General features: G+C 73.0%; 52 protein-coding genes and 1 pseudogene (1 of these 53 only partly in view). 32 read left to right on the forward strand and 21 right to left on the reverse strand.

Annotated features, from left to right (window positions below; genetic code table 11):
* Positions 1-191 (reverse strand): hypothetical protein (locus tag ABZ840_RS34325; RefSeq protein ID WP_361567059.1); only part of this gene is annotated, 191 nt, incomplete at its 3' end.
* A gap of 206 nt (positions 192-397) precedes the next feature.
* Between ABZ840_RS34325 and ABZ840_RS34330 the strand changes: the two genes are divergently transcribed.
* Positions 398-1069 carry a bifunctional 4-hydroxy-2-oxoglutarate aldolase/2-dehydro-3-deoxy-phosphogluconate aldolase gene (locus ABZ840_RS34330; protein ID WP_361566849.1) on the forward strand — a complete coding sequence of 224 codons (672 nt, stop codon included), beginning with the start codon at positions 398-400 and terminating at the stop codon, positions 1067-1069.
* 128 nt (positions 1070-1197) lie between these two features.
* On the opposite strand, the gene ABZ840_RS34335 is transcribed toward ABZ840_RS34330, so the two are convergent.
* Positions 1198-1923: an IclR family transcriptional regulator gene (locus ABZ840_RS34335; protein ID WP_361567039.1), complete on the reverse strand. Its 726-nt coding sequence runs from the start codon at positions 1921-1923 to the stop codon at positions 1198-1200.
* 140 nt (positions 1924-2063) lie between these two features.
* Between ABZ840_RS34335 and ABZ840_RS34340 the strand changes: the two genes are divergently transcribed.
* From ABZ840_RS34340 to dmpG, 3 genes are read left to right on the forward strand one after another with little or no spacing between them, the layout of a single operon-like run.
* The gene (locus ABZ840_RS34340; RefSeq protein ID WP_361566852.1) at positions 2064-2912 is read left to right on the forward strand and encodes a fumarylacetoacetate hydrolase family protein; all 849 of its coding nucleotides are present in this window, start codon (positions 2064-2066) and stop codon (positions 2910-2912) included.
* On the forward strand, positions 2909-3886 hold the full coding sequence (locus ABZ840_RS34345) for an acetaldehyde dehydrogenase (acetylating) (RefSeq protein WP_361566855.1): 978 nt from the start codon (positions 2909-2911) through the stop codon (positions 3884-3886). Before ABZ840_RS34340 ends, ABZ840_RS34345 begins: the two co-directional genes overlap by 4 nt.
* On the forward strand, positions 3883-4914 hold the full coding sequence (gene dmpG, locus ABZ840_RS34350) for a 4-hydroxy-2-oxovalerate aldolase (protein WP_361566858.1): 1032 nt from the start codon (positions 3883-3885) through the stop codon (positions 4912-4914). Before ABZ840_RS34345 ends, dmpG begins: the two co-directional genes overlap by 4 nt.
* Positions 4915-4992: 78 nt before the next feature.
* Here dmpG and ABZ840_RS34355 read toward each other — a convergent pair whose 3' ends face one another.
* From ABZ840_RS34355 to ABZ840_RS34365, 3 genes and pseudogenes are all read right to left on the reverse strand, one after another.
* Positions 4993-5238 carry a type II toxin-antitoxin system RelE/ParE family toxin gene (locus ABZ840_RS34355; RefSeq protein WP_361566860.1) on the reverse strand — a complete coding sequence of 82 codons (246 nt, stop codon included), beginning with the start codon at positions 5236-5238 and terminating at the stop codon, positions 4993-4995.
* Positions 5235-5495, reverse strand: a complete 261-nt coding sequence (locus ABZ840_RS34360) for a type II toxin-antitoxin system Phd/YefM family antitoxin (RefSeq protein WP_361566863.1) — start codon at positions 5493-5495, stop codon at positions 5235-5237. Before ABZ840_RS34360 ends, ABZ840_RS34355 begins: the two co-directional genes overlap by 4 nt.
* Positions 5496-5607: 112 nt before the next feature.
* A pseudogene (locus ABZ840_RS34365) lies at positions 5608-6171 on the reverse strand (glycosyl transferase); the annotation flags it as partial.
* Positions 6172-6381: 210 nt separating this feature from the next.
* Between ABZ840_RS34365 and ABZ840_RS34370 the strand changes: the two are divergent.
* Both ABZ840_RS34370 and ABZ840_RS34375 read left to right on the forward strand, forming a co-directional pair.
* Positions 6382-7590: a cytochrome P450 gene (locus ABZ840_RS34370; protein WP_361566866.1), complete on the forward strand. Its 1209-nt coding sequence runs from the start codon at positions 6382-6384 to the stop codon at positions 7588-7590.
* 196 nt (positions 7591-7786) lie between these two features.
* Positions 7787-8668, forward strand: coding sequence for a transporter substrate-binding domain-containing protein (locus ABZ840_RS34375; protein ID WP_361566869.1), 882 nt, complete (start codon positions 7787-7789; stop codon positions 8666-8668).
* On the opposite strand, the gene ABZ840_RS34380 is transcribed toward ABZ840_RS34375, so the two are convergent.
* The 5 genes from ABZ840_RS34380 to ABZ840_RS34400 form a co-directional block, all read right to left on the reverse strand.
* Positions 8663-9877: an RNA-guided endonuclease TnpB family protein gene (locus tag ABZ840_RS34380; protein ID WP_361566871.1), complete on the reverse strand. Its 1215-nt coding sequence runs from the start codon at positions 9875-9877 to the stop codon at positions 8663-8665. The two genes, ABZ840_RS34375 and ABZ840_RS34380, sit on opposite strands and share 6 nt — an antisense overlap.
* Positions 9878-9970: 93 nt before the next feature.
* Complete coding sequence (locus ABZ840_RS34385; RefSeq protein WP_361566874.1) at positions 9971-13819, reverse strand: SAV_2336 N-terminal domain-related protein; 3849 nt, start codon at positions 13817-13819, stop codon at positions 9971-9973.
* A gap of 4 nt (positions 13820-13823) precedes the next feature.
* Positions 13824-14726, reverse strand: a complete 903-nt coding sequence (locus ABZ840_RS34390) for an AAA family ATPase (protein WP_361567042.1) — start codon at positions 14724-14726, stop codon at positions 13824-13826.
* A gap of 146 nt (positions 14727-14872) precedes the next feature.
* Positions 14873-17239 (reverse strand): trypsin-like peptidase domain-containing protein, encoded by a 2367-nt coding sequence (locus ABZ840_RS34395; RefSeq protein ID WP_361566877.1) that lies wholly within the window; start codon positions 17237-17239, stop codon positions 14873-14875.
* Between the two features lie 2 nt (positions 17240-17241).
* Positions 17242-17634: a CU044_2847 family protein gene (locus ABZ840_RS34400; RefSeq protein ID WP_361566880.1), complete on the reverse strand. Its 393-nt coding sequence runs from the start codon at positions 17632-17634 to the stop codon at positions 17242-17244.
* Positions 17635-17907: 273 nt separating this feature from the next.
* Here ABZ840_RS34400 and ABZ840_RS34405 point away from each other — a divergent pair, with 273 nt between their 5' ends.
* From ABZ840_RS34405 to ABZ840_RS34430, 6 genes are all read left to right on the forward strand, one after another.
* Positions 17908-18681: a GntR family transcriptional regulator gene (locus ABZ840_RS34405; RefSeq protein ID WP_361566883.1), complete on the forward strand. Its 774-nt coding sequence runs from the start codon at positions 17908-17910 to the stop codon at positions 18679-18681.
* Between the two features lie 113 nt (positions 18682-18794).
* The gene (locus ABZ840_RS34410) at positions 18795-19811 is read left to right on the forward strand and encodes a sugar ABC transporter substrate-binding protein (protein WP_361566886.1); all 1017 of its coding nucleotides are present in this window, start codon (positions 18795-18797) and stop codon (positions 19809-19811) included.
* 130 nt (positions 19812-19941) lie between these two features.
* Positions 19942-20955, forward strand: a complete 1014-nt coding sequence (locus tag ABZ840_RS34415) for a sugar ABC transporter substrate-binding protein (protein WP_361566889.1) — start codon at positions 19942-19944, stop codon at positions 20953-20955.
* Complete coding sequence (locus ABZ840_RS34420) at positions 20952-22022, forward strand: ABC transporter permease (protein ID WP_361566892.1); 1071 nt, start codon at positions 20952-20954, stop codon at positions 22020-22022. Before ABZ840_RS34415 ends, ABZ840_RS34420 begins: the two co-directional genes overlap by 4 nt.
* Positions 22019-22867, forward strand: coding sequence for an ATP-binding cassette domain-containing protein (locus ABZ840_RS34425; RefSeq protein WP_361566894.1), 849 nt, complete (start codon positions 22019-22021; stop codon positions 22865-22867). Before ABZ840_RS34420 ends, ABZ840_RS34425 begins: the two co-directional genes overlap by 4 nt.
* Positions 22868-23025: 158 nt before the next feature.
* Positions 23026-24009, forward strand: coding sequence for an NADP-dependent oxidoreductase (locus tag ABZ840_RS34430; protein WP_361566897.1), 984 nt, complete (start codon positions 23026-23028; stop codon positions 24007-24009).
* 52 nt (positions 24010-24061) lie between these two features.
* Here the strand turns inward: ABZ840_RS34430 and ABZ840_RS34435 are convergent, their stop codons facing one another.
* A complete protein-coding gene (locus ABZ840_RS34435; protein ID WP_361566900.1) occupies positions 24062-24820 on the reverse strand; it encodes an MBL fold metallo-hydrolase in 759 nt (252 codons plus the stop codon).
* Between the two features lie 163 nt (positions 24821-24983).
* Here ABZ840_RS34435 and ABZ840_RS34440 point away from each other — a divergent pair, with 163 nt between their 5' ends.
* Entirely contained in the window at positions 24984-25634 is a 651-nt protein-coding gene (locus ABZ840_RS34440; protein ID WP_361566903.1) for a hypothetical protein, read from the forward strand.
* Between the two features lie 51 nt (positions 25635-25685).
* On the opposite strand, the gene ABZ840_RS34445 is transcribed toward ABZ840_RS34440, so the two are convergent.
* On the reverse strand, positions 25686-25919 hold the full coding sequence (locus tag ABZ840_RS34445; RefSeq protein ID WP_361566906.1) for a chaplin: 234 nt from the start codon (positions 25917-25919) through the stop codon (positions 25686-25688).
* A 335-nt stretch (positions 25920-26254) separates the two neighbouring features.
* Here ABZ840_RS34445 and ABZ840_RS34450 point away from each other — a divergent pair, with 335 nt between their 5' ends.
* The 7 genes from ABZ840_RS34450 to ABZ840_RS34480 all read left to right on the forward strand — a co-directional run bounded on the left by ABZ840_RS34450 (position 26255) and on the right by ABZ840_RS34480 (position 32987).
* Positions 26255-26698 (forward strand): Rrf2 family transcriptional regulator, encoded by a 444-nt coding sequence (locus tag ABZ840_RS34450; protein WP_361566909.1) that lies wholly within the window; start codon positions 26255-26257, stop codon positions 26696-26698.
* 92 nt (positions 26699-26790) lie between these two features.
* Positions 26791-27981: a globin domain-containing protein gene (locus ABZ840_RS34455; protein WP_361566912.1), complete on the forward strand. Its 1191-nt coding sequence runs from the start codon at positions 26791-26793 to the stop codon at positions 27979-27981.
* Between the two features lie 205 nt (positions 27982-28186).
* Positions 28187-29308 carry an ROK family glucokinase gene (locus ABZ840_RS34460; RefSeq protein WP_361566915.1) on the forward strand — a complete coding sequence of 374 codons (1122 nt, stop codon included), beginning with the start codon at positions 28187-28189 and terminating at the stop codon, positions 29306-29308.
* 20 nt (positions 29309-29328) lie between these two features.
* Positions 29329-29967: a hypothetical protein gene (locus tag ABZ840_RS34465; RefSeq protein WP_361566918.1), complete on the forward strand. Its 639-nt coding sequence runs from the start codon at positions 29329-29331 to the stop codon at positions 29965-29967.
* 210 nt (positions 29968-30177) lie between these two features.
* Positions 30178-31464 (forward strand): alpha/beta fold hydrolase, encoded by a 1287-nt coding sequence (locus ABZ840_RS34470; protein ID WP_361566921.1) that lies wholly within the window; start codon positions 30178-30180, stop codon positions 31462-31464.
* A 62-nt stretch (positions 31465-31526) separates the two neighbouring features.
* Positions 31527-32168, forward strand: coding sequence for an MBL fold metallo-hydrolase (locus ABZ840_RS34475; RefSeq protein ID WP_361566924.1), 642 nt, complete (start codon positions 31527-31529; stop codon positions 32166-32168).
* A gap of 39 nt (positions 32169-32207) precedes the next feature.
* Positions 32208-32987: an exodeoxyribonuclease III gene (locus ABZ840_RS34480; RefSeq protein ID WP_361566927.1), complete on the forward strand. Its 780-nt coding sequence runs from the start codon at positions 32208-32210 to the stop codon at positions 32985-32987.
* A gap of 40 nt (positions 32988-33027) precedes the next feature.
* Here the strand turns inward: ABZ840_RS34480 and ABZ840_RS34485 are convergent, their stop codons facing one another.
* A complete protein-coding gene (locus tag ABZ840_RS34485; RefSeq protein ID WP_361566930.1) occupies positions 33028-34818 on the reverse strand; it encodes an SGNH/GDSL hydrolase family protein in 1791 nt (596 codons plus the stop codon).
* A 182-nt stretch (positions 34819-35000) separates the two neighbouring features.
* On the opposite strand from ABZ840_RS34485, the gene ABZ840_RS34490 reads away from it, so the two are divergent.
* Entirely contained in the window at positions 35001-35423 is a 423-nt protein-coding gene (locus tag ABZ840_RS34490) for a DUF6278 family protein (RefSeq protein WP_361566932.1), read from the forward strand.
* A gap of 37 nt (positions 35424-35460) precedes the next feature.
* On the opposite strand, the gene ABZ840_RS34495 is transcribed toward ABZ840_RS34490, so the two are convergent.
* Positions 35461-36216 carry a GntR family transcriptional regulator gene (locus ABZ840_RS34495; RefSeq protein WP_361566934.1) on the reverse strand — a complete coding sequence of 252 codons (756 nt, stop codon included), beginning with the start codon at positions 36214-36216 and terminating at the stop codon, positions 35461-35463.
* A 177-nt stretch (positions 36217-36393) separates the two neighbouring features.
* Here ABZ840_RS34495 and ABZ840_RS34500 point away from each other — a divergent pair, with 177 nt between their 5' ends.
* From ABZ840_RS34500 to ABZ840_RS34515, 4 genes are read left to right on the forward strand one after another with little or no spacing between them, the layout of a single operon-like run.
* Positions 36394-37137 carry an amino acid ABC transporter ATP-binding protein gene (locus ABZ840_RS34500; RefSeq protein WP_361566936.1) on the forward strand — a complete coding sequence of 248 codons (744 nt, stop codon included), beginning with the start codon at positions 36394-36396 and terminating at the stop codon, positions 37135-37137.
* A gap of 6 nt (positions 37138-37143) precedes the next feature.
* Positions 37144-38067 (forward strand): glutamate ABC transporter substrate-binding protein, encoded by a 924-nt coding sequence (locus ABZ840_RS34505; protein WP_361566939.1) that lies wholly within the window; start codon positions 37144-37146, stop codon positions 38065-38067.
* Between the two features lie 17 nt (positions 38068-38084).
* Positions 38085-38729, forward strand: coding sequence for an amino acid ABC transporter permease (locus ABZ840_RS34510; protein ID WP_361566941.1), 645 nt, complete (start codon positions 38085-38087; stop codon positions 38727-38729).
* Positions 38726-39583: an amino acid ABC transporter permease gene (locus ABZ840_RS34515; RefSeq protein ID WP_361566944.1), complete on the forward strand. Its 858-nt coding sequence runs from the start codon at positions 38726-38728 to the stop codon at positions 39581-39583. The genes ABZ840_RS34510 and ABZ840_RS34515 overlap by 4 nt, the downstream gene beginning before the upstream one ends.
* Positions 39584-39605: 22 nt before the next feature.
* Here the strand turns inward: ABZ840_RS34515 and ABZ840_RS34520 are convergent, their stop codons facing one another.
* The gene (locus ABZ840_RS34520) at positions 39606-41186 is read right to left on the reverse strand and encodes a CocE/NonD family hydrolase (RefSeq protein ID WP_361566946.1); all 1581 of its coding nucleotides are present in this window, start codon (positions 41184-41186) and stop codon (positions 39606-39608) included.
* Positions 41187-41306: 120 nt separating this feature from the next.
* Complete coding sequence (locus tag ABZ840_RS34525) at positions 41307-42050, reverse strand: hypothetical protein (RefSeq protein ID WP_361566949.1); 744 nt, start codon at positions 42048-42050, stop codon at positions 41307-41309.
* 158 nt (positions 42051-42208) lie between these two features.
* On the opposite strand from ABZ840_RS34525, the gene ggt reads away from it, so the two are divergent.
* Positions 42209-44032, forward strand: a complete 1824-nt coding sequence (gene ggt, locus ABZ840_RS34530; RefSeq protein ID WP_361566951.1) for a gamma-glutamyltransferase — start codon at positions 42209-42211, stop codon at positions 44030-44032.
* 130 nt (positions 44033-44162) lie between these two features.
* Entirely contained in the window at positions 44163-45569 is a 1407-nt protein-coding gene (locus ABZ840_RS34535; protein ID WP_361566954.1) for an amidase, read from the forward strand.
* A gap of 3 nt (positions 45570-45572) precedes the next feature.
* Here the strand turns inward: ABZ840_RS34535 and ABZ840_RS34540 are convergent, their stop codons facing one another.
* Together ABZ840_RS34540 and ABZ840_RS34545 are read right to left on the reverse strand one after the other, a co-directional pair.
* Complete coding sequence (locus ABZ840_RS34540; protein WP_361566957.1) at positions 45573-46124, reverse strand: isochorismatase family protein; 552 nt, start codon at positions 46122-46124, stop codon at positions 45573-45575.
* Between the two features lie 2 nt (positions 46125-46126).
* A complete protein-coding gene (locus ABZ840_RS34545) occupies positions 46127-46558 on the reverse strand; it encodes a MarR family transcriptional regulator (RefSeq protein ID WP_361566960.1) in 432 nt (143 codons plus the stop codon).
* 210 nt (positions 46559-46768) lie between these two features.
* Here ABZ840_RS34545 and ABZ840_RS34550 point away from each other — a divergent pair, with 210 nt between their 5' ends.
* From ABZ840_RS34550 to ligD (ABZ840_RS34565), 4 genes are all read left to right on the forward strand, one after another.
* The gene (locus tag ABZ840_RS34550) at positions 46769-48274 is read left to right on the forward strand and encodes a hypothetical protein (RefSeq protein WP_361566963.1); all 1506 of its coding nucleotides are present in this window, start codon (positions 46769-46771) and stop codon (positions 48272-48274) included.
* 176 nt (positions 48275-48450) lie between these two features.
* Positions 48451-49293, forward strand: coding sequence for a nitrilase-related carbon-nitrogen hydrolase (locus ABZ840_RS34555; RefSeq protein ID WP_361566965.1), 843 nt, complete (start codon positions 48451-48453; stop codon positions 49291-49293).
* Positions 49290-50621 (forward strand): aspartate aminotransferase family protein, encoded by a 1332-nt coding sequence (locus ABZ840_RS34560; RefSeq protein ID WP_361566967.1) that lies wholly within the window; start codon positions 49290-49292, stop codon positions 50619-50621. The genes ABZ840_RS34555 and ABZ840_RS34560 overlap by 4 nt, the downstream gene beginning before the upstream one ends.
* A 231-nt stretch (positions 50622-50852) precedes the next feature.
* A complete protein-coding gene (gene ligD / locus ABZ840_RS34565; RefSeq protein WP_361566969.1) occupies positions 50853-51809 on the forward strand; it encodes a non-homologous end-joining DNA ligase in 957 nt (318 codons plus the stop codon).
* A gap of 9 nt (positions 51810-51818) precedes the next feature.
* Here the strand turns inward: ligD (ABZ840_RS34565) and ligD (ABZ840_RS34570) are convergent, their stop codons facing one another.
* Positions 51819-52718, reverse strand: a complete 900-nt coding sequence (gene ligD, locus ABZ840_RS34570) for a non-homologous end-joining DNA ligase (protein ID WP_361566971.1) — start codon at positions 52716-52718, stop codon at positions 51819-51821.
* Between the two features lie 54 nt (positions 52719-52772).
* Here ligD (ABZ840_RS34570) and ABZ840_RS34575 point away from each other — a divergent pair, with 54 nt between their 5' ends.
* Positions 52773-53828, forward strand: a complete 1056-nt coding sequence (locus tag ABZ840_RS34575; protein ID WP_361566974.1) for a Ku protein — start codon at positions 52773-52775, stop codon at positions 53826-53828.
* Positions 53829-53933: 105 nt separating this feature from the next.
* On the opposite strand, the gene ABZ840_RS34580 is transcribed toward ABZ840_RS34575, so the two are convergent.
* The gene (locus tag ABZ840_RS34580) at positions 53934-54344 is read right to left on the reverse strand and encodes an ATP-binding protein (RefSeq protein WP_361566976.1); all 411 of its coding nucleotides are present in this window, start codon (positions 54342-54344) and stop codon (positions 53934-53936) included.
* 596 nt (positions 54345-54940) lie between these two features.
* Positions 54941-55563: the 3' portion of a nitroreductase gene (locus ABZ840_RS34585; RefSeq protein ID WP_361566978.1), read on the reverse strand. The gene runs 457 nt beyond the window's last position; 623 of the gene's 1080 nt are visible here — the last part of the coding sequence; its start codon lies beyond the right edge, outside the window; its stop codon occupies positions 54941-54943.

The raw sequence follows: 55563 nt of genomic DNA on the forward strand, positions 1-55563 counted from the left end.
CCGAGGGCGAGGGCCGCAAGGACGGTGCCACGCACCGCCTCTCGGGGCGCGCGCCCGACAACCGCCTCGTGCACTTCACCAAGCCGGCCGCCGAGCGATGCCCCGGCCGCCGCCGTTTTTCCCGGCGCTTCCCATGTCCCGTACGGCGCCGCGTACTCCGGCGCGCCGGGCCGCGCGGGGTCGCCCGACAACCGGGTCGCACCCCCCGCTGAGGGATTGTCAGCCGTTGCCGGTAGCGTTTCGGTGGAAACAGCGACCGGGCGGGCATCGGCGGCGAAAGTGGCCTCAAGGCGGCCACCTGCGGCGGAGCCCGACCACCGGCGCACCGGAACAGTTCCCCGGGGGCACGGCGGCGACGCCGTGTGCGGGACGGATCAGGAAAGGGCGGCGAGCTGTCGTGTACCGCTGGGAGATCACCCGGGCCGCACTGGCTCAGCGCGTTTTCGCCATCGTCCGCAGTGAGACCTACGACGAGGCCAGCGCCACGGCCGACACCCTGCTGTCGGCCGGCATCACCAGCCTGGAGATCTCTCTCACCACGCCGTTCGCGCTGGAGGCGGTCACCACGCTCACCCGCGAGCTGGGCGACGACGCGATCATAGGCGCGGGCACGGTCCTGGACGCGGCCTCCGCGCGGATGGCCGTGGACGCCGGCGCCCGCTTCCTGGTCTCGCCCCATCTGGACGCCGAGGTGATCAGCACCGGCCACCGCTACGGCGTCCCGGTGTTCGCCGGCGTCGCCACGCCCACGGAGATGGTGCGCGGCCTGGAGCTGGGCGCCGACGCCCTGAAGCTCTTCCCGGCCTCCGGCCACAGCCCCGGCTGGCTCCGGGACGTCCGCGCGGCGCTGCCCCAGGCGCCGCTGGTGCCGACGGGCGGCGTGACGGTCGAGAACGCCCCGGAGTGGATCGCCGCCGGCGCGGTCGCGGTCGGCATGGGCACCGCGCTCTCCGCGGGCGACCGCGACACGGTCACCAAGCGCGCCGCCGCCCTCCTCCCGCTCCTCGCCGACGCCGCCCCGCCGTCCATGACGCCGGGCCTCAGCTCCCTGGACCTGTACGAGGTCTGAGCCCCGGCAGGTACGAAGTCCGAGCCGCGGCCGGTACGAGGCCCGAGCCCCGGCCGGTGCACCCGCCGGCGCCGTCGCCCCTCCGGAGCGCCCGTACGCCCGCCTGAGGCCCGTACGCGGCGCCCGGCTCAGATTCCCCCGCGCAGCATCCGCGACAGCCCCAGGGCCGCCGTGCGGACCGCCGGGGCGAGTTGGGCCGGGCGGAAGCGGGCGCGCGGCACGGCGACCGAGAGCGAGGCCACCGCGTCGCCGCCCGCGAAGACCGGGGCCGCGATGCAGCTGACCCCGAGCACCGCCTCCTGCTCCTCGTAGGCCAGCCCGGACACCTGCGTCTTCTCCAGCGCCATCCGCATGCGCGCCGGATCGGTGATCGAGTGCGCCGTCAGGCGCGGCAGCGGCCGCGACAGCACCTCCTCGGTCAGCTCGGTACCGCAGAAGGCCAGCAGCGCCTTGCCCACCCCCGTGCAGCTCAGTGGCAGGCTGTGGCCGATGTGCGAGGGCAGCTGGAGCGCGTCGTGCCCGTGGATGCGCTCCAGGTAGACCACCTGCATGCCCTCGCGCACCCCGAGGTGCACGGTCTCGCGGGTGGCCTCGAAGAGGTCCTGGAGGAACGGCAGCGCCGCCTCGCGCAGATCCCGCCGCCGCGGCACCAGCGACCCCAGCTCGAACAGCCGGCCGCCGAGCCGGTAACGGCCGTCGTCGGTGCGCTCCAGCCAGCCCAGCCGCACGAGGTCGGCCGCCAGCCGGTGCACGGTCGGCTTGGGCAGCCCCGACCGCTGCGCCAGTTCCGCCAGCCGGTACGGACCGCCGGTCGGGCGGAAGGACTCCACGATCAGCGCGGCCTTGTCGAGCATGCTCGTGCCCGTCTCGTTCCGTGTCACGGAACAAACATTGTCCCCTTCGACGCGCCACGTCTATACCGGAGCCATCGCCGTGGGGCCCGCGTTCGGGAGCCACGCCTCCTCTTCCGCCCGCCCGACCAGGAGACCGCGCCATGCCGACCCCGCCCGATCCCGTACGCGCCGACGACGTGCCACCGGCCGTCGTGAAGGCCGCCGACATCCTGGCGGAGGCCGCCCGTACCGGCGTCCCCTGCCCGCCCGTACGCGGCCTGCTGCCCGAGGGCGACCTGGCCGCCGCGTACGCCGTCCAGCGGCTCACCGTGCGGCGCGGGCTCGCCGCCGGCGGCCGGATCGTCGGCCGCAAGACCGGACTGACCTCACCCGCCGTACAGGCCCAGCTCGGCGTCGACCGCCCGGACTTCGGCGCGCTCTTCGCGGACATGGCGGTGCCCGAGGGCACGCCCGTACCGGCCCGCCGGCTGCTCCAGCCCAAGGTGGAAGCCGAGGTCGCGCTCGTCCTGGCCGAGGACCTGCCGCACCGGGACTGCACGATCGCCGACGTGCTGCGCGCGACGGACTTCGCGCTGGCCGCACTGGAGATCGTGGACAGCCGGGTGGCCGGCTGGGACATCTCCATCGTCGACACCATCGCGGACAACGCCTCCTCCGGCCTCTACGTCCTGGGCAGCGCGCCCGTGCCGGTGACCCGGCTGGACCTGCGCGGCGTACGGATGACCATGACCCGCAACGGCGAGCAGGTCTCGGCCGGCACCGGCGCCGACTGCCTCGGCAGCCCCCTCAACGCGGCCGCGTGGCTGGCCTCTTCGCTCGCCGAGGCGGGCGACCCGCTGCGCGCCGGCGACCTCGTGCTGACCGGTGCGCTGGGCCCGATGGTGCCCGCCGCGCCCGGCGACCTGTTCGAGGCGCACATCTCGGACCTGGGCTCCGTACAGGCGCGGTTCGCGGCGGAGACCGAAGAGACGGAAGGAGAGCGACGGTGACCACCGAAAACCCGGCCGGCTCCGGCCCCCGCACCAAGGTCGCGATCATCGGTTCCGGCAACATCGGCACCGACCTGATGATCAAGGTGCTGCGGCTCTCCACGAGCCTGGAGGTCGTCGCCCTGGCCGGCATCGACCCGGACTCCGACGGCCTCGCCCGGGCCCGCCGCCTGAAGGTCGCCACCACCCACGACGGCGTGGACGGCCTGGTGAAGCTCCCCGAGTTCGCCGACGTGGAGATCGTCTTCGACGCGACCTCCGCCGGCGCCCACCGCCGCCACGACGAGGCGCTGCGCGCCCTCGGCCGCACGGTCGTTGACCTGACCCCCGCCGCGCTCGGCCCGTACGTCGTGCCGCCCGTCAACCTCGACGTCCATCTCGACGCGCCCAACGTCAACATGGTCACCTGCGGCGGCCAGGCCACCATCCCGGTCGTCGCCGCGGTCGCTGCCGTCACCCCCGTCCACTACGGCGAGATCGTCGCCTCGATCTCCTCGCGCTCCGCCGGGCCCGGCACCCGCGCCAACATCGACGAGTTCACCGAGACCACCGCCGCCGCCATCGAGCAGGTCGGCGGCGCGGCCCGCGGCAAGGCGGTGATCGTCCTCAACCCCGCCGAGCCGCCGCTCATCATGCGCGACACCGTGCACTGCCTGGTCTCGGCGTGCGACCGCGACGCCGTCACCGCGTCCGTCGAGAAGATGATCGCCCGCGTCCAGGCGTACGTACCCGGCTACCGGCTCAAGCAGCGCGTCCAGTTCGAGACCGTGGCCACCGGCGACCCGCTGCGCGGACTGCTGCCCCCGGCGGCAGCGGCCGACGACGCCACCAAGGTCTCCGTCTTCCTCGAAGTGGAGGGCGCGGCCCACTACCTCCCCGCCTACGCCGGGAACCTCGACATCATGACCTCGGCCGCGCTGCGCACCGCCGAGCGCATCGCCGCACACCGCTCCAGCGAGGTGGCAGCACGATGACCACGCACCGGGCCGAAGCCCGCCCCCTGTACGTCCAGGACGTCACCCTCCGGGACGGCATGCACGCCATCCGGCACCGCTACACCGTCGACCAGGCCCGCGCCATCGCCGCGGCACTGGACGCGGCCGGCGTCGGCGCCATCGAAATCGCCCACGGCGACGGCCTGTCCGGCTCCAGCATCACCTACGGCGTCGGCGCGCACACCGACTGGGAGTGGATCGAGGCCGTCACGGACGCGGCACGCACCGCCGTACCGACCACGCTCGTACTCCCCGGCATCGCCACCGTCCAGGACCTCAAGCAGGCGCACGCGCTCGGCATCCGCTCCGTCCGCATCGCCACCCACTGCACCGAGGCCGACATCTCGGCCCAGCACATCGCGGCGGCCCGCGAACTGGGCATGGACGTGGCCGGGTTCCTGATGATGTCCCACATGGCCGAGCCCGCCGAACTCGCCCGCCAGGCACGGCTGATGGAGTCCTACGGCGCACACTGCGTGTACGTCACCGACTCCGGCGGCCGGCTCACCATGGACGGCGTACGGGACCGCTTCCGCGCCTACCGCGACGTCCTCGACCCGGCCACCGAACTGGGTATCCACGCCCACCACAACCTCGCGCTCGGCGTCGCCAACACCGTCGTCGCCGTGGAGAACGGCGTGACCCGTGTCGACGCCTCACTGGCCGGCCAGGGCGCGGGCGCGGGCAACTGCCCGCTGGAGGCCTTCGTCGCCGTCGCCGACCTGATGGGGTGGCAGCACGGGTGCGACCTCTTCCCGCTGATGGACGCGGCCGACGACCTCGTGCGCCCGCTCCAGGACCGCGAGGTGCGGGTGGACCGGGAGACGCTGAGCCTGGGATACGCGGGCGTCTACTCCAGCTTCCTGCGGCACGCCGAGACGGCCGCCGAGCGGTACGGCCTGGACACCCGCGCCGTACTCGTCGAGGTGGGCCGCCGCGGCCTGGTCGGCGGCCAGGAGGACATGATCACCGACGTCGCGCTGGACATGGTGGCGGCACGGGGCTGACACCGGGACACAGCCCAAACGGCCGGCGCCCGTCCCGGCATGTCCAGCCGGGACGGGCGCTGTCGGTAACCAGGGCTGTCAGTGCATGCGACCGAGGTGAATGACGCTGATGCGTACCTGCCGATCGATGACCTCGTACATCAGGCGGTAGCGACCGATATGGATGCGCAACACGTCGGCGCCGCCGGACGCGCCCTTGGGTCTCGGATCGTCGGCGAGACGGTCGACGGCGCTGAACACCTGCCGCACGCCGGTCGGATCGTCCTTCGCGAACCGCTCCGCCTGGGCGAGAGCCTCAGGCTCCCAGATGATCTCGTAGCTCACGCCTCATTCCCGCCGAATACCCGGCGGTACGCCTCGGCCTGCGGGACACCGGCGCTCTCGCCCTGAGCCTGGCGCGCACGGTAGGCGGACAGGGCCCGCATCTCCTCCAGCTCCAGGGCGTCAGCCGGGCTGACCAGTATGGCGATGGTTTGCCCGTGGTCGGTGATAGCGACCGGTTCGCGGGTGGCGCTGACCTCGCGCGCGATGGCGCCCAGCCGGGCGCGTGCCTCCACGATCGAGTAAGTGCTCTCCGTCATGCTCACTACCTTACAGAAGTGTACACATCCTGCCAGGCGATCCGGCCTTTCGCGGCAGCAGCTTTTGACGCCACGGAGAGGGCCCGGGGCCACCAGGCCCGCCACCGAGTGGGTCCAGCGTCGTCGCCCCGTTCCCGGCCAGCCAGCCGGCGAACTTCGCGAAGTACGCGTCGGCCCCGGGCAGCGCCCGGATCTGTGCGGCGATGTCGTCCGGGCCGTCCCACGCCACGTACGTCGGCGAGATCTGGAGCGTGGGCCGTCCCTGCGACTCGGCGAGCGCGCGGCCCGCGTACCCGCCCATGTCGTACAGGTACAGGTCCGCGGGGTCGTCGTCGTACAGCGCGTGCAGCTGCGGCAGCATCTGCACGGCGTCGTCGAGGAAGACGGTCATCGCCTCGACCGGGTCCGCCGGCCAGTCGTTGTCGGCCACCGGCAGGGTGGAGCGGTACGGGCGCAGCTCGGCGCCGGTCGCCGTGACCAGGTCGCGCATCACCGGGTCGTTGGCGTACGTGAAGCGGTGGCCGCGGGCCACCAGCTCCCGGATGATCTCGATGCCGGGCAGGGTGTGGCTGACGACGGGATTGCCGATCCTCGCGATATGAGCGCGGCGCGGCGACGTACCGGAGGTACGGGAAGTCCCGGAGGCAGGGGAAGTCCCGGAGGTACGGGAACGCATGGAAGATCACTCACTTCAGGTCTACGGAGGGCAGGACACGGCGGCCCGGCGCCTGAGATGGCGCGGGCGGGCGGCGCGCGGCGGGACGGAGTCGCCGCCGGGTGCCGTGTCAGCCGTAGATCTGGTGGTAATACGTGCCCTCACCGTAGCCTCGGGTGCCTGAGGCGACCGAGCGAATTACCGGTGGCCCGGCGGCAAGGGGGAGAACACGTGACGGACATCGTCGAACTCGACACTCTCGTACCGGACTTCAACAGCGACCCGCACCCGCACTACGCCGCGCTCCGCGACCGGGGACCGGTGCACCGGGTGCGGCTCTCCGACGGCCAGGAGGTCTGGCTGGTCGTTGGCCACGACGAGGCCAGGGCCGCCCTCATGGACCCGCGGCTGAGGAAGGACTGGTCGGCCCACCCGCAGTGGCAGCCGGCGGACGGCACCGGCCAGCTCCTCGCCAACATGCTCCAGAGCGACCCACCGCGCCACACCCGGCTGCGGAAGCTGGTCACCAGGGCCTTCACCCCCGGAGCCGTCGACGCGCTGCGCCCGGCCGTCCAGCAGATCACCGACGGCCTGATCGACACCATGCTGGAGAAGGCCGCGCCGGACGGCCGTGCCGACCTCGTCGAGGCGCTCGCCTACCCGCTGCCCATGACGGTCATCTGCGAGCTGCTCGGGGTGCCGGACCTGGACCGGGAACGCTTCCGGCGTTGGTCGGACGCGTTCGTCACCGCCAACGGCCCCTCCGGCAGGGACGACGAGGAGAACATCGAGGCCGAGCTCGCGCGCTACATGGGAGAGCTCGTTCGGGAGAAGCGGCGCTCCCCGGGCCCGGACCTGTTCAGCACCCTCATCCGCACCACCGACGAGGACGGCGACCGGCTCTCCGGCGACGAACTGGTGGGCATGGCCTTCCTCCTGCTCGTGGCCGGCCACGAGACCACAGTGGGTCTCATCGCCAACGGCACTCTCGCGCTGCTGCGCCACCCGGACCAGCTCGCCGCGCTCCGCGCCGACTTCGGGCTGCTGGACAACGCCGTCGAGGAGATGTTGCGGTACGACGGGCCCGTGGAGACCAGCACCTGGCGGTACGCCGGCGAACCGGTGGAGATCGGCGGCACGGTGGTGCCCGCCGGGGACACGGTGATCGTCGGACTCTCCTCGGCCGCGCGGGACGCCGCCCGGTTCGAGACCGCCGACAGCTTCGACATCACCCGCGACACCCGCGGCCACCTGGCCTTCGGCCACGGCATCCACTACTGCCTCGGCGCCCCGCTGGCCCACGTGGAGGGCCGCATCGCCGTCCGCACCCTCCTGGAGCGCTGCCCGGACCTGGCCCTGGACGCCGACCCCGCCACCCTCACCTGGCGCTCCGGCATCCTGATGCGCGGCCCCGTCCGCCTCCCGGTCCGGGTGAGCTGAACCGGCACCCCGTACGCCACCGCCACCGGGACCGACGACGGGCCGCGCGCGCCGCGCGGCCCGTCTCCGTATCCGGGCGCCGCGTTCCAGCCACTGGGCCACCCCTTCACCGACCGGGCCGCATCTGCCAGCCTTAAGCTCTTGATCTTGCCCGGTCCCGATCACGCCGCAGCCCCCGCCGCGCACAGGAGTCGCCATGAAGCGTGCCGTCACGCTGTCCGCCCTCGCCTGCCTTCTCGCCGCCACCGCGACGGCCCCCACCGCGTTCGCCGACGGCGCCACGCCGGACCCGTCCGCCGCGCCGGCCGCCAAGGCCACCAAGGCGAAGAAGGCCAAGAAGGTCGTCCACCGGACCGCGCCCACCCTCCTGGACACCGTGCCCCGCCGCGGCACGCTTCGGGTCTGCACCACCGGCGACTACCGCCCCTTCACGTCCTGGGACCGCAAGACCGAGAAGTACCGCGGCATCGACATCGACATGGCGCGGGACCTGGCGAAGAGTCTGGACGCCAAGGCGAAGTTCGTGCCCACCACCTGGGCGAGCCTGGTCGCCGACCTCGACGGTGGGCGCTGCGACATAGCGGTGGGCGGCGTCTCCATCACCCTGCCGCGCGCCCGCAAGCTCGCCTTCAGCGAGCCGACCCGCACCGACGGCAAGACGCCGATCGTGCGCTGCGAGGACAAGAAGAAGTACCGCACGCTGAAGGACATCGACGAGCCGGAGACGACCGTCGTGGTCAACCCGGGCGGCACCAACGAGGAGTTCGCCAGGGCGCACATCAAGGAGGCGAAGATCAAGGTCCACAAGGACAACAACACGATCTTCGACGAGATCGTCGAGGGCCGCGCCGACGTGATGATGACCGACGCCAGCGAGACGCTCTACCAGGCCAAGCTCCACCCCGAGCTCTGCTCCGTGCACCCCGACGACCCCTTCACCTTCGCCGAAAAGGCCTACGCACTGCCCCGCAGGGACACCCAGTTCAAGCAGTACGTCGACCAGTTCGTCCACCTGGCGAAGCACGACGGCACGTACGAGAAGTACGAGGACGAATGGTTGACGTCTTCCGCCTCATGAGAGAGGGGTTTTCCTCGGCTTGCGCCGTGGAGCTTTCTGCTTCGTCACCGGCTGCCCGCACGGAAGATTCCGCTGAGGTCTGACACCGGCTCCACAGACTGTCACCGCCCGTCCGGCGGCCAGGAGGTTCTTCCCTGCGTTCACGTCTCGGTCGTGGGTCGCGCCGCAGCCGCAGGTCCAGGTACGGATGTGCAGCGGCATCCTGTCTTGCAGGGTGCCGCAGGCGGAGCACAGCTTGGAGGAGGGGAACCAGCGATCCACCACGATCACCTCGCGGCCGTACCACTGCGCCTTGTATTCCAGCAGGCTCCGGAACTCGCTCCACCCCGCATCGCTGATGGCGCGTGCGAGTTTCCCGTTCTTCAGCATGTTTCGTACGGTCAGATCCTCGATCACGAGCGTTTGGTTTTCACGCACAAGTCGAGTAGTGATCTGGTGCAGATGGTCGCGTCTGCGGTCGGCGATCCGGGCATGAATGCGGGCCACCTCGCGCTGGGCTTTGGCCCGGTTGGCCCCGTCCCCCTTGGCCTTGCGGGACAAGTGTCGCTGGGCGCGAGCGAGACGTTGCCGGTCCTGTCGCTCGTATCGGGGGTTGGGAATCTTTTCCCCAGTCGAGAGGGTCAGCAGATGGTCCAGGCCTGCGTCGATCCCGACGGCCACGTCCACGACCGGCAGCGGTTCCACGGTCGGATCCTCGCACAGCAGGGACACGAACCAGCGGCCTGCGGCGTCCTGGGAGACGGTCACTGTCGAGGGTGTGGCTCCCTGGGGCAGGGGGCGGGACCACACGATGTCCAGCCGTTCTCTCATCTTCGCCAGAGTCAGTTGTCCGTCCCGGAAACGGAACGCCGAGCTGGTGTATTCCGCCGCCCTGCGGGACTTCTTCTTGGACTTCGGACGCGGATATCCGGCACGCCGGGCGAAGAAATTGTTGAACGCGGTCTGCAGATGGCGCAGCGTCTGCTGCAGTGGAACCGACGACACCTCGTTCAGAAATGCCAGCTCGTCGGTCTTCTTCCATGCGGTCAGTAACGCCGAGCTGGCGTTGTAGCTGCCCCTCTCGCCTCGCGCGGTCCACGCCTCGGTGCGTGCGGCGAGCGCCATGTTGTAGATCTTCCGTACACACCCGAAGGTCCGTGCCAGTTCGGCGGCCTGCTCGGCGGTCGGGTAGAAGCGGTACTTGAACGCCCGCTTCACACGCTCGGTCATGGCTCGGACGCTAGCGCGCCGGGCGGTGAGTCTCCGGGGGACCGGGGCCTCTCAGCGCACCATCTGATGAAGCAAGCGTGTTCCGGCTGCGCGTCAGCCGTCCGTGTCGTACAGCGTGGTGCATGTGGTGCCCCAGCTGCCCTGGTAGTGGTGGTCGAGTGCGATGAGGGCGGTGGTGAGGGCGGGGAGCAGGGTGCCGTAGGGGTCGGTCAGGGGGTCGAAGTAGGGGTGGCCGGGGAGGGCGCCGGGGCGTTCGACGGCGCTTCCCGTGCGGCGGGCCGGTTCCGGGGCGAGCCAGGCGGCGCCCAGCGCCCGTGCCATCGCCGCCGACGGGTCGGACGGGGCGAGCGGCCGGACGAGGCGGTGGTACCGGCGGACCGGTGAGTCCTCGGAGAAGAGGACGTAGTCGCGCACGGGCGCGCGTCGGACCAGGTGGAACGCCTCGTTCCTGGCGGCCGGGTCGGCCGTCTGCTCGAAGACCCGGCCGAGGAACGCCGCGGCCGCCGGCAGATCGCCCAGCGCCAGTGCGTGGTACGCGGCCACCGCGCCCTGGCCGTGGTCGCGGGCCCGCAGCCGCAGCGCGTCGTGCGCGTGCCGCCAGGTGAACCCGTCGTCCTCCGGCCGCCCCGCCAGGTCGCGCAGGAGCAGATGGCGCAGCAGGGGGTGCAGCTGGTCGGACTGGCTGTCCTGCACCGGCGGGGTGAGCAGGCCGTGCGAGCGGAAGTGGGCCAGCGCGCCCTGGGCGCCCGCGCCGGTGTCGCCCCACAGCCCCCAGGCGGTGAAGGCGTGGTCCAGGTCGACCGCGGCGGCGGCCCGCGGCAGCAGCTCCCGCACCTCCGGGGGCACGTCCCGCAGCAGTGTGTCGAGCAGGTCCCCGGCGAGGTCCCAGCCGTCGCCGTCGGGCCGCTGCCCGGCCGGTGTGAGCAGGCGGCGCAGCCGGTACGCCCAGTCGGTGTCCTCGGGGAAGAGGGGCAGCGCGTCCAGCAGTGCGGCGACCGCGCCGGGGTGGCCGCGCGTCAGATCGTGCACGAGGCGGCCGAGCCAGGCCGCCGGCCGCTGCACGGGCGGCCGGGGCAGGCCGCGGGTGCCGTAGAGCGTCTCGGTGGCCAGTTCGGTGACCTCCGCCAGGGACAGCCCGCCCAGCTGCGCGACCATGAGGTCGTCCGCGGTGCGCGTCTCCTGGCGGTGCGTCAGCCGCCAGTGGGTGAGCTGGTAGCGCAGGTCGGGGCCGGTCAGCTGCTCGGGGTCCACCTGCCGGGGCACCGTACCGGCGGTGGCCACGGCCAGCAGCGGGTCCCAGGCCGGGGTGACGCCGCTGTCCAGCGCCCGCGCCTCGGCCAGTGCTTGGAGGAATTCCTCGCCGACCGGGCAGTCGGCGTTGTCCAGCAGCAGGAGGCAGTGCGTGGCGCGGCGGCGCGGGGAGCCTTCGCGGTACGCGGAGCGCAGGTCCGACAGCAGCGCCCGCAGCAGCACCTCGTCCACGATCCCCGCGTCGCCCGGCCGGCCCGCGAGCTGCCGCTGCAAGTGGTCCAGCAGGTCGCGGTGGGTGCCGCCGCTGCGCCGGGCGACGCCGGCCAGTGCCCGCTCCAGGGATCGCAGCCGCAGCCGCGGCTCGCCGATGAGCGGCAGCAGCGTGCCGATGCCGGGGGGCGGGCGGCCGTCGCCGAGCGTCTCCAGGCCGGTCTGCAGGCCCTTGCGCACGGTGCCGGTGACGTCGCCGAGCGGGAAACGGCCGAGCGCGCCGCGCGCCGCCTCGCCCAGCTCCCGTACGGCGCGTGGCGCGGGCGCCAGCGCGAAGGCGATGAGCAGCCCGGTGAAGCACGGGAAGGTCAGCGCGGGCTTCCCCGGTACGGGCAGGTGGAGCTGGCGGGCGGTCTCCAGCGCCACTTCGGTGACCGACGCGTACGTGCCGTCGGGGCCGTCCAGGTCCAGCCAGGCCAGCGGCGCCGCCAGCTCCTGGGCGCGCGCCGCCAGCTGCCGCAGCAGGGTCGTCTTGCCCCCGCCGGGCGGTCCGAGGAAGAGGTAGGACGGCAGCTCGCTGTGCGTGTGCGGGCCGCGGTCGAGCGACTCCAGCACCGCCGCCTTCAGCAGCCGCTCGCCCCGCGCCCCGTCCAGTGGAGCCACACCGGGCCAGGGCACGGAGGCGTCGCCGTCGGGGACGCGGGGGCCGGCGAGTATTCCGCGCGTCGGCTGCCGGCCGGCGGCCCGGGGGGCGCGGCCGGCCGACGGGGGAGTGGTGCCGGGCCGGGCGGTGTCCTGCGGGGTGTCCCGCCAGGGGCCGGCGGGCCGCCGCGGCAGCGGGGTGTCGGTGCGGCCGATGCCCAGCCGCACCAGCAGCGCGTCGTTCACCCAGGCGAAGGCCCTGGCGTGGTCCGGCAGCCGGTCCGGGCCGTCCGGGTGGGCCAGCCAGGCGGGGAAGTCCGGGGACCGGCCGACCAGTTCGTCCATCCGGCGGCCCACCGCCAGCCCGGTCTCCAGCAGCTCGGCGGTGGGCACGGTGTCGAGGAGTACGGCCTTCGTCGCGGCGGGGAAGTCGAACTGCCGCAGCCGCTCGGGCACGTCGTACTCCGCCGGGTGCGGCACCGCGCGCAGCAGCCCGCCGGAGAACACCTCCGCGAGGTGCGCGGTCTCGGCGGGCCAGGCCACCGATTCCTGGACCAGCCGCATGGCCGGTACGGACACCGGCGCGAGCGCCGCGAGATGGGCGGCGAGCCGGTACGCCTCGGGCGAGACGGTGTCCCGGAACCGCAGCACCGCCGAGGCGGCAGCGTCGGCGCCCGGCGGCGGAGCGGGCGTGGCGGCGGCGACCTCGCTCAGCCCGTCGTCCGCTGCGGGCGCGGTGCGCAGCAGGGGCAGTACGGCCGTGCCGCCGGGCGAGGCGACCAGCCGGGCCCACTCCGCGACCGAGGCCGGGCGCGGTGCCAGCACGGGGATCGGCACTCCGCGGAAGGACGCCAGCTCAGGGGGCAGCCCGGAGGCGGTCACCTGCCAGGTGGCGTTGGCCGAGGCGCGGCCGCGCGAGGTCACCTCCCAGCGGTCGGCACGTACCCCCGAGCCCTTCCACATCTGCGGCGGCAGCACCTGGAGCACGGCCGTCGGCCCGCACCGGCCCCAGCCGGCCAGGACCTCCTGTGCCGAACCGCTGCGCCAGGCCGAGCCGATGCCGTCGGTGACGACGAGCACCATCGTGGCGCCGGAGGGGTCGGCGAGCACCGCCGGGTCGCCGTTGGCCGGGCCGTCCCCGAAGGGGCTGCCGCGCAGCGCCGGGCGCCCGCCGCCGCGGGTGTGCAGCCCGTAGACCCGTACGTCCCGGAAGGCGCCGAGGCGTTCCAGTACGCCGCGCAGCTCGCCGCAGAGCCGCTGCCACAGCAGCATGGACGTGCCGTCGTCGATGACCAGGGCCAGGTCCAGCCAGCGTTCGCGGGCCGGGAGGATCGCCACGTCCGGGAGCCCGGTCTCGGCCATCGCGTCCACCGTCGCGGCCTCGTCGACCTCCGTACGGACCGGGCTGGGGCGCTGCTGCTGGAGCGGGCGCAGCGCGCGGGAGAGGGCGAGCGCGTCGGTGACGGCCTTGCCTTCGGGGGCGCGTACGGACACGGCCGGGCGGCCGACTTCCTTGCCGCGCGGGGCCGTGCGCTGGGAGCCGCCGTGCAGGCCGTGCCCGGCCTCCGAACGGAGGGGCGTGCGGGCGGGCGGCGAGGGGTGGGCGGTGCGGCCCGGGGCGCGGCTCGGCAGCCCGGACGCGGGCCCGCCGGGGTCCGCCGGCCGCTCGGTGTCCGCGTTCTCCGGTGGCGCGGCGCCGTCCGCGGGCGGCGGCTCCGGGGGAGCGGTGTCCTCCTCGGCGGCCGGCAGCCGGGTGGCCAGCCAGAGCGCGTCCAGCAACTCCTGCGGCGACAGCGGCACTCCGCTGTCGCCCAGGATGCGGCGGGCACGCTCCGGCACGGCCTCAGACCGTCCCGCCGAGCCGGTGCAGCACGGCCTTGCGTACCGCCTCGGCGTCGATGTCCACGCCGCCCGCGCGCAGGAAGACGGCGTTGAGGAGCTGGTCGGTCGCGAGTTCGCCGAGCGCGCGGCGGTTGAGGAACGCGGTGAGCAGGTCGTCGACCTCGGGCAGGATGTCCGGGCCGAGGTGGGCGGCGATGATCTCGCGCAGCCGGGTCTCGTCCGGGTCGGGCAGGTCCAGCCGGACGCAGCGGCGCAGAAAGGCGGGCGGGAAGTCCCGCTCGCCGTTGCTGGTGATCACCACGACCGGGAACTCGCGGCAGCGGACCCGGCCGCGGTGCACCGGCTCGGTGACGCCGGGGTCGGCGGTGAGCACGTCCACGTCGGCCTGTTCCTCGGGCAGCCGGGCCAGCTCCGGGATCTCGAACTCGCCGCTCTCGAAGACCGCGAGCAGGTCGTTGGGCAGGTCCACGTCGCCCTTGTCCAGCTCGTCGACGAGCAGCACGCGCGGCCGGTCGCGGGGCGCCAGGGCCGTACCGAGCGGGCCGAGCCGGACGAACGTGCCGATGCCCGGCTCCGGTTCGTCCCGGTCCCGGCGGAGCGACGCCTCGCGCAGCCGCCCTACCGCGTCGTAGCGGTACAGCGCGTCCTGCAGCGTGGCGCGGCTGTTGACCGGCCAGTGCAGCACCCGGCCGAGCGACAGCTCGTGCGCGATGGCCTGCGCGAGCGAGGACTTGCCCGTGCCGGGGTGGCCGGTGACCAGCAGCGGGCGGCGCAGGTGCAGCGCGGCGCTCACCACGTCGGCCTGGTCCGGGCCGATCAGGTACGGGCCGCCGCCCGGTCCCGCGCCGCCGGGCGCCGCCGTACGGGTGTGCCCGAAGCGGCGCCAGGGCGGTGCCTCGGGCATGGCGGGCCGGCGGGCCACGCCGTCGCCGCGGAACAGCCGCCAGCCGTCCGCTGCGCCGGAGCCGCCGGCCGGCCGGGCGGGGCCGGGGACGGCGGCGTCCGGGGTCCGGTGGGGATCGGCGGAGGTGTTCTCGGTGGCCATGGTTCCTACAGTTCCGCTCGCTCGGAGGGGTCGGTCAGATGGGCGGTCAGCGGCAGCGGGCGGCCCGGGTCGTCCCAGACCAGGACCGGCCGGGCCCGGTGCTCGTCGGGCGAACTGCGGGCCTTGGCGCGGTATTCCCGTACCGCGTCCGGCAGTTGGTGCACCCGCGAGGGCGGTTCGAGGCGGAAGCCGCCGATGCCGTCGGCGGCGTGCTCGGCGCGGTCCCACAGCAGCACCGGGACCCCGGAGGCCAGGCACCACGTGGCGGTTCTGGCGCGGGTGCCGGGCGGGGTGCCGATCACCACGACGGACGCGTCCAGGTCCTCGTCCAGCAGCCCGGCCACCCGGCCCGGGTCGTCGTGGGTGGCGTCCAGCCGCATCGCGCTCTTCCTGCCCAGCGCCCGCCAGCGCCGCCGCCACACGCCGTCGCTGTCGGCCAGCCGCCGGATGCTGGGGCAGCGCAGCACCATCGGGTAGCGGGTGCCGACGACCTTGGGCGGCAGTGGGCCCGCGTCCGCCGCGCCCAGGGAGTCCAGGTCGATCTCCAGGTCGCCGTGTTCCACGATCAGTTCGACGGTCGGCCAGGCCTGCCCTACGGAGGCGCCGGCCAGCCGGTCGAGGTGCTTGTGCAGGATCTTGACGATCTCGGCGGGGGCCAGCGGGTCGGCGCCCGCGCCCGGGGCCGGCTGGAGCCGCCCGTCGCCCACGTCCGTCCAGAACCCCGCGTCGTACCGGCGGGTGCGGCCGTGGCCCGTGCCGCCGGTCAGTTCGACCACCAGCCGGGGCGGCGCGCTCACCGCGGCCTGGGCCCACTGGTCGGCGTCGGCGCGCCGGTCGGCCAGGGTGGCGATGTCGATGCCGAGGTGTCCCGCCATCCGCTCGTTCCACTGGCGCAGTTCGGTGCGCCGGTCGAGCGGGCTGCCGAGGACGGCGACGAACTCCACCGCGCGCAGCAGTGCCGGTACGCCCGGGGTGCCGGCGGGCACCTGCCGCCCGTCGCCGGCCCGGCTCTCCAGCGCGGCCACCCAGCGCCGCGCGTAGGCGGCGAAGACCTTCGGGTCGCTGAGGCCCGTACCGTCCACCACCTCGTCGGGCAGCGGGTACGGGAACGCGCTGCGGGTGGCCTCGGGGACGCGCCGCCGGACGTCGTCGGGGAGCGTGCCGAGCAGATGCAGCAGGGCCCGCTCCTCCCACGGCGACATCCAGTGGTCGGTCAGCCGCGGGGTGAGCCGGGCCAGCTCGCGCAGCGTGCGGGCGTGAACGGGATCGTAGGGGGCGAGGACCTCGGCGAGCGCGGGCACCGCCCGGTCGACGGTGACCAGCACCTCCGTCCACTCCTCCAGGGACGGCAGCGAGCCGTCCTCGGGGTGCGGCAGGAGGCATCGCTCGGCGAAGCGGGAGGCGTGCTTGCGGATGTGGGCCTCGTCGGGCAGCGCGCGGTCCAGCAGGAGGCGCAGGTCCTCGCGGAGCCGGTCGGGGGTGCGCTGTTGGGGTACCTGGTCGGCGCAGTCCGGCAGCAGGCCGTCGGCGCCCGCCGCGGTCAGCTCAGCCTTGACGGCCTGCCAGGAGAAGGACCAGCTCAGCCGGGTGGTCATGGTGGGGTCGTAGGGGCCGGCGCCCTGCGTGACCATGGCGGCGACCAGGCCGACCGCGCGCTGGTCGGTCACCGACCAGACCGGGCCGCCGCTGTAACCGCCGCGGATCGCCGCGCCGGTGGGCCGTCCGTGCACGTAGCCGATGCCGTCCTCGAAGGTGGCGACGCGGCCGTACGCGGTGTGTTCGGGATCGCCGGTGCCGTAGCGGGCGCGCACCGTCTGGGAGCCGGCCATCGGGGCCCAGCGGACCGGCGCGAGGCCGGGCGGCGGGTCGCAGGTCAGTTCCAGTACGGCGAGGTCGCCGCGCCAGCGCCGGGCGCCGGGCGGCACGGCGAGGTGCCGCTCGGGCGACTGCTCGTCCCGAGGCGGTATCCAGTGCGTGAGCCGGGCGGTGCCGCGGGTGCTCCGGTCGGCGCCGGGGAAGCCGACCGCCAGCTCCACGGCGCCCGGATGCGCGTACTCCAGCTTGTGCCGGCCGACCGCGAGGTTGATGACGTGCGCGCAGGTGAGGACGTGCCGCGGGGTGAGGCAGACGCCGGCGCCGACCGTGCGGAGGGCGCTGCGGGGTGCCGTACGGGAGGCGGTGGAGTGGGTGCCGAGCGCGGCGCCGCCGAGCGGGGCCGGCGCGTACGCCGTGGCCGCGGACGGGGGCCGGGCAGGCCCCTGCGCGCCGGCGGCCGGGCCGTCGTCCGTGCCGTACACCGTCACCAGCCCGGCCCGCTCGTCCGGCGTCGCGTCGTCCCCGGTCCCGTCCGGGCCCGCGCCGAACCACCGCACTCTCAGCCGTCCCGGGGGGCCGCGCCCGGCAGCTGCCAGCTGGCGGTGATCTTCATGGCGGCCTGTGCGCTGCCGCCGGCGATGCCGAGCTTGAGGTCCTGCCCGATCTGCACGCCGAACTCCACGGAGAGTTCCTGCGGCGGATTCTCCGAGTGGGCGACGGAGTCGTGCACCTCCTGGAGCAGCGGGCCGAGCGGGCTGAGCACCGCACGCAGCCCGTCCCCGGCGAGCGCGGCGACCCGCTCCCGGCCCCGGCCCACCGGCTCGACGGTGCCGGCACCGTCGGGCAGATCCGCGCGCGCGGCGGGCACGGCGGGCGCCGGTGTCCCGACGGGGGAGAGGGCGAGGCGGACCAACGTGCGGTCGGACAATTGCAGTTCGGCGTACTCCGGCATCCGTCCATTGTGCCGTCCGGCACCCCTGTGGCCACCCGTTTCTCAGGATCCGGGCGCGCCCGGACGCGTACATGACCAGGCGTCAGGGACGCGGGACGGGCGCGGGGGGCGGCACGGAGGCGCTGTGTGCCGTGGCGCAGGGGACAGTGATGTCCCTGGATGACCGGGGGATGTCCCTGGACGGCCGGGGTCGGGGTGGGCTCGGTGTTTAATGTCCTGACAATGTGACCTCTGGACTTCCCGTCATGGGCGTAGGCGGATACCCTCACCGGCGTGGGGAAACAAGATGCAGTCACCGAGGGCGCCGAGAGCCCTGTCCAGTTCAGCGTCGACCGGAGCAGCCCGGTCCCGCTGTACTTCCAGCTGTCCCAGCAGCTGGAGGCCGCGATCGAGACCGGCAAGCTGGCTCCGGGCAGTCTGCTCGGTAATGAGATCGAGTTGGCGGGCCGGCTGGGCCTGTCGCGGCCGACCGTCCGGCAGGCCATCCAGTCGCTGGTGGACAAGGGGCTGCTCGTCCGCCGCCGCGGCATCGGCACCCAGGTCGTACACAGCCAGGTCAAGCGTCCGCTGGAGCTGAGCAGTCTCTACGACGACCTGGAGGCGGCCGGCCAGAAGCCCGCCACGAAGGTGCTGCTGAACACCACCACCGAGGCCACCGCCGAGGTCGCCGCCGCGCTCGGCGTCGCCGAGGGCGCCGAGGTCGCGCTCGTCGAACGGCTCCGCCTCACCCACGGCGAGCCCATGGCCCACCTGCGCAACCACCTCCCCCTCGGGCTGATCGACCTGGAGACCGAGCAGCTGGAGAGCACCGGCCTGTACCGCCTGATGCGCAATGCCGGGATCACCCTGCACAGCGCCCGCCAGGCGGTCGGCGCCCGGGTCGCCGACGCCGCCGAGGCCGAGCGGCTGGCCGAGGAGGAGGGCGCCCCGCTGCTCACCATGCAGCGCACGACCTTCGACGACACCGGCCGCCCCGTCGAATTCGGCTCCCACGTCTACCGCGCCTCGCGGTACGCCTTCGAGTTCCAGCTCCTCGTCCGCCCCTGAGCGTGACGCACGTCGGGTAAGGATGTTCTGACAAACCATTGACGTGGTGTGTCGTACGCCGCTAGAACTCCTCCTGCCGCACTCGGGCGGCGGGGGAACGGAGGCGGTTCACGATGCGTACCGTGCGTACGACCCGTACGGCCCATACGAGGGCGCGCGCCGCGGCGGGCGCCCTCGCGGTGCTCCTGTTCGCCGCCGGTTGCAGCGGCTCCGGTGGCAAGCGGTCCGAGGACGCCGCGGCCGGCTCTTCGGGCAAGGCCGCGAGCACGCCCCGCATGACCATCGGGATGGTCAGCCACTCCGGGGAGGGCGACACCTTCTGGGACATCGTCCAGACCGGCGCCGAGCAGGCGGCGAAGAAGGACAATGTGAAATTTCTCTACGCCAACGACAAGGAAGGGTCACGCCAGGCCGAGCTGGTCCGCAGCATGACCGACCAGAAGGTCGACGGGCTGATCGTGACGCTCGCCAAGCCGCAGGCCCTGAAGGCGTCGGTGCGGGCCGCCGTCCGGGCCGGCATACCGGTGATCACCATCAACTCCGGCGGCGAGTTCTCGGCGGCGTACGGCGCGCTCACCCACATCGGCCAGGACGAGTCCGTCGCGGGCCGGGCGGTCGGTGACGAGCTGAACGAGCGGCACCGGAAGAAGGCCCTGTGCGTGATCCACGAGCAGGGGAACGTCTCCCTGGAGGACCGCTGCGCCGGAGTGAAGAAAGCATTCCGCGGTACGGTCGAGAATCTGAACGTCGACGGGACGAACGCACCGTCCTCCCAGTCGTCGATCGAGGCCAAGCTCCAGTCGGACCAGGGCATCGACGCGATCGTCACGCTCGGCGCCCCCATGGCCGCGATCTCGGTCAAGGCCCGGGAGCAGGCCGGCGGCGCCGCGCAGATCGCGACCTTCGACCTGAACGCCGCCGTGGTGAAGAGCCTCAAGGCGAAGGACATCGCCTTCGCCGTCGACCAGCAGCCCTACCTCCAGGGGTACGAAGCGGTCGATCTGCTCTGGCTGAACCGGACCAATGCGAACGTACTGGGCGGCGGCCGTCCGGTGCTCACCGGCCCCGCGGTTGTCACCGGCACGGACGTACCGGCGCTGGAGAAGTACACCGCTCGCGGGACCCGCTGACCCCGGGACGAACAGGCATAACGGATACTTGGCGGTTGGGTCCGACCCGTCGGACCCGGGAAATGACTACGGACAGTGAGATCCGCGGGATCCCATCGATTCAGCGATCCAACGAGAAGGGCACGACCTCGTGGCAAGGGTTCGGACAGGGGCACGCGCGCTCGGCGCGGTGCTGGCAGGGGTGCTCGGCCTGGCCCTGGCGGGCTGCAGCGCCACCGGCGGCAAGCGGGCCGAGGAGGCGCGCGAGGCGCAGGTGGCCGGCGGCCGGGCGGCCGTGAACACCCCGAAGTGGACCTTCGCGATGGTCAGCCACTCGGGCGACGGCGACACCTTCTGGGACATCGTGCAGAACGGCGCCAAGCAGGCGGCCGCCAAGGACAACATCAAGTTCGTCTACGGGCACGACGAGGAGGGCAGCCGCCAGGCGCAGCTCGTGCAGTCCTACATCGACCAGAAGGTCGACGGGCTGATCGTCACGCTCGCCAAGCCGGACGCCATGAAGGGCGCGCTCGCCAAGGCCGAGAAGGCCGGCATCCCGGTGATCACCGTGAACTCCGGCTCCGAGGTCTCCGAGAAGTACGGCGCGCTGTCGCACATCGGCCAGGACGAGTCGATCGCCGGCGAGGCGGTCGGCGAGGAGCTGAACAAGCGGCACCGGAAGAAGGCGCTGTGCGTCCTGCACGAGCAGGGCAACGTCGGCCACGAGCAGCGCTGCGACGGCGCCGAGAAGACCTTCGACGGCAAGCTGAAGCGGCTGTACGTGGAGGGCACCAACATGCCCGACGTACAGTCCTCCATCGAGTCCCAGCTCCAGGCCGACCCGAAGATCGACTCCGTGGTCACGCTGGGCGCGCCCTTCGCGCCCACCGCCGTGAAGGCCAAGGAACAGGCGAACAGCACGGCCGAGATCGACACCTTCGACCTGAACGCGCAGGTCGCCGACGGTCTGAAGGACGGCTCCCTGGGCTTCGCCGTCGACCAGCAGCCCTACCTCCAGGGCTACCAGGCGGTGGACCTGCTCTGGCTGTACAAGTACAACTCCGACGTCCTCGGCGGCGGCCGTCCCGTGCTCACCGGACCCCAGGTGGTCACCAAGAAGGACGCCGGCGCGCTGGCCGAATACACGAAGCGGGGGACCCGATGAGCACCGCAGCGCCCCCCGCGGAACCGCACGACACGAAGCCGGCCGGCGGCCCGGACGAGCGCCTCGTGCACCGCTCGCTCGCCCGCCGCCTGATGGGCCGCCCCGAGCTGGGCGCGGTGGTCGGCGCGATCGCCGTCTTCGTGTTCTTCTCGTTCGCGGCGAACACCTTCCTCCAGGCCGACAGCCTTTCGACGGTGCTCTACGCCTCCTCGACGATCGGCATCATGGCCGTACCGGTCGCGCTGCTGATGATCGGCGGCGAGTTCGACCTGTCGGCCGGCGTAATGGTCGTCAGCTCCGCGCTGGTCTCGTCGATGTTCAGCTACCAGATGACCGCCAACACCTGGGTGGGCGTCGGGGTGTCCCTGCTGGTCACCCTCGCCATCGGGGTCTTCAACGGCTTCCTGCTGACCCGTACGAAGCTGCCCAGCTTCATCATCACGCTCGGCACGTTCTTCATGCTGACCGGCCTGAACCTCGGCTTCACCAAGCTGATCAGCGGCACGGTCTCCACGAAGACCATCGCCGACATGGAGGGCTTCGAGTCGGCGCGGGTCCTCTTCGCCTCCCACCTCACCATCGGCGGCGTGGACATCCAGGTCACGATCGTCTGGTGGCTCGCGCTGATCGCCCTCGCCACCTGGATCCTGCTGCGCACCCGCGTCGGCAACTGGATCTTCGCGGTGGGCGGCAACGCGGACGCGGCCCGCGCGGTCGGCGTCCCGGTCACCAAGACCAAGATCGGCCTGTACATGGGCGTCGCCTTCGCCGCCTGGATCTCGGGGCAGCACCTGCTGTTCTCCTACGACGCGATCCAGTCGGGCGACGGCGTCGGCAACGAATTCCTCTACATCATCGCGGCGGCCGTCGGCGGCTGCCTGATGACCGGCGGCTACGGGTCGGCCATCGGCGCCGCGGTCGGCGCCTTCATCTTCGGCATGACCAGCAAGGGCATCGTGTACGCCCAGTGGAACCCGGACTGGTACAAGTTCTTCCTCGGGGCGATGCTGCTGCTCGCCACGCTGCTGAACGCCTGGGTCCGCAAGCGCGCGGAGGCGAGCAAATGAGTACCGCGACCGACCGTGACCCCGGCACGGAATCCCGTACGCCGCTCGTCGAGCTGCGCGACGTCAGCAAGTTCTACGGCAACGTCAAGGCCCTCGAAGGCGTCTCGCTGGAGGTGCACCCGGGGGAGATCTCCTGCGTCCTCGGCGACAACGGCGCCGGCAAGTCCACCCTCATCAAGATCATCGCGGGGCTGCACCAGCACGACGCCGGCGCCTTCACCATCGAGGGCGAGGACGCCCGGCTCTCCTCCCCGCGCGAGGCCCTGGACCGCGGCATCGCCACCGTCTACCAGGACCTTGCCGTCGTCCCCCTGATGCCGGTCTGGCGGAACTTCTTCCTCGGCTCCGAGCCGACCAAGGGCTTCGGCCCCTTCAAGCACCTCGACGCCCGCGCGATGCGCGAGATCACCCGGTCCGAGCTGCTGCGGATGGGTATCGACCTGCGCGACGTGGACCAGCCCATCGGCACCCTCTCCGGCGGCGAGCGGCAGTGCGTGGCCATCGCCCGCGCCGTCTACTTCGGTGCCAAGGTCCTCGTCCTGGACGAGCCGACCGCCGCGCTCGGCGTCAAGCAGTCCGGCGTGGTCCTCAAGTACGTCGCCGCCGCCCGGGACGCGGGCCTCGGCGTCGTCCTGATCACCCACAACCCGCACCACGCCTACCTCGTCGGCGACCGCTTCGTCCTCCTCAAGCGCGGCACCATGGCGGGCAGCCACCTGAAGTCGGAGATCGCGCTGGAGGAGCTGACCCGCCAGATGGCGGGCGGCAGTGAGCTGGAACAGCTCAGCCACGAACTGGAGCGCGCCCCCGCACCGGAGCATCTGGGCGGTCACCCCCGGCACTGAGCGGTTCCCGGGCCCGGAGCGCGGTACGAGAACGCGGTACGGGAGCGGCGCGCGGGGCGGCTTCCGCGGGGGCACCGGTTCCCGGCGGTAGCTTCACGGTGCGGGCGGTCGCACGTCGCGGCGCCCGCCCCGTACCGCCCACGCACAGGAGGCCCGAGATGACCAGCGCCCCGAGCGGCGAGAACACCATGCGCGCGATCAGCCAGGACGCACTCGGCGGGCCCGATGTGCTGCGGATGACCGAGGTGCCGCGGCCCGTGCCGCTGCCGACCGAGGTGCTCGTACGCGTGCATGCCGCGGGCGTGAACCCGGTGGACTGGAAGACCCGTCAGGGCGGCGGCATGGCGGCCGTGCTCGGTGACCCGCCGTTCACCGTGGGCTGGGACGTCTCCGGCGTGGTCGAGGAGGTCGGGTTCGGCGTGCACACCCTCGCCGTGGGCGACGAGGTGTACGGCATGCCGTGGTTCCCGCGCCAGGCCGCCGCGTACGCGGAGTACGTCACGGCCCCCTCCCGGCACTTCGCCCGCAAGCCCGCGCTGCTGGACCACGAGCACGCCGCCGCGGTGCCGCTCGCCGCGCTCACCGCCTGGCAGACGCTGGTCGACGCGGCGCAGGTGACGGCCGGGCAGCGGGTGCTGATCCACGCGGCCGCCGGCGGCGTCGGCCACTTCGCCGTGCAGTTCGCCAAGTACCTCGGGGCCCATGTCATCGGCACGGCGAGCGCCGCTAAGCACGACTGGCTGCGCGGCCTGGGCGCCGACGAGCTGGTCGACTACACCGCCGTCCGCTTCGAGGAGGTGGTGAGCGAGGCCGACGTCGTCATCGACCTGGTCGGCGACGACAAGGACGACACCAGCACCCGGTCGCTGGGCACGCTCCGCTCCGGCGGCCTGCTGATCGCCGTGCCCTCCGGCGTCGCGCCCGAACTGGTGGACACCGCCCGCCAGCTGGGGCTGCAGGCGTGCGGCTTCCTCGTGGAGCCGGACGGCGCGGCGCTCACCCGGATCGCCGAGCTGATCGACGAAGGCGTGGTGAAGGCCGAGGTGGAGGACGTGCTCCCGCTGGAGCACGCGGCCGAGGCGCACCGCCGCGGCGAGGCGGGCCGTACCCGCGGCAAGCTCGTTCTGCGCGTCAGCGGCTGAGCGCCCGGCGCCCGGTCGGGGCGGCGGCCGCGCGGTGCGTCAGCGGGGTGCGTCAGCGCTTCGACAGCTCCAGCTCCCTGGCGTGCCGCGCCGCCGCCGCGGCCTCGCCCCGGTGCACCGGACCGTGTCCGGGCAGGACGACGTCGGCCTCCAGCTTCTCCACGATCGCCAGCGACTCCAGCGCCCGCGCGCGGTCGGTGTCGAACATCCGGGGGAGCAGCTGCGGGCCGCGCAGCCGCGAGGTGGGGTGGCCGGACACCAGCCCGTCGCCGGTGATCAGCGCGCCGACCGCCGGCAGGTGGTACGCGCAGTGCCCGCCGGTGTGCCCCGGCGTGTGCACGGGCACGGGGCGGCCCGGCAGGTCCAGCGCCCCGTCCTTCGGGAACGGCTGCGGGTCGGTCATCTTCACGTCCGTGAGGCCGCCCGACCGCACGGCGTGCACGAGCCACGGGAGGACGCCGGGCCGCCAGGCGTTCTTCAGTACGTCGCCCACCGCCACCTGATGCAGGAACTCGCGCCGCGCGTGCGGCACCTCCGCCTCGTGCATCAGCACCGGCACCTTGTGCTCGCGCGCGAACCGGTCGGCCGAGCCGATGTGGTCGCTGTGCGCGTGGGTGACGAGGATCGCCGCCACGGCGGCCGGCCGGTGGCCCAGCGCGGCCAGCGACGCGACCACCTGGTCGTGGTCACCGGGGTAGCCGGTGTCCACCAGCGTCACGGCGTCGCCGTCCTCCAGGATCACCCAGTTGGTGTTCGAGCCGTGCACCAGATACGTACCGGTGCCGACCTGCACGAGCGCGTCGTCGCGCATCGCCCGCCCCTTCCTCGCCCCGAAGGCCGTATGGATCTTGCAATCTCCCGAGCCTAGACGTCCGGCCGGCGACGCGGTAACCGGGACGGTGCGCGCCCGGCCGTCCACCTGACGGCCGGTAAAACACGTACTCCCTACGGGTGATCGTTGGTACCGTCCGGGCATGTCCGACAGCCCCGGAACTTCCCCCGGCCCCGTCACCGCCGCCGACGTCGAGCAGGCCGTCCGGCTGGCCGTCACCACTCTGCGCGAGGCGGCCACCGCCGATTGGAGCGTGCCGGCCGGCGCCCTGGAGTGGGACTGCTGGGAGACCACCGAGCACCTCGCCGACGACCTCTTCTGCTACGCCGCCCAACTGGGCCCGGACGTCCCGCCGGTGGACACGCACGTGCCGTTGCAGTGGGCGCAGGCACGGCCCGGTGGCCCGGGGAACGCGTTCTTCGCCGACCGCGCGGCGGGCCCGGCCGGACTCCTCGTGCTGCTGGAGGCGAGCGGCGCGATCCTGACGGCCGTCGTGCGTACGGCGTCGCCGGACAAGCGCGCCTTCCATGTCTTCGGGGTGTCGGATCCCGAGGGGTTCGCGGCGATGGGGGTCGTCGAGACGCTGGTCCATGTGCACGACATCGCCGCGGGGCTCGGCCTGGACTGGACGCCGCCGGCGGACCTGTGCGACCGGGCGCTGGGCCGGCTCTTCCCGGACGCCCCCGAGAGCCCGGACCGCTGGGCCGCGTTGCTGTGGTGCACGGGCCGCACGGAGCTGCCCGGCCTCCCGCGGCGTACGGAGTGGCGCTGGTACGGCGCTCCGGAAAAGTAAGGGGTGCCGGCCCCCGAGGGGGCCGGCACCAGGAGGGGTACTGCGGTTACGTCACTTGTTGGCGCACTGCCCACTCGTGGGGTTGAGCAGCGAGACCACGTGGACGCCCGTGCCGCAGACGTTGATCGGCACGTGCAGCGGCACCTGGATCGTGTTGCCGGACACGACACCCGGCGAGTGGCTGCTGCTTCCCTGAGCGCCCGAGTCGGCGGCGGCGGCGCCGGCGCCACCGACGATGGCGGCAGTGGCCAGGACGGCCGCGGCTGCGGTGGTACGGATGCGCATAGCGTTCTCCTCACAGAGGGCGGAACATCAACGGCTCCCATCAGAACCCAACTCCGCCGCTGCGGCCCGCCGGGTTCGTCCGTCAGGGGCACACCGCCCGAAAAAACGTCTGTGACCTGCACTTTCGTCGACTCCCCCAACCGAAGGACAGTCCCGTTGGGCGAGTTCGTACCCCTCGTGCCCGGACTTCTCCGTACTCCCCGGGTCGCCGCCACCGGCCATCCCGCCGTCCGGTCGTCCCGCCGCCCGCCGGTGCGGAGACAGGGGGAAATGGTGCACTCGACGTCACACGCCCCTAAGACGATTCTTATATATGTATTTGGTAGCGTACGAGGGTGCGGCTGACGAAGTTCACCGACCTCGCGCTCCGAGCCGTGATGCGCCTGGCGGTCTCCGAAGAGGACGCGTACCCGACCACCCGTGAGGTCGCGGACGCGATGAACGTTCCGTACACCCACACGGCGAAGGCCGTCACCCGTCTCCAGCACCTCGGCGTGGTCGAGGCCCGCCGGGGCCGCGGCGGCGGGCTCGGGCTCACCGCACTCGGCCGGCGGGCGTCGATCGGCTGGCTGGTACGTGAGTTGGAGGGTCCGGGCGAGGTGGTGACCTGCGAGGGGGACGCGCCCTGTCCGCTGCGCGGCGCCTGCCGGCTGCGGCGCGCGCTGCGCGAGGCGCAGGAAGCCTTCTACGCCACCCTCGACCCGGTCACCGTGACCGATCTGGTCTCCTCGCCGACCGGCCCCGTGCTCGTCGGTCTCGCGGGCCGCCCGCCGGAGTGATCCGGGGGCGGCGCGGCCCTGCAGTGCCACCGCAGCGATGCGGCCACGCGCGCAGATAAATGCGAATTTAAAAAGCGAATTAAGGAGTCGTCGTGCTCTCGGAACAGTCCCGCCCCGTCGTCCGCGCCACCCTGCCCTCGGTCGGCGCGGCCATCGGTGAGATCACCGAGCTCTTCTACCGCAAGCTCTTCGCCGACCGGCCGGAGCTGCTGCGCGACCTCTTCAACCGCGGGAACCAGGCCACCGGCGAGCAGCAGCAGGCCCTCGCCGGCTCGATCGCGGCCTTCGCGGGCCTGCTCCTGGAGCGCCCCGACGCCCGCCCCGACGCGCTGCTCGGCCGCATCGCCCACAAGCACGCCTCCCTCGGCATCACCTCCGAGCAGTACAAACTCGTTCACCAGCACCTCTTCGCGGCCATCGCCGAGGTGCTCGGTGACGCTGTCACCCCCGAGGTTGCCGCGGCCTGGGACGAGGTCTACTGGCTGATGGCCAACGCCCTGATCGCCACCGAGACCCGCCTCTACCAGGAGGCCGGCGTCCCCGAGGGCGCCACCTGGCGGCCCATGGAGATCACCGAGCGGCGCGAGGAGACCCCCGACGCGGTCTCCTTCCTCCTGCGGCCCGCCGACGGCGGCCCCGCCGCCCCCTTCGCCCCCGGCCAGTACGTCAGCGTCCAGGTGGAGCTGCCGGACGGCGCGCGCCAGATCCGCCAGTACAGCCTGTCCGCCGCGCCCGGCGGCCCGCAGTGGCGGATCACCGTCAAGCGCGCCGCGGGCGACCCGGCGGGCGAGGTCTCCTCCTGGCTGCACGCGCACGCGCGCCCCGGCGACGTCCTCTCCGTCTCCCGGCCCTTCGGTGACGTGGTGCTGCCGGAGGGTGACGGGCCGCTGCTGCTGGCCTCCGCCGGCATCGGGACCACCCCCGTACTGGCGATTCTCGGCCATCTCGCCGCCACCGGGGCCACCCGCCCGGTGGTCGTGCTGCACGGCGACCGGACCCCGGCCGGCCACGCCCACCGGGACGAGCTGCGCGCACTGGTCCGCTCGCTCCCCGCCGCCGAGCTGCACCTCTGGTACGAGGAGCCCGGCGACGCCGCGCCCGAGGCCGCGCAGGGCCGCCCCACCGTCGCGGGCCTGGCCCTGCCGGAGGGGCTGGCCGCCTACCTCTGTGGCCCGCTGCCCTTCCTGCGCGCCGTCCGCGGTGACCTGCTGAGCCGCGGGGTCCCCGCCGAGGCGGTGCACTACGAGGTCTTCGGCCCCGACCTCTGGCTCGGCCAGGACTGACCGGCGGCCGTCGGAGCAGGCCGCGGCGCACCGGCGGGCATGGTTCCCGCAAACCCCGGACTTTGAGAAAGCCCACAGGTCAGAGGGTTGCGGTGCGCCGTAGGGCGGCTTTGATGCACAATCGCACGGCGGGTGGGCTGCGCCTGCCCGGACGTGACCCGAGGCCATGGCCTCCCGACATCGCACAGGACGTGACGAGCCGAGCATGAGTACGTACCGGGACAGGGTGCACCGTGGATCGGCGCGGGCGACCGTGCTGCGCACGGTCGGCACCCGGGAACGCCGTTCGCACCTCAGCGCGCCCCGCGTGCCCACCGTCGGTATCGACATCGGCGGGACGAAGGTCATGGCGGGCGTGGTGGACGCCGACGGGAACATCCTGGAGAAGGTCCGCACCGAGACGCCGGACAAGTCCAAGAGCCCGAAGGTGGTCGAGGACACCATCACCGAACTGGTGCTGGACCTCTCCGACCGGCACGACGTGCACGCCGTGGGCATCGGCGCGGCCGGCTGGGTCGACGCCGACCGCAGCCGGGTCCTCTTCGCCCCGCACCTGAACTGGCGCAACGAGCCGCTGCGCGAGCGCCTCGCGGGCCGCCTCGCCGTCCCCGTCATGGTGGACAACGACGCGAACACCGCGGCCTGGGCAGAGTGGCGCTTCGGCGCCGGGCGCAACGAGGACCACCTCGTGATGATCACGCTCGGTACCGGCATCGGCGGCGCGATCCTGGAGGACGGCCAGGTCAAGCGCGGCAAGTACGGCGTGGCCGGTGAGTTCGGGCACATGCAGGTGGTGCCGGCGGGGCACCGCTGCCCGTGCGGCAACCGCGGCTGCTGGGAGCAGTACAGCTCCGGCAACGCGCTGGTCCGCGAGGCCCGCGAGCTGGCCGCCGCCGACTCCCCGGTCGCGTACAACATGATCGAGCGGGTCGGCGGGCACATCCCGGACATCACCGGGCCGCTGATCACCGAGCTGGCCCGTGAGGGCGACGCGATGTGCGTCGAGCTGTTCGCCGAGATCGGCCAGTGGCTGGGCGTGGGCATCGCCAACCTCGCCGCCGCCCTCGACCCGTCCTGCTTCGTCATCGGCGGTGGCGTCAGCGCCGCCGACGACCTGCTGCTCGGCCCGGCCCGGGACGCCTTCCGGCGCACCCTCACGGGCCGCGGCTACCGCCCCGAGGCCCGGATCGCCCTGGCCCAGCTCGGCCCCGAGGCCGGCATGGTCGGCGCCGCCGACCTCGCGCGGCTGGTGGCCCGCCGCTTCCGCCGCGCCAACCGCCGCCGGGTCGAGCGCTACGAACGCTATGAACGGGCCGGCCGCCGATGACCGACGTGGAACAGGCTCCCGTGAGCGAGCACCCCGAGCGCCCCGACCGCGCCGAGTCCGCCGACGACCCGGGCAGCCCCGGGCCGTCCGGCCCCTCGGGCCCCGGCGGGCCCGCCGCCCCGGAGGGCGGGGCGCACGCGCCGCCGCCGAGCCGGCGCCGCCGCTGGCTCACCGGGTTCGTCGTCTTCCTGCTGATCGCCATCCCGGCCGGCTACCTCGCGATCTCCGCAGCGCAGAGCCGCGACAGCGGCCAGGAGAAGGAGGAGCGGGCGGCCATGGCGGGGCTCACCTGGCACTGGCCCTCGAAGGTGCAGCGGCGCATCTACGACGTGCGGATACCGGCCTACTCGTACCCGGTCGCCTTCTTCGAGACCAACTCCTTCAAGACCAGCTCGCTGTACGTGACGTTCCGTACCTCCCAGGACGGCCTGGACCAGTTCCTGAAGAACTACGGACGCACCCGCGCCGACCTGAAGAAGGACGCCGTCACGATCTCGCCGGAGCAGGCGAAGCGGGTCAAGTGGGACTTCTCGATCGGGGACGGCTACGCGGGCATGGTCCACAAGCAGAAGGCGCCGCGGCCCACGCAGCGGATCACGGTCGACTTCGCCGAGGACGGCCATCCCGTGGTGTACGTGCTCTCCACGACCCGGTTCTGAGGCGGCGGCCGGCCGCGTCGCACGGCCCGGACGGACGGGTTCCGGTGGCGAAACTCTGATGGAGAACGCCGACCGGATCACAGTCGGGCGTTCCGGGCCAGCCGGTTATGAGCCGAATCCGCCGCCATGACCGACTCTTCAGGCCGGAACGGCGTCCGATTGCTGACCCGGGTGTCAGGAGTGGGCGGTTTGATTGGGTAGCGTGGCCGGGTGAGCGAGAAGACCCTGCAGCACCGGATCGACGGCCCCGACGACGCGCCCGTACTTGTCCTGGGTGCCTCACTGGGCACCACCTGGCACATGTGGGACCGGCAGATACCCGAACTGACCCGCCAGTGGCGCGTCATCCGTTTCGACCTGCCGGGGCACGGCGGATCGCCCGCGTATCCCGCCGCCTCGGTCGCCGAGCTCGCCGACCGCGTGATCGCCACCCTCGACGGCCTCGGCGTGGACCGCTTCGGCTATGCCGGCTGTGCCATGGGCTCGGCCATCGGCGCCCAGCTCGCGCTCGCCCACCCCCAGCGCCTCACCTCGCTCGCGCTGGTCTCGGCCTCGCCCCGCTTCGGTACCGCCGACGCCTGGCGGCAGCGCGGCGTGGTGATCCGTACCAACGGCCTCGACCCGATCGCCCGCTCCGCGCCCGAGCGGTGGTTCACGCCCGGCTTCGCCGCCGCCCAGCCCGCCATCATCGAGTGGGCCGTGCAGATGGTGCGCACCACCGACCCCGGCTGCTACATCGCCGCCTGCGAGGCGCTGGCCGCCTTCGACATCCGGAGCGAACTCGGCAGGATCTCCGCGCCCACCCTCGTCGTCGTGGGCTCCGAGGACCTGGTCACCCCGACCGCCGACGCCCGCACCCTCGTCGCCGGCATACAGGACGCGGGTCTCGCCCTGGTGCCCGGCACCTCGCACCTCGCCCCGGTCGAGCAGCCGTCCGCCGTCACCGAGCTGCTCATCCGGCACTTCTCCACCGCCTGGCAGGACAAGCCGGCCGGGCAGGCGGCGCTCGGCGCCACCCCGCCCAAGCCGGTCCTCGACCCGGCCCCGCCGCAGCCGCAGCCCCAGCCGCCGGCCGTGGCCATCGAGCCGGCCGCCGAGCAGCCGGAGATGGTGCGCACCGGCTCCTACGAAGCGGGCATGAAGGTCCGCCGCGAGGTGCTGGGCGACGCGTACGTGGACCGCGCCGAGGCCGCCGCCGACGACTTCACCGGCGACTTCCAGGACTTCGTCACCCGCAACACCTGGGGCGAGGTGTGGACCCGCTCCGGCCTGGACCGCCGCACCCGCAGCGTCATCACGCTCACCGCGCTGGTCACCAGCGGCCACCTGGACGACCTGGCCGTCCACGTCCGTGCCGCGCTCCGCAACGGCCTCACCCCGGCGGAGATCAAGGAGACTCTGATCCACACCGCGGTCTACTCCGGCATGCCGGCCGCGAGCGCCGCCTTCAAGGCCGCCCAGCGCGTCATCCGCGAGGAGACCACGCCGGAGGACTGAGAGCCGGTGTCCTGGCCCCTCCGGTCCGCCTGCCGCACAGGTCCGCGCGGCAGGATGGGGGCATGGAACTCGAACTCACCAAGAAGACCCACGCCTGTGTCCGGCTGGCCAAGGACGGGCGGACGCTGGTCATCGATCCCGGTGGTTTCAGCGAGGAGGACGCGGCCGTCGGCGCGGACGCGATCCTGATCACCCACGAGCACCCCGACCACTTCGCCGAGGACCGGCTGCGGGCCGCCATGGACGCGAACCCGGCCGCCGAGATCTGGACCCTGGCCTCGGTCGCCGAGCAGATCTCGGCCGCGTTCCCCGGCCGGGTGCACACCGTCGGCGAGGGCGACGTCTTCACCGCCGCGGGCTTCGAGGTCGAGGTGCACGGGCAGCTGCACGCCGTGATCCACCCCGACATCCCGCGGGTCACCAACGTCGGCTACTTCGTCGACGGCTCGGTCTTCCACCCCGGCGACGCGCTCACCGTCCCGGGCCGCCCGGTCGACACCCTGCTGCTGCCCGTGCACGCGCCCTGGAACAAGGTCTCCGAGGTCATCGACTACGTGCGCGAGGTCCGGCCGCGGCGCGCCATCGACGTCCACGACAGCCTGCTCCAGGAGCACGCCCGGCCGATCTACGACCGCATGATCGGCCGGCTCGGCGGCGCCGACCACGGCCGCCTCACCCCTGGTCAGGCCGAGTCGCTGGGCTGAGGACGGCGGCTGTCGGAGGCGGGCGGTAGGTTGGCACTCATGCGCATCGCGACCTGGAACGTCAATTCGATCACCGCCCGCCTTCCCCGGCTGCTGGCCTGGCTGGAGAACACCGGCACGGACGTGCTGTGCGTGCAGGAGACCAAGTGCTCCAAGGAGCAGTTCCCCTTCGACGAGCTGCGCGAGCTGGGGTACGAGGCCGCGGTGAACGCCACGGGCCGGTGGAACGGCGTGGCCATCCTCTCCAAGGTGGGCCTGGAGGACGTGGTCGAGGGCCTGCCCGGCGACCCGACGTACGACGGCGTGGCGGAGCCGCGCGCCGTCTCCGCCACCTGCGGCCCGGCCCGCGTCTGGTCGGTGTACGTCCCCAACGGCCGTGAGGTCGACCACCCGCACTACGCCTACAAGCTCCAGTGGTTCGAGGCGCTGAAGGCCGCGGTCGCGGGCGACGCGGCGGGCAGCCGCCCGTTCGCGGTGCTGGGCGACTACAACGTCGCGCCGACCGACGACGACGTCTACGACCTCGCCGCCTTCGAGGGCGCCACGCACGTCACCCCGGCCGAGCGCGCCGCCCTCGCCGACCTGCGCGGCGCCGGCCTGACCGACGTCGTGCCGCGCCCCCTGAAGTACGACCACCCCTTCACGTACTGGGACTACCGCCAGCTCTGCTTCCCGAAGAACCGCGGCATGCGCATCGACCTGGTGTACGGCAACGAGCCGTTCGCCAAGGCCGTCTCGGACTCCTACGTCGACCGCGAGGAGCGCAAGGGCAAGGGCGCCTCGGACCACGCCCCGGTGGTCGTCGACCTGGACGTGTGAGGTCCCGGGCGGGGCGCCGCACGATGCCCCGCCCGCCGCCTCACGGCACGAGCTCGCGCAGCTCCACCGATTCGGCGAGCGCCTTCAGCCCCTCGTCGCCGGGGTGCAGGTGGTCGCCGCTGTCGTAGGCGGGCAGCATCCGCTGCGGCCGCTGCGGGTCGCGGATCACCGCGTCGAAGTCCAGTACGGCGTCCACGGCGCCGCCGCTGTTCCGGATGAACGCGTTGACCGCCTGCCGCCGCTGGTCGACCTCCGGGTAGCAGTCGGCGTACCCCTCGCAGGGCGCGACCGTCGCGGCCACCACCCGCAGCCCCCGCTCGTGGGCCCGCCGGGCGATGTTCCGCAGGCCCTCGATCACCTCGGCCGCCGAGGTCCCGGACCGCACGTCGTTGATGCCCTCGAAGACCACGACGGTACGGGCCGAGGTCTGCGCCAGCACGTCCCGCTCCAGCCGGTGCTGGGCGCTGACGCCCCCGGTGTCGGTGCTGATGCCGTCGCCCTTGTAGCGGTCGGTGACGATGCGGTTCGCCGAGATGCCGTGGTTGATCACGCCGTACTTGGGCAGCGCGTTCTGCTGCTGGAAGCGGCGCGCGAGGACGTCGGGCCAGCGCCGGTTGGCGCCGCTGGTGGACTTCACGCCGTCGGTGATCGAGTCGCCGAGCGCCACGATCGACCCGGGTCCGCCGGTGACGTCGACACCGGAGAGGAACGGCCAGGTGGTGAGGGTGCCGGTGTAGGCCGCCGCACCCGCGTCGCGGGTGCGGTCGCCGCTGCCGACCGCGCTCACGTACGACTGCTGGATGGCTTCCTTGTGCACGGGCGCCGCGCCGACCGGGCCCGCGAGGTGGAAGCTCACCAGGAGGTTGGTGTCGGCGGGGACGGTGAAGCGGACGGGGTCGCTGAAGGCCTGCGCCCCGGCGGGGATGCGGGTGGCGCGCTTGCCGCCGAAGGTGAGCGGTACGGGCTTGCCGGCCGCCTGCGCGCCGCTGCCCTGGACGGCGACGCTCGCCGCGCCGATGTCGACGGGCGTGGCCGCGAAGGTGTTCTCCAGCCGGATGCGGGCCTGCCGGCCGCCGGCGCCCGCGTGCACCACGAGCCGCAGCGTCTGGTCCCGCCACGGCCCGACCTTGGTGTAACCGGCGCTGCTGGCGGCCCAACTGCCGGTCCAGCCGGGGGTGTCGCGGCGCAGTGCCGCCGAGAAGACGTGCAGGTCACGGTCGGGGCCCGGGTCCTCGGGGAGGGTGACCGAGCGGACCTGTCGGCCGGCGCCGACCGGCACCGTCACCGCGTACAGCCGGACCGTCTCGGTGCGCTGTCCGGTCGCGGAGTTCAGGTGGGGGAGGGCCACCGCCTTCGTGCTGAGCGGGCCCGTCCGCCAGTCCGGCGCGGTCAGTTCGTACGTGCTGCGCGAGCCGTCCCGGTACTGGACCGTGCCGGTGCCGGTGACGTCCCCGCCGGTCGCGGCGACGAGGAAGGTCAGCGCGGTGCCCTGTCCGGAGAGCCGGACCGCCTGGCCGTCGGCGCGTACGTTGTCGTGTTTGCCGTGGGCGGTGTGCGGCCAGGTCAGCCGGGTCGCGTCGAGGTCCAGCGAGCGGCCGGGCGTCCAGCCGGCCGCGGCGAGGTCCTGGGCCGAGAGGGAGTTGCCGGCGCCGTCGAAGTCGGCGCCGCCGGCTCTGGTGTCGTCGCTGACCGCGGTGTTGTCGAAGAGTCTCGCCAACGGCTGTGGCGAGGCGGTGGTTTGGGGGTCGGCGGCGGTCGCCGGAACGGCGGTTCCCGCGACCGTGAGGGCGAGAGCGAGCGGAACGGTGGTGCCCCATGGTCGTACGCGCATCAGTCGTCTCCTTGGGTGGCGGGTGAGCCAGGGGATGAGCGTGATCCGGTCGAGCCGACACGAGCGCCATGAACGTAGAGAGGCGGACGGGGAGCGTCAAGGAAGCACGGAGTGACGACCGGATGACCCGGGCACCGCGCGCCTGTGGCCGCTGCCCGGGTGGGAGTGGGACGCTGCACTACATGAACATGTCTTTCCTGGACAAGTGGCGCAAGCACCCCGTGGCCCCCGGCGGGGTGAACGTCGACCCCGAGGCCACCGCCGAACTGCTGTCGGAGTGCGAGCTGCTGCGTGCCCAGGCCGAGTCGGAAGGCGTGGAACTGGACGACTCCCCGCGGTCGTTGGCCGACCTGGATCAGCTGCGTCCGGTCTGGCGGGAGGACCCGGAGGTGGAGCCCTGGCTCGGTAACGACGCCGGCCTCTACCTCGGCACCGTGCTCGTGCGCACGGTGCAGGGCGCCGCCTGGAAGATGTGGCCCGACGGGCAGCCCGTGGTGCGGATGCCGTCCGGGCGCGAGGTGGACGTCGTGGCCGCGGGCATGGAGTGGGCGGCCAGCGGCGCCCCCGAACTCTCCCGGCTCTACAGCGAGGTCGCCGGCAGCTGAGCGGCCCGCGGGCCCGGCACGGTCCGAACGAGCGGCCCTAGACGAACGCGATGTCGTACGCCAGCCGCCAGCGGTCGGCCCGTACGACGATGTCCGAGGTCTCCACCGGGCGTCCGTCCGCGTCGAAGTGGGTGCGCTCGACCACCGTGACGCAGCTGCCCGGCGGGCAGCCCAGGGACTCCGCCTCGGGGCTGGAGGCCGAGCGGGAGCCGACCCGCTCCTCGGCGCGCACCACCCGGATGCCGATGGCCGCCATCCGTCCGCGCACGCCGCGGCGGGCGTAGGGCCCGCACTCGGGGAACACCACGTCCGTGCCGTCGGTGATGGCCAGCGGCTCCCAGCTGGTCGCGAGCTGCACCGGCTGGCGGTCGGCGAGGTACTCGTACTGGGAACACACCACCGTCTCGCCCTGCGCGATCCGCAGCCGCCGGGCCACCGGTGCCGTCGCCGGCACCGTCGTGGAAGTCGCCTCCCACGTCAACGGCGTGCCGTCCGGATACTTCGCAAGGGTGATGCTGGCCGCGAAGGGTGAATCGACCGCGCCGGTGGAGCGCAGCAGGGTACCCAGCGGTGCCCGGTCCGCGACGAACACCCCGCGCCCGAACTGCCCTTCCGCGTACCCCGCCGTCTTCAGCAGCCGCACCGCCCGGTCCACGGTCTGGTCGCTGGCCTCGTACGCGCGCTTCAGCTCGGCGCGGGAGGGGATGCGGGCGCCGACCGCGAGGGCGCCCTCGTCGATCTGCCGCCGCAGGTCGTCGGCGATGCGCTGGAAGACAGGCCGGTGCTCACCCATGCCCGACAGGCTAGGTACGCAGGCGCGTTCTGTGTACCTAGGGGCTCCGGGGAATTGCAGGCTGCTGGGGGGAATGCCCGGTGCCGCTCCGGGCGTGTCCTCGATCGCCCGGTCAGCGTTATTTGGGGTAGTTTGCGAGATCTCCGCTGGTACGGACGAGAGTGAGCAGGGCTGCATATGGCCGGTGACGCGCTGATCGAGATGCGCAGGGTCAACAAGTACTACGGGAAACTCCACGTCCTTCAGGACATCGACCTCACCGTCGGCCGCGGCGAGGTGGTCGTCGTCATCGGCCCCTCCGGCTCCGGCAAGTCGACCCTCTGCCGCACGATCAACCGCCTCGAACCGATCCAGTCCGGCACCATCTCGCTGGACGGCCGCCCGCTCCCCGAGGAGGGCCGCGAGCTGGCCCGGCTGCGCGCCGACGTCGGCATGGTCTTCCAGTCCTTCAACCTCTTCGCGCACAAGACGGTGCTCGCCAACGTGGCGCTCGCGCCGATGAAGGTGCGGAAGAAGAGGAAGGAGGGGGCCGAGCAGCGGGCCCGCGAACTCCTGGACCGGGTCGGGCTCGCCTCGCACGCCGACAAGTACCCGGCCCAGCTCTCCGGCGGCCAGCAGCAGCGCGTGGCCATCGCCCGCGCGCTGGCCATGGATCCCAAGGCGCTCCTCTTCGACGAGCCGACCTCCGCGCTCGACCCGGAGATGATCAACGAGGTGCTGGAGGTGATGCGGCAGCTCGCCCGGGACGGCATGACGATGGTCGTCATCACCCACGAGATGGGCTTCGCCCGGTCGGCCGCCAACCGCGTGGTCTTCATGGCGGACGGCTGCATCGTCGAGGACCGCACTCCCGAGGACTTCTTCACGGCTCCGGAGAGCGACCGCGCCAAGGACTTCCTCTCCAAGATCCTCAAGCACTGAAGCGGGGTGACCGCAGTGAAGACGTTCCCACGGGCCGCAGCGGCTCTGCTTCTCGCCCTGCTCGCCGTCCTCGCCGCCGCCTGCGGCAAGCCCGGCAGCCCGCCCGCCAAGGGGCCGCGCGGCGACGAGCTGCCGGACTACCCCGTACAGACCCGCTTCCAGCTGCCCGACTCGCCCACCTGGCAGAAGGCCAAGCGCCGCGGCCACTTCGTCGTCGGCGTCAAGGAGGACCAGCCCTACCTGGGCGAACGCGACCCGGCCTCCGGCGAGTACCGCGGCTTCGACATCGAGATCGCCAAGATGCTCTCCGCCGCGCTCGGCTTCGACCCCAAGGGCATCGCCTACAAGACGATCGCCTCGGCCAACCGCGAGACCGCCCTGCAGAACGGCCAGATCGACTACTACGTCGGCACGTACACCATCAACGACCTGCGCAAGAAGCAGGTCGGCTTCGCGGGGCCGTACTACATGGCGGGCCAGGGCCTGCTGGTGCGCAAGGACGAGAAGGACATCAAGGGCCCGAAGGACCTGGCCGGCAAGCGGGTCTGCTCCGCCGCGGGCTCCACCCCGTACCAGCGCATCAAGGCCGACTACCCCAAGGCCGTGCTCGTCGCGTACGACACCTACTCCGTCTGCGTCGACAATCTGCTCACCTTCCAGGTCGACGCGGTCACCACCGACGACGCGATCCTGCTCGGCTACGCCGCCAAGGCGCCCGACGAGATGAAGCTCGTCGGCAAGCCGTTCTCCGAGGAGCCCTACGGCGTCGGCGTCCCGCTGAAGGACCCCGCGCTGCGCTTCGCGATGGACGACGCGCTCGCCGCCGACCAGAAGGACGGCAACTGGAAGAAGGCCTACGACGCCACCCTCGGGCTCTCCGGAGTGCCCGCGCCGAAGCCGCCCAGGATCGACCGCTACACGGTGAGCTGAGGGAGCCCCCGACACCCATGGACGTACTGACCCACAACTGGTCCCTCTACGGCAAGGGCATGCTCGGCACCGTCGAGCTCACCGTCTTCGCCTCGCTGCTCGCCCTCGTGCTCGGCGTGATCATGGCGGGCTTCCGGGTCGCCCCGGTCGGCTCGCTGCGCGTCTTCGGCACGGTGTGGGTGACGGTGCTCCGCAACACCCCGCTCACCCTGCTGTTCTTCGCCGTCCTGCTCGGCCTGCCGCGCTTCGGCCTGGCCCTGCCCTTCAACGTCTTCGCGATCCTCGCCCTCGGCTGCTACACCTCGGCCTTCATCTGCGAGGCGGTGCGCTCCGGCATCAACACCGTGCCCGTGGGGCAGGGGGAGGCGGCCAGGAGCCTGGGCATGACGTTCGGTCAGACGCTGGGCACGGTGGTGCTGCCGCAGGCGTTCCGTACGGTCATCCCGCCCGTCGGCTCCACGCTGATCGCGCTGGCCAAGAACTCCGCGATCGCGGGCTCCTTCAGCGTCGTCGAGCTGCTCGGCACCTACAAGACCCTCAACGAGCTGGGCTACAGCATCATCTGGTCCTTCATCTGGATCGCCGTCGGCTATCTGATCGTGACCCTGACCATCAGCGCGCTGTTCAACGTGCTGGAGAAGCGCTGGGGAGTCGCCCGATGAGCAGCACCGCCCTGTACGACGTCCCGGGCCCGAGAACCCGCGCCCGCCACCGCCTCTACGGGGCCGTGGCGACCGTGGTGATCCTCGCGCTGCTCGCCTGGGCCTGCTACCTGCTGTACGACACGGGGCAGTTCGAGGGGCAGAAGTGGACGCCCTTCGAGTACCGGGGCATCCAGGAGCTGCTGCTCGAGGGGCTGGGCAACACGCTCAAGGCGTTCGCCGTCGCGGCGGTGCTCTCGCTGGTGCTGGGCACAGTGCTGGCCGCCGGCCGGCTCTCCTGGCACCGGCCCGTCCGCTGGCTGAGCACCCTGCTGGTGGAGTTCTTCCGTGCCATGCCCGTACTGGTGATGATCTTCTTCATCTATGTGGCGCTGCAGGCCGAGCCGCTGACCGCGCTGGTGGTCGGCCTGACGCTCTACAACGGCTCGGTGCTCGCCGAGGTCTTCCGCGCGGGCGTGCACTCCGTCGAGCGCGGCCAGCACGAGGCGGCGTACGCGCTGGGCATGCGCAAGACGCAGGTCATGACGCACGTACTGGTCCCGCAGGCGGTGCGCGCCATGCTGCCCACGATCATCAGCCAGCTGGTCGTCGCGCTGAAGGACACCTCGCTCGGCTTCCTGATCACCTACGAGGAGTTCCTGCACGCCGGCAAGCTGATCGCCTCCAACCTCGACTACGACCTGCCGTTCATCCCCGTCGTGCTGGTCATCTCGCCCATCTACATCGGGATGTGCATGCTGCTCTCCTGGCTGGCCAACTGGGTCGGCAAGCGGCAGCGGCGCAACCCGAAGGTCGAGGGCGAGGTCGGGGCCGCCGAGCCGGGCACGCTGCTGCCGGGCGGGCCGCAGCAGTGACCCGCCCGGCGGTGCCGCGCGGTCAGTCCCGCACCGGCACCGACACCCACGACGGGTCGCCGGCCGGCGAGGAGAAGGTGAGCTTCGCGCCGTCGGGGTTGTGCTCGATGTAGAGCGGGTCGACGGAGTCCACGACGAGCGCCAGCCGGTGCCCGGCGGGCACGTCGTACGCGGTGGAGAAGAGGTCCAGGTCCATGGCGAAGGGCGTGCCCGGCTGCTTGTCGTGGAAGGTGAACGGCGCGTGGGTGACGAGCTTGCCGGTGCCGAGCGGGCCGACGTCGTAGAGGTGGGCGACGGCGGTGCCGCTCTCGGCGGTGCTGGTGAGCGTGGTGTGCAGCTTCGCCGTGCCGCGCACCCGCTGCTGGGTCTCGTACCGCTCGGACTGCCAGACGGCCGTGGCGGAGCGGGGCAGCAGCGGGATGGACGCCATCGGCGGGACCTTGAAGAACTGGTCCAGCATGCTGGAGAGGAAGATCGTGCCGCCGTTCGCGCCGCTGTCGCGGTTGGTGGCGATCTCGTGGGTGCCGTTCAGCGGGATGCGCCGCTGTGCCGAGGGCACGTCCTTCCAGCTCGCGTACCCCTCGTACGCGCCGGTGGAGCGGGACTTGAGCTGCACCGGGGACTCGCGGTCGACGCCGTTGTCGGCGCCCTTCAGGTAGTGGTCGAACCAGCGCTTGGTGTCGGTCCAGGCGTCGTTGGGCAGCCCGAGCAGGCCGGTGGCCTCGGCCGTGGCGTGGTCGCCGGGCCGGAACTCCAGCCGCTTGGGCCCCGTGAGCTTCTCGAAGAAGTCGGCGTACTGGTTCGGCGGGAAGATCGAGTCGCCCCAGGCGTTGCCGAGCATGATGGCAGCGCCGTTCTTGTTGATCCGGTCCAGGTAGGTCGCGGCGGAGCGCTTCTTGCCCCACGCGATCATCTCGTCCTCCTTGGCCAGGTTCGAGCCGAGGAAGTCCTTCATGATCGTCTGGAGCTCGGCGCTGGGCCGCCCGGTGATCTGGCCCGCGCCGGCCAGCAGCCCGGCGGCCTGGGCGTGCTGGGTCCGTCCGCTGTAGATGGAGTCGATCAGGTTCGCCCAGCCGCTGAGTGCCCCGACCGCCTTGATGCGCGGGTCGAAGGCCGAGGCCAGCAGGGAGATCCCGGCGCCGTAACTCACTCCGGCCATACCCACCTTGTCCGGGTCGGCCGGGGTGTGGGCCAGTGCCCAGTCGACGACCTTGCGGGCGTCGGCGACGTCCTGCGGGCCCGCGGTCTCGATGTTCCCGCCGGACTGCCAGAAGCCGCGCGAGTTGTAGCCGACGACGACGTACCCGGAGTCCGCCAGCTTCTTGGCCTGCGCCACGTACTCGATCTGCGGCATGCCCCAGCTGGTGGGCAGCACGATCACCGGGTACCGCTTGCTCCCGTCGGCGTCGCCGGGCGTGAAGACGTTGGCCTTGAGCGTGATCCCGCCGTCGCCCTCGATGTCGACGAACTTCACCGAGGCGGGGGCGGTGGCGGCGGCCGGGGCCGCCTGGGCCGCGGGGGCCGTGGCGGTCAGGGTGGTGGCGAGAACGGCCGCGGAGACGGTACCGATCGCGGCGCGCAGCGTCGTGCGGGAGGGCGTCATCTACTGCTCCAGTCTCGGCGTGGGGGTACACCGGAGGGGTCGGTGTATTAAGTGACTGGAGAGTAAGGTGAGGTCATTACCGAAGGTAACCCGTCGGTAGGTTACGCAAGCGTAAAGATCTCATGGCGCCTTCACCGCCGCCTTCCCCGCGGCCTGCGCCACCGCCGCCTTGGTCACGTCCGCGACCTGCTCCACCATGTCCGGCCCGTACGACTGGGAGTTGACCACCTTCAGCAGCAGGCAGAACTGCCCCTCCGGGCCGTGTTTTCGGGCCAGCCGCGCCCGGTTGCGCACGAGGTGGCGGACGGCCGCGCGGTGCGTGACCGGCCGCTGGCCCGCCGCCAGGAACACCGGCCGGCCGCCCTCACCCGCCGTCAGCCGCGCCAGCAGTACGTACTCCACGGCGCCCGGCTCCATCGCGTAGCTCGTGCCACCGATGGTGAACGTGCCGCGCCCGGCGCCCGACGCGTCGCCCGGCTGCACCTGCACGCCCGGCAGCAGATTGGCCAGGTGGGCGGCGAGCCGCCGGTGCGCGGTCGGGTCGCCGACACAGAACTCCGTGCGGGCGCCGAAGCCCTGGAGCCCGGTGTCGTGCGGCGCGACCTCGGCGTGCGCCCCGCAGTTCTCGATCACCGAGGCGAGCCCGAGCATCGCCAGGGCGTCGTGGCGCGGGATGCTCCAGTGCGCCGAGGAACTGTCCCGGTGGGTGACCAGGACGCACTCGGCGCCGTCCGGCAGCCCGAAGAAGGCGCGCTCGCGGGCCAGTCGGCGGCTGGCGGCGGCGGACCGTAAGGCCCAGCCGCCCGCGAGACCGAGGAGCAGCGCGGCGGCGGCGACGATGGCGGGGAGGAGGGGGTTGTCCATGGGCCGGGAGGGTAGCGGCCGTTCGGGTGGGCATCGAGGGGCGGCCGGGTACTGGTGCGGTTGTCCTGGTTCGTCGCCCTGTCGCGGCCGAGAGGCCGCGGGTAGGCTCCGGCCCCTGACGCGAATTCGCTGGAGGGTCCGATGGAGGGATGGCAGAGATGACGCATGTCCGACGCCTGTCGGTACTGGCCGTGACGGCCGTGCTGGCCGGTTCGCTGGCCTCCGTACCGGCCAGTGCCCGGCCCACGGCTGCCCCCGCGACCGACCCCCCGGCCAAGTCCCCGGTGGCGGTGGGCTCCGGCGGCGCGGTCTCCAGCGTCGACCCCGACGCCTCGGCGGCCGGTATCGAGGTGCTGAAGAAGGGCGGCAACGCCGTGGACGCCGCGGTCGCCACCGCGGCCGCCCTGGGCGTCACCGAGCCGTACTCCGCCGGCATCGGGGGCGGCGGCTACTTCGTCTACTACAACGCCAAGAAGCGCTCCGTGCAGACGATCGACGGCCGCGAGACCGCGCCGCTCACCGCCGGCAAGGACCTCTTCCTGGAGAACGGCAAGCCGGTCCCCTTCAGTGAGGCCGTCACCAGCGGCCTGAGCGTCGGCACCCCCGGCACCCCCGCCACCTGGGACACGGCCCTGGACAAGTGGGGCAGCCGCTCCCTGGGCCAGGTCCTCGCGCCCGCCACCCGGATCGCCCGCGACGGCTTCACCGTCGACGAGACCTTCCGGAAGCAGACCGCCGACAACGCCGACCGGTTCCGCGACTTCCCCGCGAGCGCGAAGCTGTTCCTGCCCGGCGGGCAGCCCCCGGCCGTCGGTTCCACCCTGCACAACCGCGATCTCGCCCGCACCTACGACGAGTTGGCGAAGAAGGGCGTGGACGCGCTGTACCGCGGACGGCTGGGTGAGGACATCACCCGCACCGTCGAGCAGCCGCCCGTACGGGAGGGCGCCACCCGTAAGGTGCGGCCCGGCGACCTGACCGCCGCGGACCTGGACGCGTACGAGACCAAGGTGCAGGCGCCGACGAAGACGAAGTACCGCGGCCTCGACGTCTACGGCATGGCCCCCTCCTCCTCCGGCGGCACGAGCGTGGCCGAGGCGCTCAACATCCTGGAGAACCACGACGTAGCGAAGCTGAGCGAGAAGCAGTACCTGCACCGCTACATCGAGGCCAGCCGGATCGCGTTCGCCGACCGCGGGCGCTGGGTCGGCGACCCGTCCCAGGAGAAGGTGCCCACCAAGGAGCTGACCTCGCAGAGGTTCGCCGACTCGCGCGCCTGCCTGATCAAGGACGACGCGGTGCTCAAGAGCCCCGTGGCGCCCGGTGATCCGCGCGACCCGAAGCCCTGCGCGGACGGCGGAAAGGCCGCGCCGACGACGTACGAGGGGGAGAACACCACTCACCTCACCGCCGCCGACAAGTGGGGCAACGTCGTCGCCTACACCCTCACCATCGAGCAGACCGGCGGCAGCGGCATCACCGTCCCCGGGCGCGGCTTCCTCCTCAACAACGAACTCACCGACTTCTCCTTCACCCCGGCGGCCCCCGGCGTCCCCGACCCGAACCTCCCCGGGCCCGCCAAGCGCCCCCGCTCCTCCATCTCGCCCACCGTCGTCCTCGACCACGGCAAGCCGGTACTGGCCGTCGGCTCGCCCGGCGGAGCCACCATCATCACGACAGTTCTGCAGACGCTTCTCGGCCACCTCGACCGCGGCCTGCCGCTGGTCGACGCCATCGCCGCGCCCCGCGCCAGCCAGCGCAACGCCGCGCAGACCGAACTCGAACCGGCGCTGTACGACAGCAAGCTGCGCAAGGAACTGGAGGCCCTCGGCCACTCCTTCAAGGAGAACCCCGAGATCGGCGCGGCCACCGGTGTCCAGCGGCTGAAGGACGGCCGCTGGCTCGCGGCCGCCGAGAAGGTGCGCCGCGGCGGCGGCTCGGCCATGGTCGTCCACCCGCACGGCCACGCGAACGGCCGCTGACCGTATACGGAACAGCCGTCTCCGGCCCGCCTCGACGTGCCGGAGACGGTTGATACCGGCTCGAACACGTGGTTACTCTGCGCCCCTCTGTCGGAACGGACAGTCAGGGCGAGAGGCAGACGTGAGGGCAATGGGGGACAGGTTCGAGGGACTGGCCGAACAGGCCAGAGCACTGCGCGACGGTGACACCTCGTCGGCGGAGCTGGTGGGACGCTCGCTGGAGCGCATCGAGGCGACGCGGGGCACCGTGAACGCCTTCCGGCTGGTACGCGCCGAGGCGGCGCTCGCCGAGGCCGAGGCGGCCGACCGCAGGCTCGCGGCGGGGGAGCGGCTGCCGCTGCTCGGCGTGCCGGTCGCGGTCAAGGACGACACCGATGTGGCGGGCGTGCCCACCGCGTTCGGCTGTGCGGGCACCTTCCCGCTCAAGGCCGAGGACGCCGAAGTGGTGCGGCGGCTGCGCGCGGCGGGCGCGATCGTGGTCGGCAAGACCAACGCCTGCGAGCTGGGCCAGTGGCCGTTCACCGAGGGCCCCGCGTTCGGCGACACCCGCAACCCCTGGAGCCACGCGCACACCCCCGGCGGGTCCTCGGGCGGCTCGGCCGCCGCGGTCGCCGCCGGACTCGTCCCCGCCGCACTCGGCACGGACGGCGCGGGCTCGGTCCGCATACCCGCGGCCTGGACCCACCTGGTCGGCATCAAACCGCAGCGCGGCAGGATCTCCACCTGGCCCGAACCGGAGGCCTTCCAGGGCATCACGGGCATCGGCCCGCTGGCCCGCACGGTCGAGGACGCGGCGCTGCTCCTGGACGTGTCCAGCGGCAGCCACCGGCACGACCTGCACCGCCCGGCGCCGGTCGCGGTCCGCGCGGCGGTGGGCCGGGATCCGGGGCGGCTGCGCATCGCGCTGTCCTGGAAGCCCGCCTGGACCGGAACCCCGCGCCCGCTCCACCCCGAAGTACGCGCCGCCGTCACGGACATCGCCCGTACCCTCGTCCGCCTCGGGCACCTCGTCGAGGAGGCCGAGCCGGACTACGGGCTGATCGGCCTCTCCTTCGTGCCGCGCGCGACCACGGGCGTACGGGAGTGGACCGAACGGGTGCCGGACCGCTCCCTGCTGGACCGCAGGACGCAGGACGCCGCACGGCTGGGCCGGCTGCTGAGCGGACGCGCCCTGAAGCTGGCGCGGGCCGCCGAGGCGCGCCAGCAGAAGCGGGTGGGCGCGGTCTTCGGCCGGTACGACGTGGTGCTCACGCCGACCACCGCCACCCCGCCGCCGCGGGTCGGCACGCTCGTCGCGATGAACGGCTGGCGCACCGACCGGGCGATGATCGCGGCCTGCCCGTACGCCTGGCCGTGGAACGTCCTGGGCTGGCCGGGCATCAGCGTGCCGGCGGGCTTCAGCTCGGCCGGACTCCCGCTCGGCGCCCAGCTCCTGGGCCCCGAGGGCGGCGAGCCCCGCCTCGTCTCGCTCGCCTCCCAGCTGGAGGACGACCTCCGCTGGCACGAGAAGTGGCCGCGGCTGAGGGCGGGGGCCTGAGGCTCAGCCCAGCAGCTTGACGACCGCGTCGGTGGTGTCCGCCTCGCCCAGGCGCGGGAAGATCTTCTCGACGCTGTTGCGGTGCGCGTCGGCGTCCATGTCCGTGACGGCGTCGGTCGCGACGGTCACGTGGTAGCCGTGCTCGTAGGCGCTGCGGGCCGTGGACTCCACGCCGATGCTGGTCGCGATGCCGGCCAGCACGATCTGGGTGACGCCGAGGCGGCGCAGCTCCATGTCCAGCGGCGTGCCGTGGAAGGCGCCCCAGGTCTTCTTGGTGACCAGCACGTCCGAGGGCTGCCGGTCCAGCTCCGGGACCAGCTCGGCCCAGTCGGCGGGCGGGTTGCCGGCGCGCGCCGGGCCCTCCGTACGGCCGGGCGCGCCGCCGGTGACGTTGACCAGCACGACCGGCAGGCCGCGCGCGCGGAAGGCGGCGGCCAGCCGGGCGCCGCGCTCGATGACCTCGGCGGCGGGGTGGGCGGTGGGCAGCGCGGCGATGCCCTTCTGGAGGTCGATCAGGACCAGGGCGGTGTTCGGATCGAGCGTGGTGGCGGTCATGGTCAGTTCTCCGTCAGTCGTTTGAGCAGCGCGGCGGCCTCGGCCAGTACGCGCTGCTCCTCGGGGGTGGTGTGCTCGGCGATGGCCACGGAGAGCCAGTTCTGCTTGGCCCGCCGGAGGCCGGCCAGTACCTCCCGGCCCTCCTCGGTGAGCGCGAAGACGACCTGGCGGCCGTCGGTGGGGTGCGGGCTGCGCGCGACGACGCCGCGCTCCTCCAGGGCGGCCAGCGTCACCCGCATCGACTGCGGGCGGACCAGCTCGGCCCTGGCCAGCGCCGCGGTGGTGGCGGGCCCCTCCAGGTCCAGCCGGGCGCAGACCGCCCGCTGGGTGGGGGTGATCCCGTCCCCCGGCGATTCGGCGCGCAGCCGGCGCATCAGCAGGCCGACGGCCGTACCGAGGTCCGTGACGAGCTGTTCGTGCTCCTTGCCTGGCATGGCGCCAGCCTAGAAAGTCGACAGGAAAACTTGCAAGTTTTCCTGTCGACCATGGTGATCACGCCGTTGTTGCCGGATCCACGCCCCCGCGCCCCGCCGGGAGTGGAAAACTCGCTGTAGTCGTTGTGTCACACAGGACGCAACACGACCGGAGCGCAACTGCGGTACCGGCGCGGCGGCGCGCGGCACCATGGGGGAGAAGGGGACGGCATGGCAGAGGCACGGCTACGGGACTCCGTGGACGGTTTCGCGCACTTCCTGGGCGAGCTGGTGGCGGCGCTGGACCCGGCCGAAGGCTGGTACGGCGTCTTCGCACGGCGCGACCCCGAAGGGCTGCGGGCCTGCCTGGAAGGGCGCGAGGTGCCGCCCTGGGACGTGGTCGAGTCGCTCCTCCACGACCTGTCCGGGCGGCTCGGCGAGCAGGCGGCGGCGGAGGCCGGGGTGCGCGCCCGCGAGCTGCACGGTGCGGCGGCCGCCGCGTACGACGCGCTCACCGGCGGCCCCGGGGCGCTCCGCGGCCGGCTCGACGCCATGCTCGACGAGCTCCACCACGCCACCGGCCGCGAGCGCGAGCTGCGCGCCGCGCTGAAGGAGGCCGATCCGGCCACGGACGTGGCGGCGCTCGACGGCGAACTGGCCTGGGTCGCCGACGACGTGGCCCGTGCGCGGGCCCGCGTGCGCGAGCTCCAGCAGCGGATGGAGGGAAGCGCGGAAACGGCCCCTGCGCCGGACGCCGGCAGTCCGTACGATCCCGCGCCGGACGCCGGCAGCCCGTACGTCTCCGCGCCGGACGCCGGCACCCCGTACGACCCGGCGTCGCATGCGGGCGCGTCGTACGGCCCCGGGGGCGAGGCCGTCGCGCCGTACGGGACCGCGGACCAGGCTCTCGCGCCGTACGAGTTCCCGGCGGAGGACTCCGAGGAGGCCCGGCCGGAGGAGTCCCGCGTCGCCCGGAGAAGACCCGGTGGCGCCCGCTTCGCCGGCCTCGACCCGTCGGGGGAGGGGGCCGAGAGCGGCGCGTCCGTAGCCCCGCCCGCCCCGCGCGGTGCCCGCTTCGCCGGTGCGCAGGAGGACGGCGAGGGGCGGAAATCGGCCAAGGAGGGGAAGGGGGCGGCGGCCGGATCCGGTAGCGGACCGGCGCCGTCCCTGGCCGGCCTCCCGCCCCAGACCTCCCAGGCCGTCTCCAGCGCCGTGTCCCACCTCGCCGAGCTGCGGGCCGCCGGGCGCGGCGGCGAGGCGCACGCCGTGCTGTGCGCCGCGGCCCGCCGCCCCGCCGAGGAACTGCCGCACATCGCCGCGGAGCTGGAGCGGACCGGCCTGGCCGCCGACGTGGCCACGCTGCTGTGGGAGGTGGCCTGCCTGCCGCCCGAGCCGCTGGCCGCGGCGGCCGGCGCGCTGGCCGCGGCCGGCCGGGTCCAGGACTGCGTGAGCCTGCTGCGGCAGGGCGTGGCCCGTCCGGTCGGCGAGGTGGGGGACGCCGCGCTGGCCCTGCGGCAGGCGGGCCGTACGGCCGAGGCGCGGGAGCTGCTGGCCGCGATGGTGCGGGCACGCACCTCGGAGGAGGCGGCCGGGCTCGCGGCGGCCACGGACGCGCCCGAGATCCTGCTGCCGCTGCTGCTGGAGGCGGCGGAGCGCGTGTCGGAGCACCGCCGGCGGGACCTCGTCCACGCGCTGCGGACGGCCGGGGTGTCCGACCGTCTCATCGGTGTCCGCTGACCCGTGCGCACCACGGCTCACAGTGGTTCGTACGGCCGTTCCCACCGGGTGCGGAATCGGCCGCGCGGCGCGGCGGAGATGGTCTTGCCACGGTGCACAAGGCGTCCTACGGTCACCTCCACACGCGTAGAGCTCGCGCGGACCGGTTGTCTGACGCCCTGGCAAAGGAGCAGCTCATGGCCGATGTCGTACGTGCCGCACTGGTGCAGGCGACCTGGACGGGCGATACCGAGTCGATGATCGCCAAACACGAGGAGCACGCCCGCGCGGCGGCGGCTCAGGGCGCGAAGGTCATCGGCTTCCAGGAGGTCTTCAACGCCCCGTACTTCTGCCAGGTGCAGGAGCCGGAGCACTACCGCTGGGCGGAGCCCGTCCCGGACGGGCCCACCGTCCGCCGGATGCAGGACCTGGCCCGCGAGACCGGCATGGTCATCGTGGTCCCCGTCTTCGAGGTCGAGCAGTCCGGCTTCTACTACAACACCGCGGCCGTCATCGACGCCGACGGCACCGTCCTCGGTACGTACCGCAAGCACCACATCCCGCAGGTCAAGGGCTTCTGGGAGAAGTACTACTTCAAACCGGGCAACAAGGGCTGGCCGGTGTTCGACACCGCGGTCGGCAGGGTCGGCGTCTACATCTGCTACGACCGGCACTTCCCCGAGGGCTGGCGGCAGCTCGGCCTGAACGGCGCCCAGTTGGTCTTCAACCCCTCCGCCACCTCCCGCGGCCTGTCCGCCTACCTCTGGCAGCTGGAGCAGCCGGCCGCCGCGGTCGCCAACGAGTACTTCGTCGCCGCGATCAACCGCGTCGGCACCGAGGAATACGGCGACAACGACTTCTACGGCACCAGCTACTTCGTCGACCCGCGCGGGCAGTTCGTCGGTGACGTGGCCAGCGACAGCAAGGAGGAACTGGTCGTCCGCGACCTGGACTTCGGGCTGATCGACGAAGTGCGGCAGCAGTGGGCGTTCTACCGCGACCGCCGTCCCGACGCCTACGAAGGGCTGGTCCAGCCGTGAGCAACCACTACACCGACGCCGCCCACCTGCACGACCGGCACCGCGCCGTCCTCCCCGAGTGGCTGAGCCTGCTCTACGACCGCCCCATCGAGCTGACCCACGGCGAGGGCCGGCACGTCTGGGACTCCGACGGCAACCGCTACCTGGACTTCTTCGGCGGCATCCTCACCACGATGACCGCACACGCGCTGCCCGAGGTGACCAAGGCCGTCGCCGAGCAGGCCGGGCGCATCATCCACACCTCCACCCTCTACCTCTCCCGCCCGATGGTGGAGCTGGCGGAGCGGATCGCGGCGCTCTCCGGCATCCCCGACGCGCGGGTCTTCTTCACCACCTCCGGTACGGAGGCCAACGACGCGGCGCTGCTGCTGGCGACGGCGTACCGGCGCTCCAACCAGATCCTGGCGATGCGCAACAGCTACCACGGCCGGTCCTTCTCGACCGTGGGCATCACCGGCAACCAGAGCTGGTCGCCGACCAGCCTCTCGCCGCTGCAGACGCTGTGGGTGCACGGCGGGGTGCGCAGCCGCGGCCCGTTCGCGCACCTCAGTGACGCGGAGTACATCGAGGCGTGCGTCGCCGACCTCAAGGACGTGCTCCAGCAGACGTCGGGCGGGGTGGCCGCGCTGATCGCCGAGCCGGTCCAGGGCGTCGGCGGCTTCACGGCCCCGCCCGACGGGCTGTACGCGGCCTTCCGCGAGGTGCTGGCCGAGCGCGGCATCCTGTGGGTCAGCGACGAGGTGCAGACCGGCTGGGGGCGCACCGGCGAGCACTTCTGGGGCTGGCAGGCGCACGCCGCGAGCGGCCCGCCGGACATGCTGACCTTCGCCAAGGGCATCGGCAACGGCATGTCCATCGGCGGCGTGGTGGCCCGCGCCGAGGTGATGAACTGCCTCTCCGCCCACTCCATCTCCACGTTCGGCGGCAGCCCCGTCACCATGGCGGCGGGCCTCGCCAACCTCAATTACCTCCTCGAACACGACCTCCAGGGCAACGCCCGGCGCGTCGGCGGCCTGCTCATCGAGCGGCTGCGGGCGGTCTCCGCCGGCCTGGAGATGGTGCGCGAGGTCCGCGGGCGCGGCCTGATGATCGGCGTCGAGCTGGTCGACCCGGGCACGGACGAGCCGTCGCCCCGGGCCGCCGCTGCCGTCACGGAGGCGGCGCGCGAGCGCGGGCTGCTCATCGGCAAGGGCGGCCTGAACGGCGCCGCCCTGCGCATCGCGCCCCCGCTGTCCCTGACCGTCGCAGAGGCCGAAGAGGGCGCCGACCTCCTCGCCGACGCACTCCGCGCCGCGCAGAAGCGTCTGGAGGGTGCGGCGATCGGCTGACCGCCGTAGGGGCTCGCGTCGGCCCCCGGCTGTCCCGCCGCGTGAGTTGCTCGCGCAGTTCCCCGCGCCCCTTCAGGGGCGCGGGGAGTGTCCATGAGCGGCTCCGCCGCATGGGCGCGCTCAGCCACAGCGCAGCTGGGGCCGGCTGCGGCGCGGAACCCACCGAGGCGGTGGGCCCAGCACGTGCGCCGGCAGGTCGCGCCGGCCGGCCCGACCGCTGATCATCGGGGTATGGCCACATCTCCGATGCCCGTCCTGCGGCCCATGCTTGCCACGTCGGGCCCGTTGCCCGTCGACGGGGCGGGGCCGCGGTGGGCGTACGAGGTGAAGTGGGACGGGGTGCGCTGCGTCGTCAGCGCGCCGGGTGACGGCGGGGTCCGGCTGGTCACCCGCAGGGGCAATGACGTCACGGCCGCCTATCCGGAGCTGGCCGGGCTCGGCGACCGGCTGCGCGGGCGGCCCGCCGTCCTCGACGGGGAGATCGTGGTGCTCGACGAGCGGGGCCGGCCCGACTTCGGGCTGCTGCAGCAGCGCATGGGCGTGGCCGACCCGCGCCGGGCGGCGCGTCTGATGCACGAATACCCGGTGCACCTCGTGCTGTTCGACCTGCTGCACCTGGACGGCCGCTCGCTCCTGGACGCCTCGTACGAGGAGCGCCGGGCCGCCCTGTCGGGACTGGACCTGGACGCCGCCGAGTGGTCGGTCCCGGGCTACGTGGCGGGGCACGGCCAGGAGGTCTGGGAGACCACTCGCGCGAACGGCCTGGAAGGCGTCGTCGCCAAGGTGCTGTCCTCCCCGTACCTGCCCGGGGTCCGGTCCACCGACTGGCGCAAGACGAAGCACGTGGTGACCCTCGACGTGGTCATCGGCGGCTGGTCGGAGGGGCGCGGCGGGATCGCGGGCCTGCCCGGCTCGGTGCTGGCCGGGCTGGACGGCCCCGAGGGGCTGCGGTACGTCGGCTCGGTGGGCTCCGGCCTGTCGGACCTGGAGCGCCGGGAGCTCGCGCGCTACTTCGAGGTGCTCGCGCGGGACCGCTCGCCGTTCACGGAACGGGTCGGCGTGGCCGCGGCGCACTGGGTCGAGCCGCGCCTGATCGCCGAGGTCGGCTACTCCGGCTGGACCACGGCGGGCCGCCTCCGCCACCCCACCTGGCACCGCCTCCGCCCGGACCTGACGCGGCTGGACTGAACGTCCGTCTCAGCGCCGCCGCTTCGCGCGCGGCAGTGGCTTCGCGCGGTTGAGGTTGATCAGGGGGCCGAGCAGGTCGCCGTGGCGGGCGCGGCGGTCCGCGATGTCGCCGATGAGGAAGTGCAGGTCCGCGGGGTCGTCGCAGGCGGCGATCTCGTCCCAGGTCACCGGGGTGGAGACGGTCGGTTCGGGCCGGGCGCGCACGGTGTAGGGCGCCGCGGTGGTCTTCGCCGCGCTGTTCTGGCTGAAGTCGAGGAAGACCTTGCCGGGCCGCAGCGCCTTGGTCATCCGGTGCACCACCTGACCGGGCAGCTCGTGCTCGGCCTCCACGGCGATGTCCTTGGCGTACGCGGTGACGTCGTCCGACGGGGTGGGCTCGATCGGTACGAGCAGGTGCAGGCCCTTGGATCCGGAGGTCTTGGCGTACACGTTCAGCCCGTCCGCCGACAGCCGCTCGCGCAGCCACCCGGCGACCGCGCAGCAGTCGACGATCGTGGCGGGCGCGCCGGGGTCCAGGTCCCAGACCATCCGGTCGGCCACGCCGGGATCGTCCGTGCGCCACTGCGGCGTGTGCAGCTCGACGACGAGGTTCGCCGCCCACATCAGGGAGGCGGTGTCCTGGAGCACCACCTGGCGGCCGGTCTTGCCGCTGCGGCGGGTCAGGTCGACGGTCTTCACCCAGGCGGGGGTACCGGGGGGCACGTTCTTGGTGAAGAACGTCTCGCCGTCCGGGCCGTCGGGGTAGCGCAGGAAGGAGACCGGGCGGTCGTAGAGGTGGGCGAGCATCGCGCCCGCGGTCACCGCGTAGTAGTGCAGCACCTCGCCCTTGGTGGTCCCGGTGGCCGGGTACAGCACCTTGTCCAGCCGGGTGACCGTCAGCCGGCGTCCCTCGATCTCCGTGATCGGCATACCCTGAGAGTCCCATGAATCGGACATAAAGGACGGAAGTCGAGGGGTGCGCGCATGAGGTCCATCTGGAACGGGGCGATCTCCTTCGGCCTGGTCAGCATCCCGGTGAAGATGTACAGCGCGACGGACAGCGCCTCGGCGGTCTCCTTCGTCCAGATCCACGAGAAGGACGGCGGCCGCATCCGCTACCGCAAGGTGTGCGAGCTGGACGGCGAGGAGGTGTCCCAGGACGAGATCGGCAAGGGCTACCAGGCCGCCTCCGACCTGATCGTCCCGCTCACCGACGCCGACCTCGCCTCGCTGCCGCTGCCCACGACCAAGACGCTGACCATCCTGGCGTTCGTCGACGCCGCCGACATCGACCCGCTCCAGATGGACAAGGCGTACTACCTCGGCGCCAACGGCCCGTCCGCCGCCAAGCCGTACGTCCTGCTGCGCGACGCGCTGACGCACCACCAGAAGGTGGCCATCGGCAAGGTCGCGCTGCGCAACCGCGAGACGCTGGCCATGCTGCGGGTCCACGACGACGCGATCGTCATGCACGCGCTGCTGTGGCCGGACCAGATCCGCTCCCCGCAGGGGCTGGCCCCCAAGGAGGACGTACAGATCCGGGACAACGAGCTGACCCTCGCCGAGACCCTGATGGACTCGCTCGGCGAGCTGGACCCGGCCGAGCTGCACGACGACTACCGGGACGCCGTCGAGGAGCTGGTCTCCGCGAAGCTGGAGGGCGGCGAGCCGGCCGTGCCCTCGGAGGGGCCCAAGCGCGGCAAGGTCATCGACCTGATGGCGGCCCTGGAGGACAGCGTGCGGGCGGCCCGGCAGGAGCGCGGCGGCGCGGACGAGGAGGCGGGCTCGGGCGGCTCCGTCACCCGGTTGCGCCGCGAGGCCGCGGAGTCCGAGGAGGACGGTGCGGAGCGGCCGGCCCGTAAGGCCCCGGCGCGGACGGCGAAGAAGACGACGGCCAAGCGGACCGCGGCCAAGAAGACGGCCACGAAGTCCGCCGCGTCAAAGAAGGGCGCGTCCGCCGGACAGGGCGGTGCGGCCAAGAAGACGGCGACGAAGAAGACCCCGGCGAAGCGGACCGCGTCACGCCGCAAGGCCGGCTGAGCGGCCGGGCGGGCGGCGCGGAGGCCGGTCGCGCGTGACGGGGCGGGGTCCCGGCCCCGGTGGAGCGTTCCGCGGTACGGCGGCCGGCGGGGTGCCCGCCGCTCTTCACGTGCCCGCGAGGACTGCCCGTACGGTCTTGCCGCCGCCGCGGTCCGCGGTGATGTCGAACTGCCGGGCCAGCAGTCCGACGATGGCCATGCCCCGGCCGCCGACCGCGTCCTCGGTGAGCGGCTTGACGGCGGGGGTGTGCGGATCGTCGTCGTGCACCTCGATGGTGACACCGCTCGACGCGGCGCTGAGTCGCAGGCGGCAGCGGCTGTTGCCGTGCCGTACGGCGTTCGTGACCAGTTCGGACACGATCAGCACCGCTTCGTCCACCCGGCCCGACACTCCGTCGGGCATCGCTGGATGGCCGAGGAAGCCACTGGTCAACCTCCTGGCCCAGCGGGCCGACGCGGCTTCCCGCGGCAGCGCGTACTCGACGCGTGCGGCACGGTTCCTGTTGCTCGCGTGCATGGGGTCCCACTCCCTCCCGTGACGGTGGCGGAGGGACTACGGTCACTGCGTCGACCCCTCCACCCGTGGCCGTTGCGATCACGCACGGCCTGCCGACGGGAGCGGTCATTCCCGATCGTCGCCGCCCCAACCATCGGCAACCCGTTTGCCGACCCGCTGTGACGGAGTGAACACGGCCGGCCGGAGGGAGACCGGCGCTGACAGGCGTACTCGCGCCCGGACCGGGCACCAGCAAGACCACCGGCGTACGCCCGCGGCGGACCGGATCAAGCCGATCCCGGCGGCCGCGCGGCGCCGCCGCGAGGTCCCGTACGGCCGGATGCGGGGCGCGGCCCGTCCCCCCGTGCCACCCTGCGACCCCGATTCGACCCGACGGCCAACGATGGTTTATTATTCAAGAGAAGTGAGGGACGGTAACGGCACCGCCGACGACCCCGCTCTCCGGCGCCCCCGCGGTCACCCGCGGCCGCGCCCCCCACACCAGCCCCGGCCGGCTTCCCCCGTCTGGCCGGGGCTTCCCCCTTTCCGGACGCGGTGCGCCGGGATTCCTACGCGCGCTCCCGCCGTACGGCCCATGCCCCCGCTGGCCGGGCGTCCTACGGCGCGTCGAACTCCAGGACCTCCTCGACCGGACGCCGGGGCGTCGCCGTACCCCGCGGCCCGTACCCGAAGCGCAGCACCATCTGGACCAGGCCGTGGCCGGACACCGGCTCCCGCAGCGGCCACCGCAGCTCCGGCCACTCCAGCGACTGGGTGACGAACGAACTGGAGAGCCCCTCAAGGGTGGCCGCGAGCAGGGTGCGCTGCATCGCCTGGCCCGCGCGCAGCCAGTCCTCCGGGCGGTCCCGCTCGGTGCTGAGCAGCGCGAGGTGCGGGTGGCTCTCGAAGGCGGCCGTCTCCCGGCCCGCCACGTCCCGCCCGGCCGCGAAGTCCCGCACCGGGGCCCGGCCGCCGCGCCGCCGCGGCCCGAAGGCGTAGGCGGGCACTCCGTCGTCCGCCGACTCCGCCGCCGCGCCGATCCGGGTCCACTCCGCGAGGTCCGGGCGGGCCGGGGCCGGTGTCCGGTCGCCGCCCGCGCCGCCGGCCAGTGGGTCCGTCCCGGCGCCGGTGGGCCCGGCCGCGTCGTCCGCCACCGCCGCGCGGTCCCGTTCCTCGCCCTCCTCGGCCAGCTCCAGCACCAGCTGCAGATGCCAGCCGACGGGGAAGGAGAGCGCCGCGC

Origin of the sequence: Streptomyces sp. NPDC047117 (genome assembly GCF_040643545.1) — a bacterium.
Taxonomy (GTDB): domain Bacteria; phylum Actinomycetota; class Actinomycetes; order Streptomycetales; family Streptomycetaceae; genus Streptomyces.

Excerpts from the sequence above, each read along its gene's own strand:
- ABZ840_RS34335 (WP_361567039.1), bottom strand. The coding sequence starts at position 1,923 with ATGCTCGACAAGGCCGCGCTGATCGTGGAGTCCTTCCGCCCGACCGGC.
- ABZ840_RS34340 (WP_361566852.1), top strand. The coding sequence starts at position 2,064 with ATGCCGACCCCGCCCGATCCCGTACGCGCCGACGACGTGCCACCGGCC.
- dmpG (WP_361566858.1), top strand. The coding sequence starts at position 3,883 with ATGACCACGCACCGGGCCGAAGCCCGCCCCCTGTACGTCCAGGACGTC.
- ABZ840_RS34360 (WP_361566863.1), bottom strand. The coding sequence starts at position 5,495 with ATGACGGAGAGCACTTACTCGATCGTGGAGGCACGCGCCCGGCTGGGC.
- ABZ840_RS34375 (WP_361566869.1), top strand. The coding sequence starts at position 7,787 with ATGAAGCGTGCCGTCACGCTGTCCGCCCTCGCCTGCCTTCTCGCCGCC.
- ABZ840_RS34380 (WP_361566871.1), bottom strand. The coding sequence starts at position 9,877 with ATGACCGAGCGTGTGAAGCGGGCGTTCAAGTACCGCTTCTACCCGACC.
- ABZ840_RS34390 (WP_361567042.1), bottom strand. The coding sequence starts at position 14,726 with ATGCCCGAGGCACCGCCCTGGCGCCGCTTCGGGCACACCCGTACGGCG.
- ABZ840_RS34400 (WP_361566880.1), bottom strand. The coding sequence starts at position 17,634 with ATGCCGGAGTACGCCGAACTGCAATTGTCCGACCGCACGTTGGTCCGC.
- ABZ840_RS34410 (WP_361566886.1), top strand. The coding sequence starts at position 18,795 with ATGCGTACCGTGCGTACGACCCGTACGGCCCATACGAGGGCGCGCGCC.
- ABZ840_RS34420 (WP_361566892.1), top strand. The coding sequence starts at position 20,952 with ATGAGCACCGCAGCGCCCCCCGCGGAACCGCACGACACGAAGCCGGCC.
- ABZ840_RS34425 (WP_361566894.1), top strand. The coding sequence starts at position 22,019 with ATGAGTACCGCGACCGACCGTGACCCCGGCACGGAATCCCGTACGCCG.
- ABZ840_RS34430 (WP_361566897.1), top strand. The coding sequence starts at position 23,026 with ATGACCAGCGCCCCGAGCGGCGAGAACACCATGCGCGCGATCAGCCAG.
- ABZ840_RS34435 (WP_361566900.1), bottom strand. The coding sequence starts at position 24,820 with ATGCGCGACGACGCGCTCGTGCAGGTCGGCACCGGTACGTATCTGGTG.
- ABZ840_RS34440 (WP_361566903.1), top strand. The coding sequence starts at position 24,984 with ATGTCCGACAGCCCCGGAACTTCCCCCGGCCCCGTCACCGCCGCCGAC.
- ABZ840_RS34445 (WP_361566906.1), bottom strand. The coding sequence starts at position 25,919 with ATGCGCATCCGTACCACCGCAGCCGCGGCCGTCCTGGCCACTGCCGCC.
- ABZ840_RS34460 (WP_361566915.1), top strand. The coding sequence starts at position 28,187 with ATGAGTACGTACCGGGACAGGGTGCACCGTGGATCGGCGCGGGCGACC.
- ABZ840_RS34475 (WP_361566924.1), top strand. The coding sequence starts at position 31,527 with ATGGAACTCGAACTCACCAAGAAGACCCACGCCTGTGTCCGGCTGGCC.
- ABZ840_RS34480 (WP_361566927.1), top strand. The coding sequence starts at position 32,208 with ATGCGCATCGCGACCTGGAACGTCAATTCGATCACCGCCCGCCTTCCC.
- ABZ840_RS34485 (WP_361566930.1), bottom strand. The coding sequence starts at position 34,818 with ATGCGCGTACGACCATGGGGCACCACCGTTCCGCTCGCTCTCGCCCTC.
- ABZ840_RS34490 (WP_361566932.1), top strand. The coding sequence starts at position 35,001 with ATGAACATGTCTTTCCTGGACAAGTGGCGCAAGCACCCCGTGGCCCCC.
- ABZ840_RS34495 (WP_361566934.1), bottom strand. The coding sequence starts at position 36,216 with ATGGGTGAGCACCGGCCTGTCTTCCAGCGCATCGCCGACGACCTGCGG.
- ABZ840_RS34500 (WP_361566936.1), top strand. The coding sequence starts at position 36,394 with ATGGCCGGTGACGCGCTGATCGAGATGCGCAGGGTCAACAAGTACTAC.
- ABZ840_RS34510 (WP_361566941.1), top strand. The coding sequence starts at position 38,085 with ATGGACGTACTGACCCACAACTGGTCCCTCTACGGCAAGGGCATGCTC.
- ABZ840_RS34515 (WP_361566944.1), top strand. The coding sequence starts at position 38,726 with ATGAGCAGCACCGCCCTGTACGACGTCCCGGGCCCGAGAACCCGCGCC.
- ABZ840_RS34520 (WP_361566946.1), bottom strand. The coding sequence starts at position 41,186 with ATGACGCCCTCCCGCACGACGCTGCGCGCCGCGATCGGTACCGTCTCC.
- ABZ840_RS34525 (WP_361566949.1), bottom strand. The coding sequence starts at position 42,050 with ATGGACAACCCCCTCCTCCCCGCCATCGTCGCCGCCGCCGCGCTGCTC.
- ggt (WP_361566951.1), top strand. The coding sequence starts at position 42,209 with ATGACGCATGTCCGACGCCTGTCGGTACTGGCCGTGACGGCCGTGCTG.
- ABZ840_RS34535 (WP_361566954.1), top strand. The coding sequence starts at position 44,163 with ATGGGGGACAGGTTCGAGGGACTGGCCGAACAGGCCAGAGCACTGCGC.
- ABZ840_RS34540 (WP_361566957.1), bottom strand. The coding sequence starts at position 46,124 with ATGACCGCCACCACGCTCGATCCGAACACCGCCCTGGTCCTGATCGAC.
- ABZ840_RS34545 (WP_361566960.1), bottom strand. The coding sequence starts at position 46,558 with ATGCCAGGCAAGGAGCACGAACAGCTCGTCACGGACCTCGGTACGGCC.
- ABZ840_RS34550 (WP_361566963.1), top strand. The coding sequence starts at position 46,769 with ATGGCAGAGGCACGGCTACGGGACTCCGTGGACGGTTTCGCGCACTTC.
- ABZ840_RS34555 (WP_361566965.1), top strand. The coding sequence starts at position 48,451 with ATGGCCGATGTCGTACGTGCCGCACTGGTGCAGGCGACCTGGACGGGC.
- ligD (WP_361566969.1), top strand. The coding sequence starts at position 50,853 with ATGGCCACATCTCCGATGCCCGTCCTGCGGCCCATGCTTGCCACGTCG.
- ligD (WP_361566971.1), bottom strand. The coding sequence starts at position 52,718 with ATGCCGATCACGGAGATCGAGGGACGCCGGCTGACGGTCACCCGGCTG.
- ABZ840_RS34575 (WP_361566974.1), top strand. The coding sequence starts at position 52,773 with ATGAGGTCCATCTGGAACGGGGCGATCTCCTTCGGCCTGGTCAGCATC.
- ABZ840_RS34580 (WP_361566976.1), bottom strand. The coding sequence starts at position 54,344 with ATGCACGCGAGCAACAGGAACCGTGCCGCACGCGTCGAGTACGCGCTG.